The sequence below is a fragment of the Lysinibacillus sp. NPDC096382 genome, from assembly GCF_044762845.1.
Lineage (GTDB): Bacteria > Bacillota > Bacilli > Bacillales_A > Planococcaceae > Lysinibacillus.
Window position 1 is genome coordinate 1 of sequence record NZ_JBIWFC010000010.1, and the last position, 53,677, is coordinate 53,677.

General features: G+C 36.1%; 83 protein-coding genes and 1 pseudogene (1 of these 84 cut by a window edge). 11 read left to right on the forward strand and 73 right to left on the reverse strand.

Translation table 11 applies throughout. From position 1 onward, the window contains the following. Positions 1–222: 222 nt before the first annotated feature. The 21 genes from ACIQZA_RS14620 to ACIQZA_RS14720 form a co-directional block, all read right to left on the reverse strand. Positions 223–570, reverse strand: a complete 348-nt coding sequence (locus tag ACIQZA_RS14620) for a hypothetical protein (protein ID WP_402882172.1) — start codon at positions 568–570, stop codon at positions 223–225. Between the two features lie 366 nt (positions 571–936). Further along, on the reverse strand, positions 937–1,605 hold the full coding sequence (locus ACIQZA_RS14625; RefSeq protein ID WP_402882175.1) for a M15 family metallopeptidase: 669 nt from the start codon (positions 1,603–1,605) through the stop codon (positions 937–939). Next, a complete protein-coding gene (locus tag ACIQZA_RS14630; RefSeq protein ID WP_402882177.1) occupies positions 1,602–2,006 on the reverse strand; it encodes a phage holin family protein in 405 nt (134 codons plus the stop codon). Before ACIQZA_RS14630 ends, ACIQZA_RS14625 begins: the two co-directional genes overlap by 4 nt. Before the next feature lie 115 nt (positions 2,007–2,121). Continuing rightward, on the reverse strand, positions 2,122–2,730 hold the full coding sequence (locus tag ACIQZA_RS14635; protein WP_402882178.1) for a hypothetical protein: 609 nt from the start codon (positions 2,728–2,730) through the stop codon (positions 2,122–2,124). Between the two features lie 71 nt (positions 2,731–2,801). Further along, the gene (locus tag ACIQZA_RS14640) at positions 2,802–2,957 is read right to left on the reverse strand and encodes an XkdX family protein (RefSeq protein ID WP_400932718.1); all 156 of its coding nucleotides are present in this window, start codon (positions 2,955–2,957) and stop codon (positions 2,802–2,804) included. Beyond that, on the reverse strand, positions 2,957–3,172 hold the full coding sequence (locus ACIQZA_RS14645) for an XkdW family protein (protein ID WP_402882181.1): 216 nt from the start codon (positions 3,170–3,172) through the stop codon (positions 2,957–2,959). Before ACIQZA_RS14645 ends, ACIQZA_RS14640 begins: the two co-directional genes overlap by 1 nt. Next, the gene (locus ACIQZA_RS14650) at positions 3,172–5,709 is read right to left on the reverse strand and encodes a hypothetical protein (RefSeq protein ID WP_402882184.1); all 2,538 of its coding nucleotides are present in this window, start codon (positions 5,707–5,709) and stop codon (positions 3,172–3,174) included. The genes ACIQZA_RS14645 and ACIQZA_RS14650 overlap by 1 nt, the downstream gene beginning before the upstream one ends. Before the next feature lies 1 nt (position 5,710). Next, positions 5,711–6,310 (reverse strand): hypothetical protein, encoded by a 600-nt coding sequence (locus ACIQZA_RS14655; protein ID WP_402882186.1) that lies wholly within the window; start codon positions 6,308–6,310, stop codon positions 5,711–5,713. Then, complete coding sequence (locus ACIQZA_RS14660; protein ID WP_402882189.1) at positions 6,303–6,611, reverse strand: hypothetical protein; 309 nt, start codon at positions 6,609–6,611, stop codon at positions 6,303–6,305. The genes ACIQZA_RS14655 and ACIQZA_RS14660 overlap by 8 nt, the downstream gene beginning before the upstream one ends. Next, complete coding sequence (locus ACIQZA_RS14665) at positions 6,604–7,260, reverse strand: putative phage tail protein (protein WP_402882190.1); 657 nt, start codon at positions 7,258–7,260, stop codon at positions 6,604–6,606. The genes ACIQZA_RS14660 and ACIQZA_RS14665 overlap by 8 nt, the downstream gene beginning before the upstream one ends. Then, positions 7,257–8,339 carry a baseplate J/gp47 family protein gene (locus ACIQZA_RS14670; protein WP_402882192.1) on the reverse strand — a complete coding sequence of 361 codons (1,083 nt, stop codon included), beginning with the start codon at positions 8,337–8,339 and terminating at the stop codon, positions 7,257–7,259. Before ACIQZA_RS14670 ends, ACIQZA_RS14665 begins: the two co-directional genes overlap by 4 nt. After that, positions 8,332–8,745 carry a DUF2634 domain-containing protein gene (locus ACIQZA_RS14675; RefSeq protein WP_402882194.1) on the reverse strand — a complete coding sequence of 138 codons (414 nt, stop codon included), beginning with the start codon at positions 8,743–8,745 and terminating at the stop codon, positions 8,332–8,334. The genes ACIQZA_RS14670 and ACIQZA_RS14675 overlap by 8 nt, the downstream gene beginning before the upstream one ends. Further along, the gene (locus ACIQZA_RS14680) at positions 8,730–9,143 is read right to left on the reverse strand and encodes a DUF2577 domain-containing protein (protein ID WP_402882197.1); all 414 of its coding nucleotides are present in this window, start codon (positions 9,141–9,143) and stop codon (positions 8,730–8,732) included. The genes ACIQZA_RS14675 and ACIQZA_RS14680 overlap by 16 nt, the downstream gene beginning before the upstream one ends. Further along, entirely contained in the window at positions 9,143–10,102 is a 960-nt protein-coding gene (locus ACIQZA_RS14685) for an XkdQ/YqbQ family protein (protein ID WP_402882200.1), read from the reverse strand. Before ACIQZA_RS14685 ends, ACIQZA_RS14680 begins: the two co-directional genes overlap by 1 nt. A gap of 9 nt (positions 10,103–10,111) precedes the next feature. Continuing rightward, entirely contained in the window at positions 10,112–10,813 is a 702-nt protein-coding gene (locus ACIQZA_RS14690) for a LysM peptidoglycan-binding domain-containing protein (protein WP_402882202.1), read from the reverse strand. After that, positions 10,810–13,374, reverse strand: coding sequence for a tape measure protein (locus tag ACIQZA_RS14695; RefSeq protein WP_402882204.1), 2,565 nt, complete (start codon positions 13,372–13,374; stop codon positions 10,810–10,812). The genes ACIQZA_RS14690 and ACIQZA_RS14695 overlap by 4 nt, the downstream gene beginning before the upstream one ends. Positions 13,375–13,421: 47 nt before the next feature. Next, positions 13,422–13,784: a hypothetical protein gene (locus ACIQZA_RS14700; protein ID WP_400932694.1), complete on the reverse strand. Its 363-nt coding sequence runs from the start codon at positions 13,782–13,784 to the stop codon at positions 13,422–13,424. A 93-nt stretch (positions 13,785–13,877) separates the two neighbouring features. Further along, a complete protein-coding gene (locus ACIQZA_RS14705) occupies positions 13,878–14,129 on the reverse strand; it encodes a hypothetical protein (RefSeq protein WP_400932692.1) in 252 nt (83 codons plus the stop codon). After that, positions 14,126–14,305, reverse strand: a complete 180-nt coding sequence (locus tag ACIQZA_RS14710; protein WP_402882206.1) for a hypothetical protein — start codon at positions 14,303–14,305, stop codon at positions 14,126–14,128. Before ACIQZA_RS14710 ends, ACIQZA_RS14705 begins: the two co-directional genes overlap by 4 nt. Before the next feature lie 158 nt (positions 14,306–14,463). Continuing rightward, positions 14,464–15,072, reverse strand: coding sequence for a BRO-N domain-containing protein (locus ACIQZA_RS14715; protein WP_402882209.1), 609 nt, complete (start codon positions 15,070–15,072; stop codon positions 14,464–14,466). A gap of 13 nt (positions 15,073–15,085) precedes the next feature. Beyond that, positions 15,086–15,292: a helix-turn-helix domain-containing protein gene (locus ACIQZA_RS14720; RefSeq protein ID WP_402882210.1), complete on the reverse strand. Its 207-nt coding sequence runs from the start codon at positions 15,290–15,292 to the stop codon at positions 15,086–15,088. A 162-nt stretch (positions 15,293–15,454) separates the two neighbouring features. Here ACIQZA_RS14720 and ACIQZA_RS14725 point away from each other — a divergent pair, with 162 nt between their 5' ends. After that, entirely contained in the window at positions 15,455–15,910 is a 456-nt protein-coding gene (locus ACIQZA_RS14725; RefSeq protein WP_402882212.1) for a helix-turn-helix domain-containing protein, read from the forward strand. A 110-nt stretch (positions 15,911–16,020) separates the two neighbouring features. Here ACIQZA_RS14725 and ACIQZA_RS14730 read toward each other — a convergent pair whose 3' ends face one another. Genes ACIQZA_RS14730 through ACIQZA_RS14745 form a run of 4 tightly spaced genes read right to left on the reverse strand, consistent with a single transcriptional unit; the run spans position 16,021 to position 17,686 of the window. Beyond that, a complete protein-coding gene (locus tag ACIQZA_RS14730; protein WP_400932688.1) occupies positions 16,021–16,680 on the reverse strand; it encodes a hypothetical protein in 660 nt (219 codons plus the stop codon). 16 nt (positions 16,681–16,696) lie between these two features. Continuing rightward, complete coding sequence (locus ACIQZA_RS14735) at positions 16,697–17,275, reverse strand: phage antirepressor KilAC domain-containing protein (protein WP_402882215.1); 579 nt, start codon at positions 17,273–17,275, stop codon at positions 16,697–16,699. A 5-nt stretch (positions 17,276–17,280) separates the two neighbouring features. Next, the gene (locus tag ACIQZA_RS14740; protein WP_402882217.1) at positions 17,281–17,463 is read right to left on the reverse strand and encodes a BRO-N domain-containing protein; all 183 of its coding nucleotides are present in this window, start codon (positions 17,461–17,463) and stop codon (positions 17,281–17,283) included. 13 nt (positions 17,464–17,476) lie between these two features. Continuing rightward, entirely contained in the window at positions 17,477–17,686 is a 210-nt protein-coding gene (locus ACIQZA_RS14745) for a helix-turn-helix domain-containing protein (protein WP_400932684.1), read from the reverse strand. 127 nt (positions 17,687–17,813) lie between these two features. Between ACIQZA_RS14745 and ACIQZA_RS14750 the strand changes: the two genes are divergently transcribed. Both ACIQZA_RS14750 and ACIQZA_RS14755 read left to right on the forward strand, forming a co-directional pair. Continuing rightward, positions 17,814–18,410 (forward strand): helix-turn-helix domain-containing protein, encoded by a 597-nt coding sequence (locus ACIQZA_RS14750; protein WP_400932682.1) that lies wholly within the window; start codon positions 17,814–17,816, stop codon positions 18,408–18,410. 510 nt (positions 18,411–18,920) lie between these two features. Next, positions 18,921–19,373, forward strand: a complete 453-nt coding sequence (locus ACIQZA_RS14755) for a hypothetical protein (RefSeq protein WP_402882220.1) — start codon at positions 18,921–18,923, stop codon at positions 19,371–19,373. A 392-nt stretch (positions 19,374–19,765) separates the two neighbouring features. On the opposite strand, the gene ACIQZA_RS14760 is transcribed toward ACIQZA_RS14755, so the two are convergent. From ACIQZA_RS14760 to ACIQZA_RS14845, 18 genes are all read right to left on the reverse strand, one after another. Further along, positions 19,766–20,167 carry a phage tail assembly chaperone gene (locus ACIQZA_RS14760; RefSeq protein ID WP_400932678.1) on the reverse strand — a complete coding sequence of 134 codons (402 nt, stop codon included), beginning with the start codon at positions 20,165–20,167 and terminating at the stop codon, positions 19,766–19,768. Between the two features lie 15 nt (positions 20,168–20,182). After that, entirely contained in the window at positions 20,183–20,650 is a 468-nt protein-coding gene (locus ACIQZA_RS14765) for a phage tail tube protein (RefSeq protein WP_400932676.1), read from the reverse strand. Positions 20,651–20,665: 15 nt separating this feature from the next. Continuing rightward, complete coding sequence (locus ACIQZA_RS14770; RefSeq protein ID WP_402882222.1) at positions 20,666–21,976, reverse strand: phage tail sheath C-terminal domain-containing protein; 1,311 nt, start codon at positions 21,974–21,976, stop codon at positions 20,666–20,668. A gap of 34 nt (positions 21,977–22,010) precedes the next feature. After that, positions 22,011–22,151, reverse strand: coding sequence for a hypothetical protein (locus ACIQZA_RS14775; RefSeq protein ID WP_402882223.1), 141 nt, complete (start codon positions 22,149–22,151; stop codon positions 22,011–22,013). After that, on the reverse strand, positions 22,141–22,557 hold the full coding sequence (locus ACIQZA_RS14780) for a phage tail terminator family protein (protein WP_402882225.1): 417 nt from the start codon (positions 22,555–22,557) through the stop codon (positions 22,141–22,143). Before ACIQZA_RS14780 ends, ACIQZA_RS14775 begins: the two co-directional genes overlap by 11 nt. Continuing rightward, positions 22,547–22,945, reverse strand: coding sequence for an HK97 gp10 family phage protein (locus tag ACIQZA_RS14785; protein ID WP_400932668.1), 399 nt, complete (start codon positions 22,943–22,945; stop codon positions 22,547–22,549). Before ACIQZA_RS14785 ends, ACIQZA_RS14780 begins: the two co-directional genes overlap by 11 nt. Beyond that, positions 22,946–23,302 (reverse strand): hypothetical protein, encoded by a 357-nt coding sequence (locus ACIQZA_RS14790; protein ID WP_400932666.1) that lies wholly within the window; start codon positions 23,300–23,302, stop codon positions 22,946–22,948. Between the two features lie 2 nt (positions 23,303–23,304). Further along, positions 23,305–23,649 carry a head-tail connector protein gene (locus ACIQZA_RS14795; protein ID WP_400932664.1) on the reverse strand — a complete coding sequence of 115 codons (345 nt, stop codon included), beginning with the start codon at positions 23,647–23,649 and terminating at the stop codon, positions 23,305–23,307. 12 nt (positions 23,650–23,661) lie between these two features. Continuing rightward, positions 23,662–23,928 (reverse strand): DUF7210 family protein, encoded by a 267-nt coding sequence (locus tag ACIQZA_RS14800; RefSeq protein ID WP_400932662.1) that lies wholly within the window; start codon positions 23,926–23,928, stop codon positions 23,662–23,664. Positions 23,929–23,944: 16 nt separating this feature from the next. Continuing rightward, positions 23,945–24,988 carry a major capsid protein gene (locus ACIQZA_RS14805; protein ID WP_400932660.1) on the reverse strand — a complete coding sequence of 348 codons (1,044 nt, stop codon included), beginning with the start codon at positions 24,986–24,988 and terminating at the stop codon, positions 23,945–23,947. 16 nt (positions 24,989–25,004) lie between these two features. Further along, a complete protein-coding gene (locus tag ACIQZA_RS14810) occupies positions 25,005–25,364 on the reverse strand; it encodes a hypothetical protein (RefSeq protein WP_400932658.1) in 360 nt (119 codons plus the stop codon). A 14-nt stretch (positions 25,365–25,378) separates the two neighbouring features. Further along, complete coding sequence (locus tag ACIQZA_RS14815; RefSeq protein WP_402882229.1) at positions 25,379–25,975, reverse strand: phage scaffolding protein; 597 nt, start codon at positions 25,973–25,975, stop codon at positions 25,379–25,381. 92 nt (positions 25,976–26,067) lie between these two features. Then, the gene (locus ACIQZA_RS14820) at positions 26,068–27,081 is read right to left on the reverse strand and encodes a minor capsid protein (RefSeq protein ID WP_400932654.1); all 1,014 of its coding nucleotides are present in this window, start codon (positions 27,079–27,081) and stop codon (positions 26,068–26,070) included. Further along, complete coding sequence (locus tag ACIQZA_RS14825; RefSeq protein ID WP_400932652.1) at positions 27,074–28,519, reverse strand: phage portal protein; 1,446 nt, start codon at positions 28,517–28,519, stop codon at positions 27,074–27,076. The genes ACIQZA_RS14820 and ACIQZA_RS14825 overlap by 8 nt, the downstream gene beginning before the upstream one ends. Positions 28,520–28,528: 9 nt before the next feature. Then, complete coding sequence (locus ACIQZA_RS14830) at positions 28,529–29,797, reverse strand: PBSX family phage terminase large subunit (protein ID WP_402882230.1); 1,269 nt, start codon at positions 29,795–29,797, stop codon at positions 28,529–28,531. After that, complete coding sequence (locus ACIQZA_RS14835; RefSeq protein ID WP_402882231.1) at positions 29,787–30,233, reverse strand: terminase small subunit; 447 nt, start codon at positions 30,231–30,233, stop codon at positions 29,787–29,789. The genes ACIQZA_RS14830 and ACIQZA_RS14835 overlap by 11 nt, the downstream gene beginning before the upstream one ends. Positions 30,234–30,297: 64 nt before the next feature. After that, on the reverse strand, positions 30,298–31,086 hold the full coding sequence (locus ACIQZA_RS14840) for a hypothetical protein (protein WP_402882234.1): 789 nt from the start codon (positions 31,084–31,086) through the stop codon (positions 30,298–30,300). A 151-nt stretch (positions 31,087–31,237) separates the two neighbouring features. Next, entirely contained in the window at positions 31,238–31,840 is a 603-nt protein-coding gene (locus tag ACIQZA_RS14845; RefSeq protein ID WP_402882236.1) for a hypothetical protein, read from the reverse strand. Between the two features lie 674 nt (positions 31,841–32,514). On the opposite strand from ACIQZA_RS14845, the gene ACIQZA_RS14850 reads away from it, so the two are divergent. Both ACIQZA_RS14850 and ACIQZA_RS14855 read left to right on the forward strand, forming a co-directional pair. Next, positions 32,515–32,718 carry a helix-turn-helix transcriptional regulator gene (locus ACIQZA_RS14850; RefSeq protein WP_054550329.1) on the forward strand — a complete coding sequence of 68 codons (204 nt, stop codon included), beginning with the start codon at positions 32,515–32,517 and terminating at the stop codon, positions 32,716–32,718. Further along, positions 32,718–33,017, forward strand: coding sequence for a hypothetical protein (locus ACIQZA_RS14855; protein WP_402882238.1), 300 nt, complete (start codon positions 32,718–32,720; stop codon positions 33,015–33,017). The genes ACIQZA_RS14850 and ACIQZA_RS14855 overlap by 1 nt, the downstream gene beginning before the upstream one ends. Positions 33,018–33,067: 50 nt before the next feature. Here the strand turns inward: ACIQZA_RS14855 and ACIQZA_RS14860 are convergent, their stop codons facing one another. Then, positions 33,068–33,487 carry a hypothetical protein gene (locus ACIQZA_RS14860; protein ID WP_400932634.1) on the reverse strand — a complete coding sequence of 140 codons (420 nt, stop codon included), beginning with the start codon at positions 33,485–33,487 and terminating at the stop codon, positions 33,068–33,070. Positions 33,488–33,935: 448 nt separating this feature from the next. On the opposite strand from ACIQZA_RS14860, the gene ACIQZA_RS14865 reads away from it, so the two are divergent. The 3 genes and pseudogenes from ACIQZA_RS14865 (at position 33,936) to ACIQZA_RS14875 (ending at position 35,988) form a co-directional block, all read left to right on the forward strand. Further along, positions 33,936–34,445 carry a DUF3231 family protein gene (locus ACIQZA_RS14865; protein WP_402882241.1) on the forward strand — a complete coding sequence of 170 codons (510 nt, stop codon included), beginning with the start codon at positions 33,936–33,938 and terminating at the stop codon, positions 34,443–34,445. Between the two features lie 268 nt (positions 34,446–34,713). Next, positions 34,714–35,205 (forward strand): annotated as a pseudogene (locus ACIQZA_RS14870) (bclA protein); the annotation flags it as partial. A gap of 237 nt (positions 35,206–35,442) precedes the next feature. Beyond that, a complete protein-coding gene (locus ACIQZA_RS14875) occupies positions 35,443–35,988 on the forward strand; it encodes a collagen-like protein (RefSeq protein WP_402882243.1) in 546 nt (181 codons plus the stop codon). Between the two features lie 350 nt (positions 35,989–36,338). Here ACIQZA_RS14875 and ACIQZA_RS14880 read toward each other — a convergent pair whose 3' ends face one another. The 26 genes from ACIQZA_RS14880 to ACIQZA_RS15005 all read right to left on the reverse strand — a co-directional run bounded on the left by ACIQZA_RS14880 (position 36,339) and on the right by ACIQZA_RS15005 (position 47,826). Then, positions 36,339–36,761, reverse strand: a complete 423-nt coding sequence (locus ACIQZA_RS14880; protein ID WP_402882245.1) for a RusA family crossover junction endodeoxyribonuclease — start codon at positions 36,759–36,761, stop codon at positions 36,339–36,341. Positions 36,762–36,776: 15 nt separating this feature from the next. Continuing rightward, entirely contained in the window at positions 36,777–37,112 is a 336-nt protein-coding gene (locus ACIQZA_RS14885; protein ID WP_402882247.1) for a hypothetical protein, read from the reverse strand. Positions 37,113–37,183: 71 nt separating this feature from the next. Continuing rightward, the gene (locus ACIQZA_RS14890; protein ID WP_402882249.1) at positions 37,184–37,444 is read right to left on the reverse strand and encodes a hypothetical protein; all 261 of its coding nucleotides are present in this window, start codon (positions 37,442–37,444) and stop codon (positions 37,184–37,186) included. Positions 37,445–37,465: 21 nt separating this feature from the next. After that, positions 37,466–38,092, reverse strand: coding sequence for a dUTP diphosphatase (locus ACIQZA_RS14895; RefSeq protein WP_402882251.1), 627 nt, complete (start codon positions 38,090–38,092; stop codon positions 37,466–37,468). Next, positions 38,092–38,217 carry a hypothetical protein gene (locus ACIQZA_RS14900; RefSeq protein WP_402882254.1) on the reverse strand — a complete coding sequence of 42 codons (126 nt, stop codon included), beginning with the start codon at positions 38,215–38,217 and terminating at the stop codon, positions 38,092–38,094. Before ACIQZA_RS14900 ends, ACIQZA_RS14895 begins: the two co-directional genes overlap by 1 nt. A gap of 17 nt (positions 38,218–38,234) precedes the next feature. Beyond that, complete coding sequence (locus ACIQZA_RS14905; protein WP_402882257.1) at positions 38,235–38,423, reverse strand: hypothetical protein; 189 nt, start codon at positions 38,421–38,423, stop codon at positions 38,235–38,237. 17 nt (positions 38,424–38,440) lie between these two features. Then, on the reverse strand, positions 38,441–38,938 hold the full coding sequence (ssb, locus tag ACIQZA_RS14910) for a single-stranded DNA-binding protein (protein WP_402882259.1): 498 nt from the start codon (positions 38,936–38,938) through the stop codon (positions 38,441–38,443). Further along, positions 38,935–39,639: an NUMOD4 motif-containing HNH endonuclease gene (locus ACIQZA_RS14915; RefSeq protein ID WP_402882260.1), complete on the reverse strand. Its 705-nt coding sequence runs from the start codon at positions 39,637–39,639 to the stop codon at positions 38,935–38,937. Before ACIQZA_RS14915 ends, ssb begins: the two co-directional genes overlap by 4 nt. After that, a complete protein-coding gene (locus tag ACIQZA_RS14920; protein WP_402882262.1) occupies positions 39,636–39,824 on the reverse strand; it encodes a cytidine/deoxycytidylate deaminase family protein in 189 nt (62 codons plus the stop codon). Before ACIQZA_RS14920 ends, ACIQZA_RS14915 begins: the two co-directional genes overlap by 4 nt. Beyond that, a complete protein-coding gene (locus ACIQZA_RS14925; protein WP_402882265.1) occupies positions 39,817–40,032 on the reverse strand; it encodes a hypothetical protein in 216 nt (71 codons plus the stop codon). The genes ACIQZA_RS14920 and ACIQZA_RS14925 overlap by 8 nt, the downstream gene beginning before the upstream one ends. 3 nt (positions 40,033–40,035) lie before the next feature. After that, positions 40,036–40,233, reverse strand: coding sequence for a hypothetical protein (locus ACIQZA_RS14930; protein WP_402882268.1), 198 nt, complete (start codon positions 40,231–40,233; stop codon positions 40,036–40,038). Further along, positions 40,230–40,415 (reverse strand): hypothetical protein, encoded by a 186-nt coding sequence (locus ACIQZA_RS14935; protein ID WP_402882270.1) that lies wholly within the window; start codon positions 40,413–40,415, stop codon positions 40,230–40,232. The genes ACIQZA_RS14930 and ACIQZA_RS14935 overlap by 4 nt, the downstream gene beginning before the upstream one ends. Positions 40,416–40,454: 39 nt before the next feature. Then, the gene (locus tag ACIQZA_RS14940) at positions 40,455–41,321 is read right to left on the reverse strand and encodes a DnaA ATPase domain-containing protein (RefSeq protein ID WP_402882271.1); all 867 of its coding nucleotides are present in this window, start codon (positions 41,319–41,321) and stop codon (positions 40,455–40,457) included. Then, positions 41,236–42,027: a DnaD domain protein gene (locus ACIQZA_RS14945; protein WP_402882273.1), complete on the reverse strand. Its 792-nt coding sequence runs from the start codon at positions 42,025–42,027 to the stop codon at positions 41,236–41,238. The genes ACIQZA_RS14940 and ACIQZA_RS14945 overlap by 86 nt, the downstream gene beginning before the upstream one ends. Positions 42,028–42,077: 50 nt before the next feature. Then, positions 42,078–42,344, reverse strand: a complete 267-nt coding sequence (locus tag ACIQZA_RS14950; RefSeq protein ID WP_402882275.1) for a hypothetical protein — start codon at positions 42,342–42,344, stop codon at positions 42,078–42,080. Between the two features lie 188 nt (positions 42,345–42,532). Next, positions 42,533–43,333, reverse strand: a complete 801-nt coding sequence (locus ACIQZA_RS14955) for a PD-(D/E)XK nuclease-like domain-containing protein (protein ID WP_402882277.1) — start codon at positions 43,331–43,333, stop codon at positions 42,533–42,535. Further along, the gene (locus ACIQZA_RS14960; protein WP_402882279.1) at positions 43,287–44,189 is read right to left on the reverse strand and encodes a hypothetical protein; all 903 of its coding nucleotides are present in this window, start codon (positions 44,187–44,189) and stop codon (positions 43,287–43,289) included. The genes ACIQZA_RS14955 and ACIQZA_RS14960 overlap by 47 nt, the downstream gene beginning before the upstream one ends. Before the next feature lie 71 nt (positions 44,190–44,260). Beyond that, on the reverse strand, positions 44,261–44,539 hold the full coding sequence (locus ACIQZA_RS14965) for a hypothetical protein (RefSeq protein ID WP_402882282.1): 279 nt from the start codon (positions 44,537–44,539) through the stop codon (positions 44,261–44,263). Continuing rightward, positions 44,536–44,745 (reverse strand): hypothetical protein, encoded by a 210-nt coding sequence (locus tag ACIQZA_RS14970; protein ID WP_402882283.1) that lies wholly within the window; start codon positions 44,743–44,745, stop codon positions 44,536–44,538. Before ACIQZA_RS14970 ends, ACIQZA_RS14965 begins: the two co-directional genes overlap by 4 nt. A gap of 280 nt (positions 44,746–45,025) precedes the next feature. Then, positions 45,026–45,292 (reverse strand): hypothetical protein, encoded by a 267-nt coding sequence (locus tag ACIQZA_RS14975; protein ID WP_402882286.1) that lies wholly within the window; start codon positions 45,290–45,292, stop codon positions 45,026–45,028. Next, positions 45,283–45,555: a helix-turn-helix domain-containing protein gene (locus ACIQZA_RS14980; protein WP_402882288.1), complete on the reverse strand. Its 273-nt coding sequence runs from the start codon at positions 45,553–45,555 to the stop codon at positions 45,283–45,285. The genes ACIQZA_RS14975 and ACIQZA_RS14980 overlap by 10 nt, the downstream gene beginning before the upstream one ends. Positions 45,556–45,707: 152 nt before the next feature. Then, complete coding sequence (locus ACIQZA_RS14985) at positions 45,708–45,977, reverse strand: group-specific protein (RefSeq protein WP_402882291.1); 270 nt, start codon at positions 45,975–45,977, stop codon at positions 45,708–45,710. A gap of 43 nt (positions 45,978–46,020) precedes the next feature. Then, complete coding sequence (locus ACIQZA_RS14990) at positions 46,021–46,254, reverse strand: hypothetical protein (RefSeq protein WP_402882293.1); 234 nt, start codon at positions 46,252–46,254, stop codon at positions 46,021–46,023. Then, the gene (locus tag ACIQZA_RS14995; protein ID WP_402882295.1) at positions 46,255–47,049 is read right to left on the reverse strand and encodes a phage antirepressor; all 795 of its coding nucleotides are present in this window, start codon (positions 47,047–47,049) and stop codon (positions 46,255–46,257) included. It lies immediately after the preceding gene. A gap of 198 nt (positions 47,050–47,247) precedes the next feature. After that, positions 47,248–47,526, reverse strand: coding sequence for a helix-turn-helix transcriptional regulator (locus tag ACIQZA_RS15000; protein WP_402882297.1), 279 nt, complete (start codon positions 47,524–47,526; stop codon positions 47,248–47,250). A 57-nt stretch (positions 47,527–47,583) separates the two neighbouring features. Then, positions 47,584–47,826 carry a helix-turn-helix domain-containing protein gene (locus ACIQZA_RS15005; protein WP_402882299.1) on the reverse strand — a complete coding sequence of 81 codons (243 nt, stop codon included), beginning with the start codon at positions 47,824–47,826 and terminating at the stop codon, positions 47,584–47,586. Positions 47,827–47,991: 165 nt separating this feature from the next. On the opposite strand from ACIQZA_RS15005, the gene ACIQZA_RS15010 reads away from it, so the two are divergent. The 3 genes from ACIQZA_RS15010 (at position 47,992) to ACIQZA_RS15020 (ending at position 50,127) form a co-directional block, all read left to right on the forward strand. Then, positions 47,992–48,402, forward strand: a complete 411-nt coding sequence (locus tag ACIQZA_RS15010) for a helix-turn-helix domain-containing protein (protein ID WP_402882301.1) — start codon at positions 47,992–47,994, stop codon at positions 48,400–48,402. 106 nt (positions 48,403–48,508) lie between these two features. Continuing rightward, positions 48,509–49,009 carry an ImmA/IrrE family metallo-endopeptidase gene (locus tag ACIQZA_RS15015; protein ID WP_402882302.1) on the forward strand — a complete coding sequence of 167 codons (501 nt, stop codon included), beginning with the start codon at positions 48,509–48,511 and terminating at the stop codon, positions 49,007–49,009. A gap of 11 nt (positions 49,010–49,020) precedes the next feature. Beyond that, complete coding sequence (locus tag ACIQZA_RS15020) at positions 49,021–50,127, forward strand: tyrosine-type recombinase/integrase (protein WP_402882304.1); 1,107 nt, start codon at positions 49,021–49,023, stop codon at positions 50,125–50,127. Between the two features lie 75 nt (positions 50,128–50,202). On the opposite strand, the gene ACIQZA_RS15025 is transcribed toward ACIQZA_RS15020, so the two are convergent. The 3 genes from ACIQZA_RS15025 to ACIQZA_RS15035 form a co-directional block, all read right to left on the reverse strand. Further along, a complete protein-coding gene (locus ACIQZA_RS15025; RefSeq protein ID WP_142510000.1) occupies positions 50,203–51,558 on the reverse strand; it encodes a TrkH family potassium uptake protein in 1,356 nt (451 codons plus the stop codon). 104 nt (positions 51,559–51,662) lie between these two features. Next, positions 51,663–52,427, reverse strand: a complete 765-nt coding sequence (locus ACIQZA_RS15030; RefSeq protein ID WP_323652949.1) for a TerC family protein — start codon at positions 52,425–52,427, stop codon at positions 51,663–51,665. 621 nt (positions 52,428–53,048) lie between these two features. Continuing rightward, positions 53,049–53,677: the 3' portion of an SDR family oxidoreductase gene (locus ACIQZA_RS15035; RefSeq protein ID WP_402882307.1), read on the reverse strand. 457 nt of this gene lie beyond the right edge of the window; the window shows 629 of its 1,086 coding nt (coding positions 458–1,086); its start codon lies beyond the right edge, outside the window; the stop codon is at positions 53,049–53,051.

Consider the following 53,677-nt stretch of genomic DNA (forward strand, 5'->3'; position numbering starts at 1 on the left):
ATCGTTATCAGAAACGATTAAACGGCTTGAGTCCGTTAGAATTCAGGACTCAAGCCGCTTAATACATTTTTTATTATTTCCACTGTCTACTTGACAGGGTGCAGTTCAAATTGAGTACCTGGGCATTTGATTGTATTTTTTATAGAACTAACATCCTGTTTCTAGCAAGAAAAAACTAGAGCTATTTGCTCTAGTTCATTTGTTACTATTTTTAATAACAATCTATCCAAAAATGGTTTTTAAAACAGTAATACTATACATAACATATTTACCGCTTTTATCATAAGCATAAATTACAACTTCTCCACCAGGCTTAATTCCTTTTATTCTAACTCCATCTTCTATTTTAACATAGCTTGAACCTGATTTTACTTCCAATTTGCTCATACCCCATAAATCTATATAATGATTTACCACCAAATCTTGTTTAACAAAATTGCCACAATTAGAGTCTTTCTTACAATCTGCACTACTAGCTGCGTAAGCATTCTGTGTGTCCGATAATGAAACGAACATCAAAGAAGATAGAGCTAAAGTAAAAGCTAGAATTATTTTTGAGAATTTTTTCATGTTTTCCACCCTTCTTTATGTAAAAAATAGATTTAAATTACTATAGCAAATAAATACACTCGAGTTACTATTATCCTACCAATTCCAGTTATACCATTTCAATGGTGAGTTTCCGAAATCTATTTTTCGGTCTATTATCGTATACCGCCAAATCACGCCATATATACCGCCATATTTTGGCGTGCCATTATTTTTTATATAACTTAAGTAACATTTTTAGTGAAATTCACACTAATACACTTGATATTTTCAATTAGTATCATTCTTATATTCAGATAATAAATTTCACTAAATTGTCACTTTAATATTGTGTAATAAGTTATAAGACTAGCTCGGCTAAATTAGCTTTACTAGTCATCATTTTGATTATTTATTTCTACGTTGCTGAATTGTAATATACAACCCAATTAAACGATCTGTCGTCATTGCTCCACTTTGTAAATCCTTTAAATGTGAAGTTTGAATAATACCATCCTTTACAGCATGTGAGATATAGTTTTCTGCTTCTGTTTGCATAGTTGGTGAACCTGGATTCCAATTTGTCATTTTAATTTCCTCCTTTGGTTTGTCTTCCACAATTAATTGAACTTTTCCTTTACTGTTACTTGGAACTATTACTTGTCCTTCTAACTTATAGCTTTTAGGCATCTTCCAAGAAGATTTAACTTCAAAGTGAGGTCGGTCAATACTACCCACCCAATCGCCGCCCCATGTAATGCCTAGCTTACGTGCGATAGAACCGATTCGATTAAGCGTTGTCACATCATATAATGATTGTGGAGGACCAACAGCGATATCCCATGCTAGACGTGACTTGTGATTACTGTTTAAAGTCCAAGTAACAATTTGCCCTGGTCGCGTTCGTCCTTGTGCATATAAGTAATTCTGGCGAGCTTGACTACGGTATGTTTCAGTAATGAAGATATTCTTAATACCTGCTTTAAAGCATTCTTGGAACAATAATCGGCAAGCTGTTTGTGCAGATGGTAAAAGTTCAGCAAGATCTCGACATGTAGTAGTTACGCTTGTACTCATTTCGTTTCACCTTCCCCTGTTTTATCCTTTACAATTGCTAAAAGTTCTTTAATAAAATCTGGCATTGGCAAGCCCATCTTTGTACCGTTTTCTGTGATAGAAATAAATTCGAGTACACAGAATGCAATGGCTGCCCCATCACCTGCGTACTCGATACCTGGTATTACTAGCGACAGTAAATATACTGAACCGACTAGCATTAAGTAATAAATTTTTCGTATGATGCCGTTGAAACCGACACGACTGTTTAAATTACGGTTAACGATACCGCCCATAATTCCTGTAAGATAATCAATAGCCATAAATCCGATTAGAACAGTTACAGCCATCCCTAGACCATCCACAGCATAAGACACTAAAGCGCCAATTAATCCACTTATTGCTCCTATCCATTTTTCCATTACAACACTTCCTTTTCTGCATAATAAAAGCCCTCCACAATAATCTGTGGAAGGCAATAGTTCTTTTAATAATTTCCAATATTTAAGAATATAAATTACAAATCTAATATATTAATTATTTTATGATACTAATTTTATATAGAGCGAAATTACTTGGTCTTTTTGTAACTTTTCCTCTGATTTTAAATACAGTATATATCCATATCAATAAATTAGGTTTCTTTAGTACTTTAATCGTTTCTATCTTAAAGTCTTCTTTAAACTCTCTTTTAATAGTTTTAATTATAGCTTCATGTGTATTGACATATAACTCAATATGGTTATTTTCAAGCATCCAATTTCTCACAACACATAAATCATTTTTAAAAATATTATTTAATTCTTTTCTTGTTAATAGTGTTTTTTTGATTCTCTTTTTGATAGCAGTATAAATAGTCATTCCCTCTTGAGTGTATTCAAAATAATATCCATCATTATTAATACTAGAAAGTTTTAATTCAAGTTCTTCAGTTAGCTTTTTACTTCTCTTTTTAACTGTTTTAATTATAACAAATCCTATAAGTACAATTGCAAAGAGAAAACCTAGCTCAAATCCTAGAATGAACAACCATATAAATATACTTTTTAAAGAACTAACGAAAAATAACATTATCAATCCTGAAACAATGAATATTAGCAAGAGTAATACCGCTAACTTAAGTAATAATCGACTTAATCTTATCACACACGTTCTCCTTATAAATTGTAATAAATTCATCTTATTACAAAATAAAGATTTTTACATCAAAAATAACGCTAAGCTTCTGCTTGCGTTTCAAAATCTTGCTTTGTAATTTCTTCATACTGTTTAGGTGTAATTTCACCGAAAGGATTAGCTTCTGTTTTAACTGCTAAACGCAACTGAGCAGCTGTCACCCATTTATACATAAAAGCAATCTGCCAAAATTGCATTATGCACCACCTCCCTTCAAGGACATTACTTCTAGCTTCAGTTGTGTAACTGTTTCACCAAGGCTATTGATAAGTAAATCTTTCTGTATGTCTTTGATCTTCTCTTGTGCTAATTGTTCTCCCAGTGAGGCAACTTGTTCATCAATGCTCAACCCTGTTCCGATTTTGATTGGTTCGCCATACGTGCCATCTTTATTACGTTTTTTATATTCCATCACTCTACAGCTCCCGATATTAAGTGGATTTTATGATTAACAGTAGCATCTGGTCGTGTAGTAGACAGTTTCAATACGATTTTATCTTTCGGCTCTGTTGTTTCATAATAAAATGTATCTTCTACTATGTTATCGTCGTATGACATTGGTGCTGTACCTTCTGGTGTTAGTGTTTCATACTGCTCTTGTTCACCAGCTAAAGTCATCGACAACTCAACCTTTAAATCCAACTCTCTGTCACGTTCAATAAATAACAAAACACCCTTTGCAGTTCCCTTTGGTGGTTCGATTTTATAACGTGCAACAGATTGCAAAATGGGTGTTTTCACTTCATTTTTATTTAGTTTTATCGTTTTGCTAGTCTTAGCACCGTAATTATCTATTACCTCAACGACAATGGCATTCTCACCGATGTTTAGCTGCGCTAGAGCTACTTCAAATTCCCATACTCCTCCTGTACCACTGTAAATTTCAACTGAGTTTCCGGAATTGATACGTCTCGTTACCTTTAAAGTAGAATTTTCATCATGATCCGTTGCATTACCGCTAATTTTAAAACTATCGTTATCCACTACACCGGACGGCACAACAGTATCAACCGATAGCAATGGTGCTCTGTTAGGTACAACATAAAATGATTTTTCAATAATAATAGATGAAGCACCTTCACTGTCAGTGGCCCATACTTTTAACTTTTGTGCTACTCCATCTGTTAGAATACCAGTGAGAACTATATCACCATCGTATAGCTTACTGCCTTTGAATTTTAGTTGCTTAGACAGTGCAATTTGCGTTTGGCTTATATTTGTAGCCAACACCTTTCGTTGTTCGCTATTTATTTGGTAGTAAACAGTAACTGATTGGTCTGAATCAGCATCATAGGCTGTTCCTGCAATGTTTAAAATGTCATTTTCATACAGTGTTACGTTTTCTGTCGGGCTAGTTAAAGACACAGTAGGAGCAACGTTATGCTCGATTACGAAAGGCTCTGAATAAACATAGTCGGAATAAACGCTACTTGTATTCTTTGCTCGTACTCGAAATTCTATTGTTTTTAATGATTTGTTCGTTGTAATAGTCCAACTACGAATAAGCGTGTTGTTGTAAGGTAATTGCGACCATGTGCCGGTGCTGTTGTATCTGAGATCTACCTCGTATAACGATACATTAGCAGCACTGGAAGCACCAAATGTAATATTAGCAGTTTCACCAGGCTTGAATTTCTTTCCTGATATTGGCTCTGTAAATGGCGACGGAGGTGCGATGGATTGACTTACACGACTGCCACGCACATACCAATTACCGTCGGTATGACGTCCGTTTGTTGGATACGTGCCATCCTCTGCTTGAATATCGCTTTGAATGAGTGAATCACGTGAATAAGAACTAGCAACGATCCATTCATAGAGTGTACACTCGTAATTGGTTGTTGGATAAATACTATAAAACTTCGGGTTGTATCCTACCTCAAAGTAATAATGTTCTCCTGGACCATAAGTTTCTAAAAGGTAACCCAAGCCATATCCTAATGTAAGCCCCCTATAGTCGTGTTCAATACTCAATCTCCGTTGCGATTCTATAACAGAAATCGATGTTTTATACATCGAATGGTCAAGTTTTATATCCATACCCATATTTATTAATTCAGAATCAACGCGTCTATTTCCTGTTCCATCTGGATTAAAGCGAATAACTGATTGTGCGGTATACGATGGATATAATGATTCTACTGCACTATATTTACTGTAATAATACTTTGGCTTTGTAACTGTATATTGACTGCTCTCACGATACGCACTTTCTAATCCAACAGTATCAACTGCCTTGACGCGCATTTTTAGGCTTGTTGCAGTGGGGATTGTATAAGGGAAACTATTTGTTGTCGTTTCTCCAGCTTTTGAGTATGTTGCTCCGTTTATAGATACTTCCCAAATGTATTTAGATAGATTTCCATTTTCATCAGTTGAAGCTCCTACAGAGAATACCTTAGAATCACCAATTTCTAAAGAACCCGATGGCTGCGTAAATGCTCCTGGTTGCGTTGGTGCAGTATTTACCATTGAAGCTTTAACATACCAAAAACCATCCGTATGACGCCCGTTTGCCGGATATGTGCCGTCTTCTGCTTGTATATTCGTTTCCACAAGAGTTCCACGTTCGTAATTTAATTTATCTTTCGACGCATAGTTATCGCCGTATAGATAGAACGAACATGTTGAGCGGTTATCTAATTGTACGCTCAATACCCTCGTTTCTACATTGTCGTAGAATAAGAAGAAATATTCTTTATTACCCCACCTGCCCGGTTCTTCGTATAACCAGTAGATTCTACCCTGACCCAACGTTTCACTGGTCTTGTTCTTAGTATTTAAATACGGATCGTATTGTAATGTGTCATACAAATCGGGGCTATGGTTTATAGTAGGATATATTTTTTTGAATGCGTCTAATGGTGAATCTTCTGCCATACCGTAGAGCGTTTGTAACTTAGTTTTGGATAACTTTGAATTATATTTATCGTAATAATATTTAACCATACTAAACCACCTCCACTAAATCAACTTTGTACGTTTCCCAATCTCCAACACCCATTTCAGCGTTAACCGTATCAATTGAGACATTACTTCGAGCCACTTTAGCACCTTTTTTATAAGCATTTTTAAGAGCTTGTACTTTAATAAAGCCTGCACCTACCTCAGTGATAACAACGTCCTCACTAGCTACATCATCAAAAATAGTGACTTGCGTAAATGGTGTAAAACCATCAACACTAGCCACTTTTAAAGTAGTAGTACCTATTGCTACAGCTTCGATAATATCTGTCATTGCTTTATCTAAAATAATTTTATTAGTGCTGCCATCGAGTGAATCAACAAAAGTTCCGCTGTTACCTGGTACGCGACCATCAAGTTCCATTTGTATGCGCACTCTCTCCAATTGACGATACATCTCATTTAAATAACGATACGCGTTATAGATGCCCCACTCAAAATTGTTAGCATACTCAGACATAAAAGGGGTGCCATCTTCAATTACTTCGCTTGTTATTGGATCAACAACATCATCATGCCATTGTGTGCGGTCATACGGATTGATTTTAAAATTTAATGGAATTTCACCGTTCATCAACTTACCCATTTATTTTCACTTCCTTTGCATCAAGATGGAGAGGAAATGCGATAACAAATCCCTGTGCTTTTTTTTGATAGTTCATTGTTTTTACATATAGTTCTCTGCCGTATCTATCAACTAATGCTGCACGAGTCACCAATCCTTGTTCTGTTGAAAGTTTCACATATTTCCGTAAACCGTACTTTATGCTTGTTTGATATATTTCTTTGTCGTAAACGACACCATCAATAGTAACCTTGGCACCTGCAACAAGATTACTTAAAAATTGTTGGGTTAAATCTATCATCAATGGTTGTATCTCATTCAATCCTTACACCTCCTGCTCTAAATCGACCGCAAATGCGTGTATCCGTAATAAAACCATAAGGGCTACTTGTAACTTCAATTAATTCTTTCCCAAGTACGCCATGTGTTTGAGCTGTTTTAAAACGACCACAAATTTTATAATTAAGATGCCATGCATACGTACCTCCAATAATAAATAGACACTCTTTTAAAGCAAGAATCGTAGTCATTAATTCAATATTCAAAGGAACGATACGTTCAACTATTCGAATTACTTCGTTATAGTAAATTATTTGCTCAACATCGACTGCGACTTCCATCTCAAAATTATCAATGTCTAGCAGAATTTGATGCTTATTTTTACCCAACAAGTCTGTAAGAATCTTAATTAAATACTCCAATACATACGGTGCATTTTCTTGCATCCTAGCTAATATCCTAAGTTTACGGAACTTCAGAGTTTCATTTTTGAGATCAGGTCGGATTCCGAAATCCTTTTCCCTAAGAGCGATAGCAGCCTCGCTAGAGGTCAATATAAACTGGTCATTTTCAATACCAAAAAGAGCTTCGTCAAGTTTATCCCAGTCAATTGCGACTGTTTCTGATAACTCGCGAAACTCTCTTATGTCTCTATAATAGGCGGGCAGTTCAGCTAAAAATGCATTTGTCATGTACTCACTTCCTTGATTGTCACATTTGTAAGTACAGGAATTTCCTCATTCAGAGTAATATTAGAAGCAATATTATTTAATATCGTCGATGCAATGTCTTCTATCCCATCGATTTCTAATAACCTTGACTCTATCCTAGTAATTCGAACAATGATGTCTAAATCCTTAAACCAATTCGCTCGAAGCTCAGCAAAGTAATCACTGAGTGTTTGATTTATTTCTTCTTCGACTTGTCCTAATATTACACCGTTTAAGACTAGCTCTAGTTCAACTTCTACATCTGCAACATCAACACCTTCGATAGTAACCATATGACCTATTGGTGCTGTTCCATAGCCATCACCTTTGAACTCAATTGGATCCATAAGCTCTTGTACATACGAAATAAATTTAGGTGTTGGTGCACTAAAATCAGAGTCAATAATGATGGCCTTTACCGTACCACCACCATTAGGTGCACGTCGTAACCGTACACCACCAACACCTTGGATTTCCATAAGCTTTTTCTTATAATCCGCGCGATTACCGCCAAAAGCCTTCTCCCGAATATGCTCTGAATATTTTTGATAAAGAGATTCATCTGATTCTTCATCTTCACCTGGGACTATAACATCAGCTAATACAGCTTTACCCAATTTATCGTTTGGCTCTATAGGTAACATTTCTCCATAATCTTTATTACCGCCTGCCCCAAATGACTGAGCTTCAGCATTAAATTCGCCTATATCAATACGTTCCAATACTTTATAAACAATCGAGTCCAAACGATACTGACTACCAATAGCTATATCAAGAGGTTGACCATCACCATCTGTAAATAATGCACGGCGAATTGCCTTTCCGGCAGGCTTTCTTTCTACACCATGTTCGTTTACACGTTTTTCTAGATCATCTCCGTCTGCTGAAGCTGCGAAAGTTCTAAGAAGCAGAACATCCATATCTGAATATACCTCAGCAACTTTCATAGCAGTTGGAGCTAAAGCATCATAGATAATTGAACCTTCTCTTTTATCAACATCATTTGGTACACGGTCTAACAACTCCTGTAGTATGCTCTCAAAAGTTTTATGTTCAAACAACTGGAATCGCCTCCCTTAGAACATCTGCATCTCCATAGATCGTAATAGCAGTCAGGGACACGAAGGCCTCGTCTTTTTCAAAATCTAGTTTAAATTTTTCAATAGAAGTAATTCGTTCATCTTGTAACAAAGCTTCTTTAATCCGTCTTGGTAGCTCCTCTCGGACAAATAAACGGTCTTCACCAATCATATTTTGAAAACCATATACATCCGAATAAATCAGATGTGCAAAACGTTTGGTTTGCAGTACTTTCCTAATGGCTTGTTCCATTGCTTCTCGACGATCAATGAAGCCTACACATCTACCGCGTTCAAAATCTAATTTATAAGTTCTAGTAGTAAGTTGGGCTTCGCTTACCACTTCTAAGTCTTCTGTAACAGTAATATTGCCTACTGGTAGGACCATACTTCTTCACCTCTATTATATCTATCGATAACCAAAAAGCGATGCCCTCCCTGTACCCGAAGCAGTATCACTTTATCACCTTTTTTTAGACCATTTTCAAAAACCATTTTGGCGTACTTCATATCATATTTTGTGTATCCTTCAGAAGAATTTGTTTCTTTCGACGAATCTCCTATAACTGATGCCGACCATTTTTTCGGATAGGAATAATCAATAGAAACAATCCTCTCATGCCGGGTTAAATGTTCGGCAACATCAAGAAATTCCTCTGTGAGCTTTAGTTTTTCATGTATTCGGATTTCTAAAGGCTTCGCTTTCTCAACCGTTCCATAAAGGACATTGACCGGATTAGTTGCTTCAATTGCTTTCACAGCGACTTTTTTAATATTGTCGTACATTAAATCACCTTCACTTTTAACTCCATAGTATGAATACCTTCTTGCCATTTGTGGGTACACTCATCAATCATGAAATATTCTTTAATTCCAAGCTTTTCGATGTATAGATAAATCATACGACCAGCTCTAACTTTCCAATTACCCAAACATGAAAGCTCAAGTGTTTTGGTCTCTTTATTGAGCACTTTAATCGATCGCTCTACTAAGTCTTTAATTTGAGCATTGGTCATATTTTCGTCTACTTTTCGGAATTGTTGGAGAAGCCCCCATTTCGCAATATTTGCTGAATCCTGTGCAATAAACGTTTCACGTTTACCTGAATCTTTGTTATCACGAACAAACTTTATGCGGTTATAAGTTTCTTTATCTATTGATTTTGTGTAATCATAATCAAAAAGCAGACTGTCCTCCCCGATGTAGAAGTCGTCTGCTGGTATTACTAAGTTATAAATATTTTTTAATTCAAGCGTTCCAAAGTTATCAAACAGTATATAATTTCTGTTCGTTGCAATTAAAGTAGCATCAAGAAACTTTGATACGACATCGAATGCCTCTTTATCATCCTCAACGATTCCCGGTACTACATAACCCGTCTCTTCAAAGATACCAACTTTTAAGTTAAGCATATTGGAAATTCTTTTAATAGCTGCTGTTGCTGTTAGCGATGGAATAACGTATGTGTCCTGATTCTTCATGTACCGGAGTTGATCATAAGCTTTAAACGACATATCTCCGCTTTTCTTGACTCCGTCCTCGAATGCGAAACCATAGAAAATTTTATTGTTGCCTTCAGTAGCACGAATGACCGCTCCACTTTCTATGGGAAATTCTAAAGGTTTGTCGTTATACAGCTGTGCTTCAAAGACACTTGCCTTTCCAATTCTTTCTGACTTCCAATCAAAACTTTTAACAGGCATCTCAAATACTTCACCTTTACGATTATCAATTAATATTTCCACAGAATCGCCTCACTTGACCCATGAAGGTGGTATTTTTAATTTTAGCCCGATCGGAAGTTTCCGGTATTGACTTGGCTTAATCCCATTGAGTTTGGCAAGCTCCAGATAGTTGTTCCCATTGCCCGTGTATTTTTGAGCTACCTTCCACAAACTATCACCTTTTACAAGTGTATAAGTCTGTGGTACAGTTTTCTTATTTTGTGTTGGCGGAACATCTTTTTTAACTGCCTGCTTAGTATTATTAGGTTTAGCTTCAGAAGCATTAGATGCTGGTTTAGGTTGTGAAACTTTTAATTTTTTAGGAGCAAACGGTACATACTTTTTTAAAGCTATAGTGTAATCTACATCCGAACTCCCGTACGATTCTTTGTATACAAAGGACTCAATTGTTACTAGTTCATTAATTGAAAAAGAGCCATCAGCATAGATATACCGAACAGGCTCTTTTTCTCGCATCCATTTTTCAAGGTTTTCTATATAAAATGATGGCTCCCTAAAGCTCGTTTCTAGAAAATGATAATCTTGTCCAGGAAAAAAACATTCAAAATCAAACTCTTTCAGCTCAACGTCTTTTGGAACGTTTACTGATCCTAGTTTTGCAATCTTGAATGTTTCGCCATCGCCCGCGTTCTTCACATTCACATCCTCAGGGTTAACTGGGAGGCGAAACCCCTCTGAGTCATTTTTCGCACTGAAATAGATTCCCCTCACGTCACCACTCCTTCTATACTTCTCGCCATATCATCTTCAAAGTTTTTATTGATTTTAGCAATAACCATATCTACGTCTGCCTCTTCTCGAACCGTCACATCTTTAAATGTAACTGATGGGCTTAATGTTATATTTACTTCCTTTATAGATTTTCTATCAGCAAGCTCTAATAATAGTTTTAAATCTTCATCAGCTATATTGATATCTTCATTTATTTTACCGATAGAATCGAGTTTACCACCTGTAGGGTTTTTACTTTTTCCACTGCCACCTTTTGGTCCTTTAGTATTTTCCCCTCCTGCTGCTCCAGGTGCTGTTGCTCCACCAAGTGTTGGATCATATGCTCCTGTAGGAACTTCTCCTGGTGTCATTAAACTAGCTGCATCTTTCCCAGACATCAAGCCTGTTGCTTTATCAATCACACCTGATAATTTGTCGCTCGCCTTCATCGACAAATTATACCCTGTCTTTTGTCCTTTACTAAACGCTTCTCCTAGATTCTGATATTCTAATCGATTGAAAGAAGCCTGTTGCGGAGCCGTAGGCATTTCTACGCTTTTCATATAAGCTCCTGCTGTATTAAAGGAGCCAAGGTTCACAGGAGCAGCTTTAATCGGCTTTGCGAGATTATCCTTCATACCGTTTAACTTATCAACAGCAGCTGTACTTGCTTTAAAGTCCACGCTACCAATTTCGCCAATATTGACACCAGGAATATTATTGATAAGACTGATGAGTGAATTAATGCCTTTAATTGCACCATTTATTAATGTAGACAATGCGCTTAGTGCATGATTCACAGTTCCAACGACGCCAGAAGCTACACTACTCATAATGGTAAGAATACCTTTTTGCATCACATAAAACGCCATTTGTACTCCATAAACAGCATCATTCCACTTATTTAAGAAAAATTCAGCTGTCCTAAGTGCTCCATTACCTATAGCATCAAAGATAATCCGGACAAGTAAATTGAGTGCAATCCACGCAAGTTGAACCATAAAAATCCCTTGATTCCATGTGTTTACAAACCATTCGGCGACCATGATACCGAAATTCCCAATTCCCATAAGAACGTTGTAAATCACTGCACCAAGCCAGTAAACAGAACCGACAATAGCGCCTACTACCATGGCTGTTTGTTCGGCCCAAGCTACCATTGCGTAGATGACAAGCGCGATAATCGCTACAATAATAAGCAATACAATACCAATAGGGTTTGCAAGATAAGCCGCATTGACCGCCCACTGAGCAGCAGCCCAGGCAAGAGTTGCAAGTCGAATAAGACCAAGAATGGTGTATTTGGTTATTAGAATAGCCACAATTACAGCAAGAACAGCTCCAAGGACAGTAACTATTGGCGCAATCCAAGACCAGTTATCTGCAAATATTTGAGCTACCCATAATGCAGCTTGCCCTACCCACGATATAATGTTAGCAATAAATGTAAGAGAGGCACCAATAGCAGCGAAAATGCCATTAAAGCGATCACCACTAAATGTATCGTTGAACATATTGATTAATGGGAGAAAAGCTGAAACCGCTGGACCAATATATTGAGGTATTTTTTTTATCATATCTGTAACGACTTTAATGCCTGCTGTTAAAGGTTCGATGTACGGATCCACCATTTTATCACCAGCATTTCTTATAGCGGAACCTAAAGAATCGTATGCTCCTAGAATAGTACCTTTAACCCCAGCCATACCACCTTTGAATTTTTTGTTCATCCCATCTACTAAAGCCCCAATAGCTTGATCTGCTCCTACAGTACCCTTAGAAATTTGATTTTTCATCTCATCAGCAGATACACCAGCTGCTTCTCCTAACATTTTATATGCATTTACCCCAAAGCGAGTTAGTCGATCTACTTCTACTCCTGTTATTTTCCCTTGCGCTTGGATTGTTCCGAATATACTTGTTGCATCTGCTATATCAGCACTACTTCCACCTACGGATGCAACGGCATCACCAACTGCCTGCAGAATCGGGAATGTATTTTTAGCTTCAACTCCAAATGCTATTAGATTTCTACTGGACGTCAATAAATCTGGATATTTAAAAGGTGTTTTTAAAGCAAAAGCATACATATCATCCATGTATTTTTGTGCTTTTTCAGCATCACCTAAAAACGTTGTAAACGCAGCTTGTGAAGATTGTTTTAAAGCTTGGAACTGTATACCTTCTGAGAACATATTTCCAAGAAAACTTTTTGCTGTACTAAAAGCTTTATAAGCTCCAACAGCTACCAACAGTCCATTGGCATAGCTTTTGATAATGGAAAGCCCGTCACCAAGAGAGTGGTTAAATTTCTCCTGTTGACGAGCTGCTGAGTCTGCACCATTACCTGCTGACGTCATAGAACTTCTTAAACGTTCTAGATCAGCTGAAGCATTGGAAATATTTTTTCTTGCATTTGCTAGACTTCTTTGGTCTAATTGCTGAGTAGCCGAGTCCATTTTCTCCATTACTTTAATTGTACTATCCATAGCCTTAATTATTTTCATAAGTGGGCCAGTTAGCTTGTCTTGGAGAGAAAGTGTTGTTTGTGCTCCTGCCAAATTCTCACCGCCTTTCGGGTAAAATAAAAAGCACTCACTAGGAGCGCTTAAAACATTTTTTGCATGAGCAGCTTATAAATTTTTTCATTGATTTCAATTAAACTTCTTTTGCCATCTTCGAACTCAATAACTAAAGTATGAGTACCTTTATTTTTAGCAGATAATCCAGCTAATAATCCCACTGGTCCTAGTAAAGCGCCACCAACTAATCCTCTTCCTACACCGCTAACTGCACTTTTCCTATGTTCTTCAGTTACCAATTCATAAGAAGATACTGTTTCTTTATTTAAAGGAAACTTTTTAGTAAATCCAGTGAATAAATAAACTTCATTCTTGCTAAATAAAGATTGCTGACTAATCATTATGTTTTTTCCTTCATAATCTCCAGCAATCACCTTATTTTGAGCCATTATAATCCCTCCTCATACACAAATATACATAATGTGGAGAGATTTAACTATACTTTTTACATTTTCCTCACCCCTTTCAATGAAAAAACACCCTCATACGAGAGTGTTCAAAAGTTGCCTTTTTTCGATTTGCTTTATTAATAACTGGTTCATTCTCTTAATATTTGGTTGATTACTTTTGGATAGAAAACCATAACATTTTAAGTCTAATAATTGAAAGTCACTCATTTTTTCTACTGCCTCTTGCCACCAATGCCCCACGTCAATCGTTTTCGGTGGTGAGACACCAATACATTCTGAGAAGTCGTTTATTAACATTAGTAACCTTTTTTCCTTTTCATTCATGCCATTGCCCCCCTTAAATTGAGGACATCTGCTTCATCATTGTTTAACAGTGAAAAGAAATCGACGCTAAAACTTTCGAATGAGTCATATTTCAAAATATCGATACCGTAGTTATCTTTTATTTCCTCAAACATTGGTAGAAATGATGTTAAAGAACGTGGTTTTTGTGTTTTCATATGCTCCTCCTGATTGGGAGTAACATCCACTTCAAATTGTAGCGATTTTATGCTACAATCTATCTTGACAATAAGAGTTATGAGTGGATGTTACTCAAATTCTTATCACGATCTAAGTTGGCGCTTAGGTTGTGATTTTTTTATTTTCAATTACTTGTTTATTGTACATACTTTTCATACACTTTCTTGCTGACTGACAAATCAAGCCTGAATTTTTCTTTTGCAATCATTAAGTCAACTGTATCGGCTAAGATTGGCTCACGTTCAATCAACATCTCGGGTGTCATTTGATTTTTCTTTAACGATTTCATATGTCCGTGACGGCTTGATACTGCTTTGTTAGCAATTGTGTTAGCTTTTATAAAGTTCACCTTTGTTGGTTTCAGTAACGATTGATGTAACTTTGCCATCGTTTCCTTTTGGTGTTCCTTGTCCAACATACGGAAAATTTGAAACCCTTCTAATCCACTAGACTGACGGAGTGTTTTAACTACTTCAAATAGCCAATCTTCGAATGCTTCTGCCTCAGGTCTTTGTGAACGAGTTATTGCTTTGTAAATCCCTTGTTCAGATATCGCTGTATACTTCTGATTCATACCCGTCAATTTGACGGATGTAAGAAATTTACTTTTTAAATGCCTTGTCATAGCATGTGTGTCACTATAAATTAAAGCGTCTGCAATGTCTTTAGCAATCCCCCACCACTCACCTTCGATTTCCACGAAACGAATTTCATGATCTAACCAGGTCTCAGTTCTAATATTCATTAAAATCATCCTCCTAATAATTTTCAATGATTTCTTCAAAAAATGCCATAACTGGTACATCTAATGTTTTTGCAATCACTAGCAACCTATCAACATCTAATTTACTTTCACCCCTTTCTAAACGACTATAAGACATCGATGATATACCTAATTCTTTAGCTAAATAAGATTGGTTAATCCCTTTAGCTTTACGGATTCGTTTGACGTTATCACTCACCATGTAATCACCACCCTATAGGACTAACGTAATCCGTTATATACATAATACTAACGATTTACGTTAATTGCAATTGTTTTTCAATTTATATTCTCAAATTCCGTTATAAATGTATCGAGATACGTTATCTAGTGGTATATTTCATATAGAAAGGCAGGCTAAAAAATGAGATATAACGAACGTATAAAAGAACATAGAAAAAAATTACGTTATACCCAACGCCAACTTGCTGATAAGATTAATGTGTCACCCCAAGTAATTTCTAACTGGGAACGAGGTTACACCGAGCCTAGCCCAGAAGATATAAAAAAGCTCTCTTCTGTATTAGATGTTTCTTCTGATTATCTTTTAGGGCTGAGCGATGAGCCTGAAAAAACGACTTATAGAAATAACTTCCAAGGAGAACTGTTACCACCAAATAAAACACTTGATGAACATATTGATGATATAATTGACGAAATAATTGAAGAACAGAAACTAGAAATAAACCCAAGAAAACGTGAAATAACTAAAAATATCACTCTAAAAGCAAGCCAACTTAGTAAAGAGGATTTCAATATATTGAATCAATTATTGGATAGTTTGCTTGAAAAACAGCGAAAAGATAATCAAGAAAAATGACATCCACTTCAAATTGTAACAACATTGTGGTACAATTAACGTTAGTTTATTGGGAGTGGATGTCACTCGATTGTTACCGCATTTCAAATTGCCGTTTGAGATGTGGTTTTTTATTTTTCATTTTCAACAACTCGTAAATAACGTGGTCTAGGTTTCTTTACCTCTGACACTTCACCAGTTCGACTGTTTTCGATGTATTTCTTACCATCAGCACCATCATACATTGTGTGTGTTGGTACTCCCTGTTCTTCAAGAAATTCCTCCATAATACTCTTACCAGTTTCTAATTGACGTAAATCACTTGTAATGCCCATCATTTCCAGCATATAAAAACTAATTGTCCAATTTTGATATTCCCAAAGGAATTCATCCATTTCTTCACCAATCACTTTATCTTCGCCAAACACCTCAATATATCTACGAGTATAAAAATAATCTTTCCAATGATCATCTTCATCGTAGTAAATCTTATTTATTGGAAAAATGTTTTGAAATTCTCTAGGAGTTAATTGAGCCATCAATGAGTTGATAAATGTTACTAGTGAAAATTTATTTTCTAGTCCTTCTTTATTATTACTTCTAGATTCAGATGCAATAATCATTTTCACACCTGACCATATTAACTTTTTAAGAGTATTTTTATCATATTCTGCAGCAGTTTTGTACTTGTCAGTTGCCACTTGAAGTTCATTAATAAACACTTTTGAATAAAGCGCAAAATAATCTGGCTTTTCATTTTTTATTCCATCTATTACTTTTAAATGAGTCAATCAGATCTCCTCCTATTCAATTAGCCTGTTGTAATAATCTAAAAGTTTCTCTTCCTTTTGGTGTAATTAATGTTTGAACACCTGTCTTATCGCCTCTTCCCCACTCTTTGATTTGGAATAGTTCAGGCACATGTTTTGAATAAGGTTTTAACTTACCTTTTTGGTCACGATAAACATATTTTCCATTCATCAACCAATTGATAAAATCATTTTGCTTTACGTGTAATTCTTTAGCTGTATCTCTAAAATTAGTTAAGAGATTACGATCAACAAGTCCATCAAAATAATCAGCTTTAGGTTGTAGTTCTGAAATAACTTCATTTTGTTTTTTTACTACCTGTAGGGTAGCTCTAAAAGCCATCTTAGTTTGTTCATCTGCGAACGGTAAATAAGTTTCTATGAACAAATCATCATTCGCAACATATCCACCCGTTTTACGAATAGATGGTACTACATCTGTTGTAATCCATTTTCTGAATGGTCTTGCGTTTTTTGCTTTGCTTTCTAATGCTAATTCATATAAATCACTTTCTTTGACAAAAGTATTTTCAAAATCAGTTTCAGTTGTTATTTCATAGTTGTCACTTGCTGACAACCCTTTTATATCAAGGTTTTCACAGATGTTAGCAAATTTTCTTTTCTTAAATAAGTAATTCCTTTAGCCGTTTTTGTGTATCCAAGAGCAAAGCCAATATCATACAAATTAAACGTAAGTTCATTATTTTGAATCAAAACTCTGATATTCCCAAAAATATGGTGATTGAATGTTTTTAGTTCGTTCATTTGATGACCCCCTCTAATTTTCAATAAAATCTTCTATTTTTTTCCCAAGAGCATTAACAATTTTTCCTACAGTGTGTAATCGTGGCTTAACATAACCACGTTCCATATTGGATACCACATTTTTACTTAGCCCGGCTTTTAGTGATAATTCGTGTGCACTTAAACCTTGATTAGCTCTCTCTAAAGTTATTTTTTCTAAATCAACTTTCGCTGTGTCCAACATTCAACATCCCTCCTTTTCGTTCCCTTTTCGTACACAAACTTATGATATATCCTTTTTTGTACACTGTCAAATAGTTTTTTCCCTTATCGGACACAATAAGATATAATCATGTATTGAGGTGAACTATATGAATTTTGGTGAACGATTACGATCTCTTAGAAAAGATGTAGACTATAGTCTACGAAAAATGGCTGATGAATTAGGTATTTCATTTTCTGCTTTAGGTAAGTATGAGCGCAACGAACACCAACCAGATTTCGATACATTAGAGAAAATCGCTGAATACTTCGGTGTCTCAATTGATTGGTTACTTGGCAGAACAGACATTAAAACCTATGATGAAAAAGTATTTTTTAATGATGTTAATCACTTAGCAAATAAATTAACTACAATGGAGCCTGAAAAAAGAAGAATAGTTGTAAATATAATCGATCAAATTTATTTAATTATTCATAGTCATATTGATGATAAAGATACAAAAAGTTTAGTCGTAATTAAGCAGATTATTTCTCAATTACACTCATTGGACAATGGGATAGAAAAGAGTAATTTCCAAAGGTTACTTGGTGTCGAAGTATCTGCTGATGCAATCGATTTTTTGTCCAAACACAAAAACGAAATCAATCTTTTATTAGATGATTTATTTAAAATATACTTAGAGAAAAAATCTTCACAATCCACAATAACTAATTCAAAACATGTAAGTAATGATGAATTTTTTTAATCACTAACAACAATATTTTGTTGTTAGTAAACAATCTTTTGTTAACTGCTTCCTATGCGGAGGCAGTTAACAAAAAAACACCCACAAACAAACCTGCATTAGCAGTCGTTCTTCTTTCTCAATTTGTTGCGAAACATTTTTCTGCCACATTTGGCATACTAAAAGGGGGACGAAATTTCGTTCTGAACGTTATTAGCTTAGCTACTTACAATCCACCAGCACCAGAAAAGAATTCTAAATGACCTCTTTCTCCGTTAGGTCATACTTATCTCACTCCTTCTCTCATATATTGCCTTTCAAGCATTCGGTTATCTCGTCACCCGTTCTATCTCGTTTTTCTTGATTCTCTTCTTCTATGTGAAGACACGTATTGTTATACGCTGTACTCTAACCAGCTACACTATAATATATAAGAAGATCCTCTTTATTTTTAAGTAGTCACATAAAATAATGTTCTTCTCTCTCTTCCAACATCTGCTAAACTAGTAGTTGATTGGAGGTGAAATACATATGAAATGGGAAAATCGAGCAAAGCATTTTGAAAATTTAATGGATCGTTTATCTGTTCATCAATACAAAAAAGACTATAAAATTGATTTCGAACAAAAAAGCATCGGTCTTGAAATGGTACAAGGCTTAGATGCTTTTATTCAACAATTTAAAAAGGTTTTGTTAACCACAAAAACACCTAAAACGTATTATGGATTAGCAGATTTACTTCCAAACTCTCTTAATCAAGAAAAATTTAACGAACAAAGCGAAAAGTTAGCTTATGAAATTCTTAACCACCAATTCTCTGATTCTACATCTTTTGATCCTCATGGCTTGGGTCATACAGTAACTAAAGTGTACTCTATTGAATTTAATGAAGATAATCAGACATACACATTTGTTTTAGGTGTGGAGGGTGAATTTGAATGTCCTAAGATAACGTTTCAAGCACCAACTGTAGTTTCGAAGTAATTTCTTTTAGCGCACTATCTGTAACAGAACATTCAGATGTGTCAAGTAACTCATCATCGGAGTTATTATCAACACAATTCAAATTCTTAATGCCTAGAAGAGTTTCTTCAAGTTCATTTGTTAGAGCATTAGCTCTATTAAGGGACTGGAGAAGCTCTTCAGCATTTTTCAATGGAACTTTATATATCATATTTATCACCTCTCACCTTATTTTCTTTTCGCACGTTCAGCTTCTTTCTTTTCTTCCTCAACTCGAATATCAATACTAGCTATGAGAAAAGCTTTTTCTTTTCTACACATTTCAAAAAATTCCTTTGGACGTATACGTAAACGTTGGAGGGCGTAATGAGCATAAATGGCTTCAGGATCTTTTTCATCATGCCCTCCAGCAATTAGTTTTTTGCTTCTTCTATATCTTCGTTAATACTCCCACCAATTCCACTTATCTCCGTTACTTTTTCAAGAATTTGAGCAGCCTCGCCTAAAAGGAAAAGAGTAGAGTAAAGATTTTCAGCACCACGAACATTGTATGATTCCTGAAGTTCAGCGTCGTTTAAATCAGGGTAAACAACCGATGCTGTACTGATTCCTCGATTATATTTAACTACGTCAAAAACACGTTCCTGTCGTCCTTTGACTCCAGCTTTATTAACAAAGCAACGTTCATTGATTTGGTCAGCTTCTCCTGAGGTTAACGCACGGAGCTTAATAGGCTCGTCAAATCGTTCTAACTTTAACTCTACTGTCTCTGCTGCTTTAACTTTATCTTTCATGAATGCACTAAATTTACTCATTTAAAATTCCCCCTATTAATCTTTTAGTACTTTGAATTGTTCTAAGAAATCAAAGTCATCAAACGTGAAATCAGTACTGTCTTTTAACAAGTCGTCTGTATCTCCGTCAAGAGCTGCAATCAAAGCACCATCTGGTACAACGTTTTTGATTAGAGTTGTTTGTTTACCAGCTCTTGAAGTAATATCCGCATTGATAACTTGTACATCCATAATTGGCGATTTACCTGTTTTTACGTACTCAAGCGCCATCTGTCGCATCTCTGGACGATGGTAGTAAATTTCCATGGAACCTGTACCCTCAGCCCCTACAATTTTTCCACCTTTCATCCGTTTGCCAACTGACTTAACGTCAGCTTTTGTATAATCAATACGAGCTTCAAACTTGATAAGCTCTGCATATTCATGGACTTCACCTTCAATTGTGATATATACGATACCTTCTTTTGCTGAGATGGCATCATTGTTTTGCATCATTCGTGGCATGCATTCCCACCTCCATTATTTACACAATATTGTCATGTATAATTTCTCCATAGCATCAACAAACTTAACGCCTGCTAACACGAGTACTGCATCCTTTAAATCACCTTGCTCAATAGTAATATCATTTGGATTATACGGCTCAATAGCTTCTTGTTTGACCAAAATATCTAGCACATCTTTCATGATTGCCCCTTTGAACAAATTACGGCCATCTGCATGGTTTTTTACCTTTCCGATGAAGTAACGAGAGTAGATATGCTTTACATTGTTGCCCATGATATCCATTTGACGTACAATTGTTCCTTTACAGAAATCTTGGTTCTTTTTCGGTGTAAATGAACGGAAAGTGTTAATATCAGACTCAACAACCACTCGATCAAGTCCATCTGCACCTTCATCATAAATAAACACAACGTGCCCATCTCTTTTCGCTTTAATGACATCATGGCTAGATAATCGTTCTACATCCGTAGCGCCAGGATATTCAGTATAAGTTAATGAGTTAGTACTAGCATTTGCATATGCAGCACCATACCAATAAACAGCATCTTTTGCTGAGATGAGTTCACCACCAATATAGACACCATTCTTGATAGAAACAGTACCTTCATGATCTGCTGCATTGTAGTCATTTGTGATAATAGTTACATTTTTGCCCTCTTCTTCACGCCACTGTTTTACTTTGAGAGAAAGTAAAAGTTTGATAGAATCATCATCTGTACCAATGGCAATTGTTTTAAAAATTTGAGTGTCTAAGGCTGTCGCAAATGTTGCATATGAATCATTTGTCGCTGATACCGTTGCTCCTTTAGAAAGCGTCAATGTGGCATCTCCTGCAGGTAGCTCTCCGTTAAAGACTACATATGGGTTAGCAATTAGTTCTGTTGTGCTGCTAACAATCTGCGAATCTACTCTCTCGCCATCAAAGAACGTACGAACTGTAGCATCTCCGTTTAACCCATGTGCAACAGTAACAACGATTTTATTCCCGTCTGAACCTCCATGTACTGCTTTAACAACAAATGTTCCACTTGTAGCTGTCGCCTCATCGCCTTTACCATTTAGGTTATAAACAATGACATTTCCAGTGCCTTTAAAGGCTTCACGGATTGGTTTCAAATCCTTTAAATCTTTACCGAAAAGCTCCTTAAATTTTGTATTAGGTGTAACCTTTGAGAATACTCCAGTAACTCCCCAATCAAGCATAATCGGAATTACTACAGCACCTTTTGAATCTAAACCTTGAACTACTAAATCATTCGTTTCAAAGTTGGTATATGCACCGGATAATTCTTTGTTTTGTTTTTCCCAGTTTCCTCCTGCCATTACTGCTTCACCTCCTTGTCTTTCCATGCTTTCACTAACTTAGCTGTTCTTCACGTGTATAGGATTTTCCATCTTCAAGAACAACTTGAAGAATAAACTGATCTTTATTATTTTCAGCAGCGTTTACGAAAGCTTCTTTCCCAAACTTTTGCTGCTTTGTTTCTCTAGTCGTCAATATGCACACCCCCAAATTCTAATGTCTGCATCAATGTTTCTTCTTCGATTTCTCTAACAAGTTTTTTAACACTAAACGTAATAACAAGCGTTCCATCATGTTTCGATGCTTCCATGCGATTCACATGGAATTGATTACCAATATAACGAAAGTTCTCTTTGAATGTTTGATTTACGTCGTCATTTTCCGTGTAGGCGTCTCTCTCATCTTTAGGAAAATAAGTTACATTGATTAAATACTCCCATTCAGAGAGCTTCCAAAGCTTTCTTTCTTGAAAATCGTTAATAATAAGCACCAAAAAAGCAGGTGTCTTAAGACCCTGCCGTATTGGTTCGTCGTATACATCTAAATTCCAGAAAACTTGTTTTAATTGCTGGATAATGAGGGTTTTCAAATTAGTTACCAAAGATTCTTTTCATCTCCTTCGCTATTTCAATCTCCCACATGTTTGGGGCAATACGCTGCATCTCATCCTCAGTTAATTTCAGCATGAAACGACCTTCAACCCAACCGACTGTTTTCCCTGCTATGACTATCCGGTGTCCCTTTTCAACAAAAGAAGCATATTCCAACTGATTGTAAATCACGATTATATAGTTATCGCCCTGTTTGATTACATCAGACTTCCAATTGTTACGTAGGTCTCCGTTATCAACAGGTGTCATCTTTTTGACTTTACGTATGGCTAATTGGGCTATGCGCTGAGCTACTTTCAATTGCACACGGTGTGAGGCTTTGCTGAGCTCAATTAGATTCTCTTTGATACGTAACACTTCACTAAATTCAAAGCCCATCTAAGCATATCCCTTCCGTATCAATAACACTTCTTGGTGTGACACATATACAAAGGGCTCTTTAGCTGATTCATATTCAACGCCATCAACAATAACAATATCCCCAGCAAGTACATCGTAATTACTCGATAGAAACATCTTCACGTCATAGTTAATGACATTCGCTCCACCTTGAACTGCATTGTCCAATTTGGGAGTAGAAAGCCTACATGGTACGTCTGAATGCTTCGGTACCCAATCCATACCATCAGCACCGCTAGGTTTAACGATTTTCCCATAGCGTTTTATCTCGGCCTTCTTGTCATACATAAATTCTACTGCAGGTATAACCTTCGCCATGATACTTTGTATGTCCACAATTACCACCTCAATTTCCTAAAACGATTTAATTGTAATGTGTAGTTAGCCAGGATTAGCACCGTAGATTGCTCACCTATTGTAATATTTGAACCAAACTCAACAGCAACGTCTCCTTCTTTGATAGACTTTGCAATTGCGTAGTCAGCAGGATTCATCGCTTTAATCTCATGACTAATTAAATCGAGCGCCATATTTGCATGAACAAATTTTAAATCCTCAGGAATGTCGCTCCTATTACAATACGTTTTAATCGATTGGGCCACCTCTTCAATTTTTACAAGTAGCTCTTCGTCAGTGAATACATCAGGTTTTACTTTACTTTTTACGATATCGAATACGTTCAATTGAAAAACCTCCTATTCAGCAGGCTTTGAATTTTCAAGTAGTTCCAATAAATCTTCGCGACTAGCATTACCTTTATAATCTATGCCAAGTTCGTCAAGCTTTGCTTTGATTCCGGTAGCTGTAAGAGGTTTTTCGGCCTCTTCAATCACTCTTAAAACTTCAAAACTAGAATGCTTAGCATGCTCACTAAGCACCTCAATTTCTTCACCGACTTTATACGTTACGCCGTCATAACGAACAGGAAAGCTATCATCTTTCACTCTTACTACAGATTTCATTTAACAGTCCTTTCACTTAATTTACTTTTGCGATGAAAATATTATCGATAGTTTCAAAGCTCGGTAGTACAATTTCAGACACAATCGTTTCAACATTTACAGGATGCGGTTCTTTGATAGTTGTGATAGCTACGCCAGTGTTAACAATAGATACGTCTGCTGAAGATTGGCCGGCCAACAAGTCAGACTCTTCTGGAGTCGTACCATAGTAGGTACTACCAAGATTTCCGTCTGGAATCAATGTAAAGTAGTCATCTGGATAGAAATTATGCAATGAGCTATCTTCAGCACGGTACTTCTTGTTGTAAACCGCAACTGAAAGACCAAATTTATCTTGTAAATATTGCTTCAATAGAGCATCCGTCATGATCACATTCTGACCGCCTAGTGGATTCATATCTAAACGAATGCTTTGGTGTTTTAACAAATAGCCAAACGTTTTACGCGTCATAATGGCATTCGTTGGTCGGGTGCCCGTATTCTCTTCTACCGTGTCTTGCCAGTTCATTATGTCTTGAATCGGTGTAGCATCCTTATTACTCCATTGAGCTCCACCAGTTAATGCTTCTTTATGGTCATCTTTCATTTTGTAATCGTAGTCGTAATCTTGGCGATTAGCTGTTATACGAATTTTCCCTGTAGAAAGTAACTGCATAATCATGCGCTCAGGCTGTACATTCGCGCCATTCACAAGGTTAGTTGCATCATCATAAATGTTTGCAATAATCGTTTGGGTCATTGCATCCAAATTAGAAGCCTGCAATTTATTTAATTCTTGTCGATCTTTTTCTCCAATCCTCATCGCTTCACGGAAGAAAGGCATTTCTGTTTGAATTTTGCTAAATCCGATACGATCACGAATCGTCGCTTTTGCATCAAATTCAGAAGGCATTAAAGCTACTGGTAATCCATTAGATCCTTTTATCCAACTTAAATCTAAGCCAAGTTGTTTCTTTGGTGGAAAAAGAGTAGCTCCTAAATATGGAATGCTGTTTGACGGGTTATTTTGGTAGTAAGCCGCAATATTTTGGGCATTTACTAAATCAAAAATTGTTGGCATTAATAATCATCCTTTCTTATTTTAAAAATGTAATTTGTTTTAATGCTTCTAAAGCTTCAGTAGTTGGCGCCTCTGGAAGTTTATCAAGCGCAATAAATCCGTGAATTAAAGCAGCTCCTGGTGCAGGACCAAACGTGACATCAGTATCACTGAAAAGAACACCTTCTGCTTCAGCACTGTTTGTTTTTATAGCTTTCACAGATTCATCCAATAAGAACCCACCACCTAGAATAGTTCCAGCGGGTACAATTTTTTTGCCCTCTGCATTTAGACTAACTCCTGCGTCCGAAACAGTGATAGCTAGATTCACATAATGATCCGGAAACTTTAAAATTACTTTTTTGTTTGTGAAAGTTGTTTCAACAAATTTACTCATTTTATTTCATCTCCTTATTCAAAATAAGATTTACGTGCATCAGTTAAGTGCTGCGTATTTCCTGATACTTCTTCTGCAATTCGCTTACCATAGTTATCATTCGAGTTTGCATTTCCATCGTCTTTTTTTCCTTCACCTGGCTTTACGCCTGCCGGTAATGGTGATGATTCAGGCACAAACAAAAAGGACTTGGATTCTTGCAACGTTTTTAGTTGCTCCTCAAGTCCTTTCGTGATGTTACCATCCACATCTAATTCAATTGCTGTTTTGTCGATTTCTCTTGATGTGATATCCGTATCGTGCACCTTGCCATGTAATGCTAATTTAATGGCGTTGGAAAGTTGCGTTTCTTTTAAATCACTTTCGTATTTGGCTTTAGCATCAGTATTTTCTTGCTGTAACTCTTCGATTTTCGTTTGAAGCCCCTTAGCATCAACCTTCTTCAATTCTTCAAGCTGCGTGTCACGGTCTTTCAATTGCGTTGTAAGGTCCTTATTTTCTTGAATTTTATCATCAAGCCGACTTTTAGGGACCATTGTGCCAAATCCATCTAAAACCTTCTGTGCTAGTTCTTCTGTTAAGCCTAAAGCAATTAATTCTTCTTTTTTCATCGTTATAACCTCCTATTTCGCATTGTCGTAGTACGCACGATAGGTGTTAGCTTTGAATCTTTTACGTCTGCAAAGCAAAAAAGACGATGAAACTATGAGACGTACTTCACTTTCCACTTTTTATAGTCCATCTTCTCGATCCGACCGTTAGCAGACATTCGTGTTTCATTTTTCATATACTCTGCTTCGTTGAAATACGCAATAGTTGTTGTCCTGCATCTCGTATGAAACGGTGGAGCATTGGTACCTGGTTTATAATCTTTCACAAAGTATAGTTTCATATCCTGTTCTTGACATATTTCTGATGTACGATTGTCCAATGTGGCAAGTATCTGATAGTGGTCAATACCTGCATCAATATAAGCGTTGTTTGTAGCTAAACCGTGAAAGAAATTAGCTTCAGTTCTTACAAGCGCCTCCGCTCGACTTAAAGCTACATCAGTCGCTTCACTAATTGCTCTTGACGTTTTTATGAGTGAGCGACCCTGTTTAAACGATTTTTCTAACTCTATTTTTATAGTTGCTATTGTTTGGGCTTCATGCCCCCATATTCGCTTTGAAAACTCTTTCCCGGACCAATTATAGGACAATACATCTTTCATAACATCATCTGTTAGTTTAGTGATAGGCTGATAAACTGCCGTAAACGATGCAATGTCATACAACGATTTGTAGTAGGAGTTTTCATAAACCTCTGTTAGCCCTGAGTACGTATAAGCCTGTAATCCATTTGCGCTACCGAATAACTCAAGCATCTGCATTTGTATCTGTAATTGCAACATTTCTAGTCGAGAGATTCTCGCTCTATAACTTATTGCATTTAATATGCGATCATATTCTGGATCGCCTAACAATGACATTGCTCTAAATTGATGAAGTGTGATATTTCGAAAATCCTTTAGTTCTTTAGCTGTTAAATACTTTTTTGCTTCGGCATATGAAATTTTATTATCAATAGCATAACGTGAATAGAATACTTCAATCTGTTGTATGATGTTTGCTTGTGCTATACGTAGTTGTTCATCCATACGAGCCAAATGTTTACTTGCAATAAGTTGTGATTCTAGCTCACGCTGTGCTGCACGACTTTCCCAATACTTACTCATTGCCCTTCACTTCCATTTGAGATTGTCGCTGTTGCTCTATAGACTCTCGATACTCATCTATTTCTTTCTGTTCTTCTTCCTTTTGCTTTTTAAGGCGTTTCTCGACCTCCGGTGTATACCAAGGGTGATTTTCACGGTTTGTTTGGTCATCGATAATACCTGTAGACTTCTCGCACATCTCAACAGCTTCCAACTCGTTTGTGATGATATCACGATTGAATATAAACTTTACTTTTTCATTTGTGAAATCACCTTCGTCAATCATCTTTAGATAATGTGTAATAAACCACATCATATGTTCAATGCTTGATTGCATCTCACTTTCTAAAATATTACTGTCAAGATCTAAATCACTGTAACGAAATTTAAGAGCAACTCCAGAAGCATTGCCTAGATTTTCATTTATGGTATCCACACCACGGCCTAATTCATAAATAACTTTACGTGTGCGTTCAAGCTCTTTTTCTGTTGCCTCTGTTTGAATGTCAGCTATAAGTTTGTCTACATCACCATTTTCATCCGTTTTAACAACACGGTATTTATTCAAGTCACTAATAAACTCTTCTAAATCTACTCCGCCGTAATTTATTAGCTTATAGATGAAATTCGGAATATCGGCAAGGATATCGGCATTAGTTGATGCTTGAGTATTGTAGTTATCCACTAACGATTTAATTTGGTCAATCAGTGCTTGTTCTTCCTCGTTATAACGGAAATGAATAAGAGGTATCTTTTCCCATAGTACTGGCTGTTCACCAAATAAAAAATGATAACCTTGTTTACCACCTCTCTGAACATCAGAAACAAGTGTTGAACCATCTAGTACATAATGATCGATACCTTTATTGTGATAGTGCTCAACCTTTTTCAGTGTCTTTTTTGTTGTCCCATCATAATAATCCGTTTCATACACTCTTAAAAAAGACTCTATTTTCATATTCTCGGAGTCAGCATAAAAAGGAATGATCTGCTCGGCAGGGAAGCGCATAAAACTTAGTTCACCAGTCTCATTAAAGTATGGATGTAAGTAAGCAACTCCCTTATTGATGGCCTCCTTGCCTACCTTTCGTAAACGATTGATCATTCCAGCATCAAAGATTTCATTGAGCTTTTTCTGATAAACTTTGTTTTCACTTGTAATAGATGGCTGTTTTGAAAGTGTGTAACCAACTTTTTGATCAACGAGTTTCTTTACATATCCATGAACAAGCTTTAAATTAGATTTCCAAGCAGCGTCACGCTTCTTTTCTTCTATGTCCATTTTATTTCTATAATACTTTTCTCCAATAATCATCAACTTGCGTTTGTCAGACTTTTCCCAGTCTTCTATCTCGTTAAGTATTACTTGTTCATCCTTAATCACACTTTCAACCATATTCTTAATCACCTCTTCCATTTGCTCATGCCAACGCGGTCTAAACAAGTCTTCGATCAGCATTTAATCACCTCACTTTAGAACAGACATTGAAGGTCGTTTCATATCTCTTTCAAATGCATAGCGAGTAGCATCGATTGTATGATTATCTTTATCCTCTAAGCGAGGTATTGGATTGCCATCTCTGTCCGTTTGATAATCGATGTTTTCAAATTCTCTTGCTATGTTCGGTGTACGCAATGGGTCAATATAAATTGCATCTAAATCATCTAACCATTCCTCACCATATTCAACGCTATCTGGCCCTTTCTTTACGGCATAGAGCTTTTTAATACCTAACTCATTCTTTAACTCTTCATTGGATTTTGGCTCTGCACTTTCTGCTGCAATACGGTCATTTTCATAACCCTTCGCATGTAATTTTTTCGATAACTCACGATTACTAATTTTCACTCCGTATACTTCATCAACAGCATAGACAGCATTTTTCTTCTTGTCATAATGCCAACGTACAAATGCTAATGGATCCGTAGCATAACCGTAATCGACTCCGTTTCGGATGTTGTCAAAGGAGGCAACCATTTCATCAGTGATTGAACCTTTTTCAATTTGTAAGTTATCAAACGGCACAACACCACTACCTATTGCTTCACCAAGGTATTCCCAACGATAACGTAATTCATTACGCTCTTTAGCAGCCTTAGCTTCCTCTATAAACTGTTTCGAGATAAATGGGTTATCAAGGTAAGTGGACTTATGAACAAACGTATTATCAGCCTGTAATGAGCTCTCGTACTTCTTGTTCACCCAAGACTGTTTACGTTTCGGTGGGTTATACGTATAAAAAAACTTATAAAAAAGACCATCTCCAAGTTCACCACGTAATAGCGAGTTGGTAATGGTCGTTACTTCTTCTTCTGTTTTAAATTCAGCTAGTTCCTCTAACCATGCGAGGGCAAAAGGAAAGTTAGCACTCTTTAACGATTTAATACGAGTAGGATCTTGAGCACCCCTGAAAATCATGTAATTGCCACGCGGTAAATACGTTATCCGCATAGGTGACTTATTGATTTTAAATAGGTGCGATACTCCTTGCTCGTTTATGGCCCATTTCATTTGTTCAAATATGGATGTTTCGATGGTATTGTCTACTTTACGTATACCCACTGCATTGACAGCGTATCGCATAAGCAATTGCGTAATGATATGTGCAACATCCGATGATTTACCCGAACCACGGCCACCCTTGCAAACAACATTTAAAATATCGGTTGCAATAGACGCTCTCCAAACACTATGAAACGCTGTAGGTAGTAACTCCGATAGCTTTTTAACTGCCATCACTATCACCACTTATGTCGTCAACAAATACAGGTGTAATATTGGCGTTGATTTCTTGTTTATCTGTCCACATTGCAAAACGCTTACCAAGCATCTCAGCTGCTTTAATTCGGTCTTTGGCGGATACATCTATATCATCGATTGTTTGAGCACCTTCGCCAATCCCTCGAAGGATTTCTTCTGATTGTTCACCACGCATTAACGATGTTAGATATTCAAGTATTTCCTGTTGGCTTGCTACACGCTCAGACTTTAACTCTTCCATCCGTTTTTCTATATATGTTTTTATGCTCACATTTGCAACTAATTTATGAGCATTACCTCTTGCGTAGGCTTTGCTGTATCCAGCCTTTATTGCAGCTTGTTCTACATTCCCTAACTCAATATAGTAGTCTGCAAATGCTTGTTGTTTTGGATTTAATTTACGTTCAATCAATGGCATCACCCCATTATGCTAGTTGCTTAGTAAAATAAAAAAACACCCTAAGAGGGTGTTTTACTTACTCATTATTAACATTTAAATAAAATCTCCATGTTACTGAATTCATATAAATCCAAAATTTTATCTTCTTATCTGTCAAAATTGAATATCTAATTTCAACTATACCTTTGAAATCCTTGGTAATAGTTTCATTATTATTATCAAGTATAAATGTAATACTTCTTTTACTATAATTAACAATATATTTTTTCAATTTAAAAGCTTTTTCATTAAAACCAACATCATCTTCAGTAATGCCCAATTCAATTTCTTCTGTTCTTCTCAGAAATCCCTCTAGTTCATGCCATATTAGAAGCTGGGATAAATCATCGTTGTCATTACTATCCATCAGTGAATTTTTAAAGTACTTGCCAGCTTTATTGATATTGTTTTCAAAAGCATCTTTTAGATTATCAATACTTGATTTTTTCTGATTCTCTTCATCATTCTTTTGTAGTTCTGCAGTAATAAGATCTATATAATCTTTTCCAATCTCTTGAACCTCTTCTTTAAATTTTTCAATATTATTTTTAATAGTACTTGGATTAAGGTCATTTATCTTAGTATCTACCTGCCCTAATTTTTCTTTCATTTCCCCTAAAATGATATTCATCTCATTTTTTATTGTATCTGCCTTTGTAGCTTCTCGTACAGATATATAAATTGCTACTGATGCTAAAGCAATAGAAACAAATGTTGAAATGTATGAAATTACCTCTATTAATTTTACGCTATTAATTTCATTATAGATAGAAATAAAGATTATAAATATGAATAACCAAATCCAATCTTTATGTGTCCATTTCATTTTGCACCTCCTACATAATAATAAATCATGTTGGATATACAAAACCTTAATAAGTTTTTGCTCTCAAAAGCAAGTACCGTTTGTTTAGCAGCAAGGGGAGGTCTGCACGATACTGGCTTTTCAGGGCAAAATAAAAACACCCCGAAGGATGTTATTTTGAAAGTTCTTTTTGGTAATACAACATTTTTTTCTCCAAAAGGTTTTTATAATTCCTTAAATATTCTTTATATCCTTTTTCTACAGTTTGTATGCCTTCCTGTGAAGTCAATAGTCTTCCTAAAGGAACAAATTTCCCATCTTCCATTTTAATGCCTTTATTATCAATCTCTTTGATGATATCTACTAATTTTAACAACTCGTTATAACAATCCGTATCTATTTTTGAAGCATATTCGAATAAAGTATCTCTAGCTCTATTAAAATCATTGAAAATTTGCGTTGGTAAAAAAACCGTTTCGTTAATAACAATTTCCATTACTAACACTGATTTTCTGATCAATTCAATTTTTTGTGGAATTTGGTCTTTCCTTCTAATATCTTTTTCATGTTTTATTGTCCGTTTTACTCCCATTAATGTCATACCACCTGAAATAACACCACCTAAAATAGCACCTACTAATCCTATTGCCGCCACTATTAAAAGAGTAGCTTCCTCACCTATCCCAAATGTCAATTGGAACAATTTTAACCAAAACACTGGAACAAACAAAATAACTAAAATAATTACGATACTTGTTATAACATATTTTTTCATCAGTTTACCTCCAATCCAATAATAAATCGGAAGATGAAAAATATGTAATAACTTTTTGCCCTCAAAACAACACCAAACTCTGCCCTCTTATCTCGTAAGGTTTTGGCTGTTTGATGCAGTTTTCAAAGCAAAAGAAAAAGCCTCCATCCTAAGATGAAAGCTTTGCTATTGTTTTTGTCGAGTTAGCTCACTTGCGAAATCGTGGTAGAGCTGCACCACGTTATATTTGTAAAGCGAATTGTGTTTTGTTTATAGTGCATTTCCGTGCACTTATTGCTCAGTAAGTTTGACTAAAAGGAAAGTGGACGAAGTTCACACCACTCCTTCAGTTTTATTAGCCTTTTATATTAATTAAGATACCTAATCTCTTAAAAAATATGGGCCGGCCGTGTATGTCTTGCCTCGAACAAGTTTATGAAGCGCAGGTCGGTCGTCGGTCTGTCTTTCCCTAATATTTAGTGTTTTATAAATACCAAAGGAAGAAACATTTACCTGTCCGACCTCCCCTTCATTTTACACTGTATATTATTTAAAATGATACGTTTGGAACATTTGGAACATCTGGCACATTTGTAACACTTGGAACATCTTGAAAATACGTAACTCTATTTAATGTAAAAAATAGTTTACAATATGTAAGAAATAAATTACAATCTATACAAGAGGTGGTGCTATTGTTAAATAACAAATTAGTAATTTGTAGGGCGGAAAAAGGATGGACACAACAACAATTAGCAGATGTGGTTGGTGTCAGTCGACAAACTATAGCAGCTTTAGAGAAAAATAAATATAATCCGTCTTTGATTCTAGCTTTTAAAATTGCTAATTCATTTGAGAAAGAAATAACGGATGTATTTAATTATGTGGAGGATGAATAATGGTTAACGTAGCTACGATTAGTATTTGTGTTTTAGCAGTGTTAGTAATTATTGCAGAGTTTTACAAATCTACATTTGAACGTAGGATGGAGTCGCAAGATGAGAGAGGTCAAATGCTCATCTTTAAAATCAAGTCATTTTCTTATTCTGTTCTAACTGTTGGTATATTAATTGGAGTAGCACTAGTAGCAATGTTAAAATTAATAGATAAAGAATATTTTATTTATTATGTAATGCTTGTGTTTTTCATTCAAAGTATATCATCATCTATTTATTTGGCCGTTGTTCGGAGAGTGTAAAACATTTTGTAAAAAACCCTGTCTTAAAATGAGGACAGGGTTATTATTATTTACTTCATCATCATATCAATAACACGTTCTCGTACTCGCTGTACGCTTGTATGACTCATATTAAGCTTTGCACCTATCCAGCGGAAAGGCATGCCTTCTAACAACCAATAAAGTACTTCTTGCTCTATATCGCCATTTACCTTGCTTGTTAAATTTTGAACCATTAGTAATTCATCTTTAATTTTGTTAATGCGTACTTCTCGCGATGCTCTAATTTGAACATGTGCATGTACTGGATCACTTGTACTTCCGACTGCTTTAGGCATTGTTGCCTCAATACCATACTTGGCTGTAGATGCCGCCGCTGTTAATGAATCAAGCTCATCTTTCATTCTCATGTACTTACACATATTGTCATGGTACTTTTTAATTGCCTTGTCTAGTTGGTAGCGATTTAATTCCGTTTTCTCTTTTAACATAGGTTTGCCCTCCTACGGTGTGATATAATAATGTTGTAAGCACCGTCAAAGGGCATAAACCAATTCTTAGCTGTAGCGTCTGAACACGCTGCGGCTTTTTTTATTAAATTTCCAGGTTTTCAACTATACAAAACTAAAATTACAACATAGTTATAGTAGTGTAAGTGTTTGCTTGACACTTCAATGTCTTCATCCAAGACTACTTTTTAGCCATTTCTTTTTAAAGAGATGGCTCTTTTTTCATTTTGGGATAGCAACCTGTTGCTTTGCATTGCCCCACACTGTTATCGCATGTGCTATCCCTCTATTACATATAAAAGTGTTTGTTTTATAAAACTTTACGTGTGTGTGTTTGTTATTTTTATCATATTGTTCAGTAATGAATTATTTTTTTAATTTTAACCATACTATCCTTGCTTTAGCTAAAATAAGAAAAGGAAGTGAAAGTATGGGTATTTTTGGTGGAAATCCAAAAAACGAGCCATTGCATTACGGTGAAGTGTTTAGTATTTGGTCAAATTTAATTGCAGATTATGGTATGATTTCTGGCTATCAAACTTTTTATAATCATGCTGGTGACGAAGATCTAAAGAAAATAATTGAAGATATCGTTGAACTTTGCAGGGAAGAAGTAAAACAATTAGAGAAAATCCTAAAAACAAATGGTATTGGTTTACCTCCTGCTTCACCTGAAAGACCGGTAGCAAGGATGAAGGATATCCCCGCTGGTGCTAAGTTTAATGATCCAGAAATTAGCGCTGCACTTAGTGCCGACCTAGCTGCTGGATTAGTTGCATGCAGTCAAGCAATGGGTATTTCTATTCGTGAAGATATCGCATTAATGTATGGACAATTCCATACAGCAAAAGCTCAAATCGGTGCTAAACTACTACGACTTAATAAAAATAAAGGCTGGTTAGTTCCACCACCATTACATGTAGATTATCCTGAAAAATAATATTTATTTCCTGACAAACCGTTTCCCCAGTATAAACTGGGGTTTTTTATTTTCCTCATATTGTTCAATAAGCGCTGCTCAAATAAAGTATCTTTGTTCAAACCTAAATAGGTTTTAATCCAATCTCATATTTCTTTTAAACATATTATAAAAGAAATAGTGAGGTGAAATTATGTCTAAAAAAAAGAAAATTACTAGAATAAAAACTAACGGAAATTGTCCGCCAGTTAAGTACACAGCACTTAATAGTTGCTGTCCTTCAGTCCCCACCTCATCGTGTCTTTGTGATTGTTGTGTTTCTCCACTTCAGTCCGTCTTACAGCAGCTTGTTGGGCAAACTGTAATTCTTGGCACTGTTGCAGACGCACCAAATGTACCTCCTCTATTTTTTTTATTCACAATTATTGAAGTGAATGATTTTTTAGTTACTGTTACAGATGGTGCGACAACCTTTAAAGTAAATATTTCTGATGTTACAGGGGTAGGATTTTTACCACCAGGACCTACTATCAACTTGTTGCCACCTGTTAATTCAGGGTGCGAGTGTGATTGTCGCGAACGACCGATTAGACAATTGCTAGATACACTTATCGGTTCTACAGTGAATCTTTTAGCAGTTAATGGTTCTATTGCAGCAGATTTTACCGTGGAACAAACAGGTCTTGGCATAGTGTTAGGTACTTTACCAATAAGTCCTGAAACAATCGTTAGATTTGCAATTTCAACTTGCAAAATTACAGCTGTAGGACAGACTAATTGAATAAGGGATAATATTAAAAATATTTAGTGAGTCGTTAGTTATTAATAATTAGTAATTTTATTCTTAACTAACAGGGGCTTGTTGAATAGCTATAAAGAAGTATCCATCTCATACAATTGGTCTTTTTTTAAAATAGAACATTAATAATGAGTCTAAGTTATTAATTGAATGTAGGTAACCTATTGCCCTTTACACCATCTTTCACTCGAATAAAATACTACAAACGGAGGTGAAAAAATGGATAAATGTAGTAACTGTAATAAACGTTCCTACTTATGTGGAAGCCAAATAGGACCATTCACAGCCATTGATCTCTGTGGAATTACTGGTGCTATTCCTCCTGTAACACCATCAGCATGTAGTAGTCTTTGCGAATATGGATATATATATAATCTAAGTCCTGAAACTGTAGCTGTAGAGGCTGATGTTATTTTCGATTCAACAGGTATAGTTACACCTGGAATTACGCACATTCCAGGAACCTCTCAAATTGTTGTTACCACACCAGGAATCTACGAAGTTACTTTCAGCGTATCAGGTGTTGAACCTAACCAATTCACACTATTTTTAAATGGTGTACCGATCCCAGTATCAGTCTACGGTTCAGGAGCTGGTACTCAGCAAAATACTGGTCAGGTGATAATTGCTATCCCAGCCGGCGGTATTCTTACACTTAGAAATCATACCTCCGCTGCAGCAGTAATCCTTCAAACATTGGCAGGAGGCACACAAACAAACGTAAATGCTTCTATTATCCTTAAAATGTTAAGTCCTATTGTTTAAAGATAAAATACTCGGTAAAGATAGTTAGGAGTAAGTTTCCTTTGACGAAGGATTTGCTCCTTTTTTTCTTTTCAGATTTATTCATTCATATCAGGTAATTGATAACCCGTGTTCTCACTTCCTTCCTGAACAATATGTTTCAAATCTTCACTTACCCCACCTACGCAAACGACTAATCTGTTCAAGCTCTTTCCCAATACTCCGTAGTTGCCTATAAGTCTTGCACCTTCTGCATTTCTTGCTAGGATCATAAGCTTTACGTTTCGGGCATCCTCGGCACTCTAGAAAAGCTATGTGGTCCTGTTGATTAATGAGCCTTGCTCTACGCTGTTTAACTTCCTTGCGTACCGTTAAGCACCCCATTCAATCGTCACCTCTGCTCTCGGCTGCTCTGAATAAAACTTCCTCACTGTCATGTCAACAATCTGAGAGTCATCATGCCAAATGATTTTGTTGCAACCATCCTTGATGCCCTTAATCAAGTTATCGAGGTCAGGCTTTGTCGTTGGACGTAATTCACCACTCGCTATAAGCTTTCTCTTTGGCCCTGTGTGGTATTTCTTTGGTGGCATGAGATAAATATCAGCTTTTAGTTTAATAGGCTCTGTAATCAATTCTGACGGCTTATATGTCCATGCTACGAGCTTTACAAAGTCTTTGAAGTCCTTACTCTTCGGTGCGTCATGTGTGACAACCTTCTTACCACGTCTACTAAATCGAGGTCGCTCTTGAGGTTGAATGACCCCTGGTATTTCAAATGTGAGTACGTTCATGTTTGCCCTCCTAGCTTATTGAAACTCCAATGACTCTCCACGATTTGCTGCTAACTCCATTCCGTCCGCAAGCTTTAGAGCGTTCAATTTGTCGTAATCTTCCCAACCTGATACTAATTCTCTTAGTCTAGGTGCTACTTGTTTACATTCATCTGGCGTAAGTTCACCATCACAATCTGAATGATCTAGTAAAGGGATGATGTCATCTTGATAGATGTGGAATGGTACATTTCCACCGAAGCCTTCCATGTTATCTAAGTCCATTCCAATTTGTTCCGCTAACCTTTTTCTGAAATTGCCAAAGCCACTATAACTCCAACGCGCATCAGTATGACTGAAATCTAAACCCATTTTTATTCCTCCTTCTTATAAGTCTGCTGATAAAACAACCTAATGCCGTTCTACCAGCAGCGTGTATTTGGTTAAATTAAGTTTCCGTCAATCAACAGCAATTCCGGCTTGTCACTATGCAACTGCTCTAATATTTCACTAGCTGGAATTAACTCTCCATCTTCACCTTTTGTTTGACTAAACTTAACGATTGCATGATCTCTTTCAATTTCATCAAACTCTAAATCACCTTCGTCATCAGCTACCCACTCAACATACTTTTCTTTCGCTTGTTCCTCGTTTTCAGCCTTAATTAATGCGATATATGGGTTGTAAAAATCAAAGAATTTCATAGTGTTATTCCTCCTTTTTATTTAATATCCGTTTTCTTGTCTAGTGTGGTTAATGCGATTCTTTTCAAAGTATGCTGCCTCTATTTGCTCCCAAGTGAAGCCGAAGCCGTTCATACCAATGTTTAAGAATAAAATCCAAGCTGTTCTAAAACAATATTCGTTATTTAAAAATCCAAATCTATCTTTACACTTAGCTTCTTCTTCATCCGTAAACTTTCGAATATACGCCATGCTTAGGAAGTAATCCATTTCTAAGAACCAACTTGTTAAGTCCCCATCAAACTCATCTGGATCTGTTTGTTCTTCGTAAATCCAAAGTGCATCTTCCCAGCCTTTTTGGTTAGCGATTGAAACAAAGAAGTGAACAGCATCAACAAATTCTTCGAGCACTAGATTTCTCGGATGTTCATCATTATTGCCGCAACAACCATCACAATAAGGACATTCACAAATACCAATAAATGCAGTTCTCGGCTCCTGATCATTACTCCAATGTTTAAACCAACGTCCTTCGTTTGCAAATTCAGCTAATTCAACTTTCAAAGCTAAAAATGTGTTAGGTGTTAAATCCTTACCTTCCAGTCCTTTTTCTTTGATAATTCTTGCGTCCAGTTCTTTTTGTGCATCAATAATATTTTGTAAGCTCATTATTTACCTCCAACATTCCGATTATCTTTTACATAACGATCACCATTAAATTCGATAACTGTAGGTTTTTCTCTACGTAACTTGAGTATTATGACTTTAGTAAATAGCTGGCTGCCCTTTTTCATACTGTTGCCCCCTTAGTTTACTTATTTTCTTTTTCCGCCACTTTTCCGAACCGTAATAATACCTGGTATGGTCTTGCCTCATATTCAAAAAATTTAATATCGCTGATTGGATACCAACGGCTACGTTCTTCTGCTTTAATTTGTTTTACAAGTGCTGCTCTTGTTTTAGCTCCAATGATTTTTTTATTAGGTTTTTTCGTTATCATCTTTAATCACTCCTTTGTCAGAATGGGAGGTCATCCTCACTTACTTCCATTGGACCTTTACTATTTGCAAACGGGTCATCCTCTACTTTTAAATAACTTGGTTGGTTGTTATTACCACCATTATTGCCCTGTGGAGCATTTTGATTTGCTCCCCCTGTATTTGTACTAGATTTGTAGTTTGAAGTGCTCTGTGAGCCTCCTGTGCTTTCTGAACGAGTGTCTAAGAACTCGATGCTATTAGCTATGACATCAGTAGTAAAAACTCTTTGCCCCTGCTGATTTTCATAACTACCAGTTTGAATGCGCCCAACAACCCCTATTCGACTACCTTTCTTTTGATAGTTTGCTAGACTTTCAGCAACTTTATTAAACGCAATGCAATTAATGAAATCTGCTTCATCCCTTTTCATTTCTCGATTGACTGCTAATGTGAACCGAACTACCGGGACACCTGACGGGCTGTACTTGAGCTCCGGATCTTTAGTTAACCTTCCAATAAGTTGCGTTTGATTCAACTTCCAAGTCCCTCCTTATATTCTCTTTTGTATTTCTTTACTGTCGCTGTGCTGATGTTATATTTTTTAGCAATATCAATATTTCTGGACCCTTTCTTAAATTCAGAAGCTAATATTTCGTAAGGAACTTTAGTTCTAACTTCTTCACGGCTTCTTATTGGTATTCCATGTTGTTCTAAAAGCCTTCTAATTGTCTTACCATCAGTTCCGATTTTTTTAGCAATCGTATTACACCCACTGTTTCTATCTTCTAAATAAGTTTGGATTATCCATTTTTCTTTATTTCTGATAGAACACGCTCTTTCTCCTGAACGATATGCATGAACAAGATTCTCTGAATGGGTACACCATTTCAAGTTCTCTACGTTGTTATTTAATGGATTACAGTCGATATGATTTATCAAATCTTTCCCTTCAATCTTCGGAATAAAAGCGAAAGCAACTAATCGATGCACCCTAAACATTTTGTTTTTATGTCCTGGTTTAACTAATGTCACTCGCATGTAACCTGTTGTTGTTTTAGTTTGATTTAATATGCGACCATTCATATAACAGTGAATTTTGTTACCCCTATAAACAGGTCTATCCAAAGATCGAACTTGACCTCTATCACTAACCTCATACAGCCCTTCATAACCAACAACAGGTTTCCAAGTCTCATAGTCTTCAAAATGAAACGTCAGTTGTTCGGTTAATGTCACGCAGCCATCGCCCCTTCCATTTTCATAACGAGATAATCTGTAGCCTCCTCAGCATCTTTTAGCCCTACCAAAGCTCTTAGTTGTTCCAAACGCTTATAAGCCATGATTTCGTTGTGCTTGCCTCCGAAACGTTGGTGTTGACCTAAATACAAGATGATTTGATCGATTAGAAATTGTTCATTCATGAGCTTCACCACCTAATGCCTGACGTGCAATTTTGTAAGTACATGTTTCATACCCTTCCATGTTTGGTGCTTCAACTTCCATGACTTTTTCTAGTGCTTTACGAAGTCGTTCAATTTCCTCTTTTTTCTGTTTTTCGAGATTTATCGCAATTATTGCTAATTCGATACCTGATAACTCTCTAGCTTCAGGTAATGGTTTTTTCTTCATCTCTCATTCACTCCCCACTAATTTGTAAAAAGCCTCACGGTCGCCAGTAGCCAAAGCAACATCAATAGCAGCGTCTTTATAATTTTGTTTATTAAACTCCTCAAGCTCCGTCATGAGGTTGTTAAGTTCAAACTCACGATAAGCTTCACCTATCTTTGCCACGAAATCAGCGACTTGTTGGAATGGATTAGGATTTGTCATTGAATGCACCCTTCCTGCATTTCCTCTTTGACTAACTTAACTGCTGAATATACGGCTTCGGTATGCCTTCTAAGCACTCGTTTTTCAGCTCTAGTAAGTTTGGACATTTCTACACCAAAGTGGCTAACAACTATTTTCGTAACTAGTGAAACAGCCACCTTTTTCTCTTGTCGTTTGTTCATCCCTTCACCCTCCAATCAAGGGGCTATGCGCCCCTCTATCTATTTTTCAAAAACCTTTCGTAATCGGTAATTCACTTTCATGTCCTTTGGAGTAGTTACTGTGAAATCTTGAGCCATTTCGAACAACCGGCTTGTTAAGGCCTCGTCGATATAAAGCATGTCATCTAGTGATAATTCACTGGATATAAGCAACGGCTTGTTGTTGAGATAACGATAGTTAACTACTTCAAAGATTGATTCAGCTTGCCACGCTTTCACATCAACCTTTCCACCAATCGGCTTGAACAGATCATCGATAAACAGGACATCAATTTCCTTCATACGATCCATAATTTCGTTTTTACGTTCAAAGTTGTTAGCAGCAAGATTGTTCATCCCGTCCTTGTAAGGGAAATAGAGAATCGGCACTTGCTTTGTATGGATCAGATAATTTGAGATAGCTGTTAACAGATGTGTTTTACCACAACCAGGTTGTCCAATTAGCATGATGCTGTTCTGTCTATAGCCCTTAATCTGCTCAAATGCTGCATAATACTGATTAGCTTTGGTTTTCATTTCAACGACTTTCGGATGTACACCATCAGTTGAGAAGTTTTTAAAGCTCATTTTCTGAAACTCTTCTGTAATTTCACTAGACTTTATTAAGCGATTGAGTTGACGCATTTTTGTACATTCACATTGCTGCCATTCATCAGTGTCATACTTTAAAATTCTTTCTACTAATCTATCTTCATCTCGTACTAGCGTGGTTTCTCCAGCTTTTTTACGAACAAGATAACCACCTTCATCCTTACACTTAGGACAGTTGTAATCAGGTTCCTCAGCTACTGTAGTCTCCGAACACAATTGGCTTCGTGCTTTTAGCTCCTCCATGACTGCTGCCATTCGGTCGCCCATTCTTTCCATCTATCTTCACCTGCCAATCTGCGTATGAATTAACTCCTTTTTCTAATGACCAATTCCGTAATATACCTTCGATGTACTCAACACTTGATTTACCTAAATCAGCAGTAAGCTTAATAGCTTCAATAATTAGTAAGTGATCAGGATACATGTCCAAAAGCTTGTCCATTTTTCGATGATCCGTAAAGTTACTGATTCGGATTGTTGAATCAAAACTATTTTTAATCTCCAAGAACGGATTGATCGACTGACTCTCTTCTCTCTCTGTCAGTACTTGGTTATTATCAATATTTGGTTTAATCAATACTTGGTTATTATCAGTACTTAGTAGTGTTCGATTTTCTACTTCTTGAAAACCTACTTCTTGGTTTTCTACTTCTTGCTTTTCTACTTCTTGAAAATCGGTAAGTAGAGAATTTATGGGTACTTCATGAACGATTGTTTCCCATTCTTTAATTCTTTGCCCTTCACGAATAGGTTTTCGTTCGATGTAACCGCATTTCTTTAGCTCATTGAAACCAGCTCTAAATGAAGCCTTGCCGTCTGTTGAGTGAGTCATTAACTCGTCCATATAAAACACCCAATCATCTGGCATTGAAAGCATGTATGCCATTATGCCTTTAGCTTTCCAAGATAGCCGGTTGTCGTTCAATGCCGTTCGATTCATCACTACATAGTTGCTGTTCTTAGCCACTCGGATGATGCCCATTTGCCCTCGCCTCTCCTTATGTCGCAATATTCAAATTTCAAATCATAAACCTACATTATTAGCTTGATTAAATTCTTAACTCCACGACCTCTACGCTTGGTTTTACGATTAATAAATAATCCTGTGGTTGCCCAGAAGTCATACTTAACGCCATGTTTGTCAGCAACAACTAAATGACAGTTATCGTGTTCAACAAATTGAATCTTTTGAGCCTTTAATAACCTTTTACTAGATTCATAGTTTGACTCTTTTTTCTTTCGGCTATGTTCCTTTTGAATTGGCTTCATATCACGCCAAAATTCTCCCATTTCACTCATTCCTTTAACCTCCTATAACAGCCCGTCGTGCCTCTCACAAACCGCGAAACTACCACTCACTTTTGTAACTCTATAGTTTGGATACCGTTGCATGTATTGCAGTACCAGACGCTTAATTTCGTCGTTGTTACCTCCTGCCTGTTGAAATATCCAAGAAGGTAATAAAACTTTTGTTGGTACATCGTTCATCATTCTAATAAATAACCAACTTTAATTGTTCTAGTGAGTTGTTTAGTCATTCGGCAGTATTCGCATTTCCCACACCGCACTGGCTCTTTCTTAGAGTTTTTTGCTTCGATAATGCTAGGCAACATGGTTTTTACATACTCGAACTCAAAATCGAAATCAGGTATATCAAACTCCAATATTTCCTTATCAGGTGGTGTTTCCTTAGTGACTGTAACTAGATATGGAACATAATACTGACCTGTGTTTTGATAGATTATTTCGCGATAAATAGCCATTTGTAGCACATAATCATAAGCTTCAACAAATGATACATACTTATTGTATTTCTCACTCCAATATCGCTTATAAAGGCTCTGAGTGGTCTTTAAATCGCTAAATGATCTACGTTGATGGTTTATAGAATCAACTTTGATTTTCCAAGGTACACCAAATATCTCACCTGTGAAAATAATTTCTTTTTCACCATCTAAAGCAAACATTGCAAATCGGTCATTTTTTAAGGTTTCTATCATCTTGTCTGCTTGCTCAAAGTCAGCGTACTTCCCACCGCGACTCTTAAAAATACTGTTATGATTCTCTTCACAAAACTCAGCAAAAGCCTGTTCGCTTTCAAAAGCTGCATGTGTGTATGAGCCAACCATTAACGCAGGAGACGGAGGACGAATAAACTCGCCCTTCATCTCTGCAATCAAACATGCTTCACATTCCAAGGCACTTTTAAACTGCGACACCGACATATAATGTTGGTTGGCCTCATTCGAGTGGTAATTCTGGCTGTTCAATTGGAATGACGTTATCATCTTGTTTCACCTCAGTTTTTGGCTGTTCTTTTGATTTTTTAAATTCAGCAGTTAGTCCACTTGTTTGGCTCTTGCCAACTTCCTTGTCAAACCAATCCTCAACCTTTGACATACCATCACACAACGAATTGTAGATTTTACCTAAATCAACATAGTCTCGTTCTGTAAACTCACTTGTTTTATAACCAAACTTGTCCTCAACCATTTCTTGTGTGACTTTAAAATACTCTTTAAGAAGCTTTAAAGCATTTGCTAGTCGGTCTTTCAATGGTTCAGTGTTATTACCGTGTATAGTCACTTCACACTCTTTTAAAGCTTTTTCTACAACGTCTCCTGGGATAATACTCAAAATACATGAGCGAAGTCGGCGAGCACCGTCATTTGCTACTTTTTCATAAATATCACGTGGATCGGATAGTATCTTTAATCCATGTTGTTTTGTCTTTATTGAATGTTTAACTGTAAAAGTTTTTTCTTGTCTTGTATTAGTTTCTAAATCCCAACAAAAAGCCATAGCTGTCGATTCGCCATTTCGTTGTTCTAATTCTTTAACACCGAAAGAAATGTTCCCCCAGTTTTGTGCTAAAACCTCTGCAAGTCTGATTGAAGGTCCAGTTACATTTGTTCCCCCACGTGGGTATGAATACATCGCTGCATCTGCTAATGAAAAACGTTTACATGCATCTAAGATTCTCTTTTCAGCTTCATAAATATTTCTCGGAAACGACTTCGCCATGAAAATTTGCCCTTTAACTTCCTCCATTTCACGAGAGGAGCTAACTTGAGCTAGTACCCCTCCCCCTTGTGGCTGTTGGTAGGAAGACGGATTATTAAATTGTTCTGCTAAGTTACTCATTGAAATTCCTCCTGTAGTGCGCTATAATGAGCGCAATTAATATGTTTTCTTAGACCACTCTGCCAAGTGGTTTATTTTTTTGTATGAGCAAACCCATAATGCTCCTCCACATAAGCAATTACCTCTGAATCAGTCATTTCATAAGTTGATTCATCCTTATATCCAATAGCCAAGTAATCACTGATATTGTCGATGTGTACGATCGCATCACCGATTTCAAAATAAACATCACCGGAAGCTATGAAACTACCAAAATCATCGTGCATCTCGAAACTTATAACAGGTTCATAAGAGGGCGTTGGATACTCTATACGACCAAGTACCATTGGATTTTCCAAAAGTAAGTTCATGCAATTGCCTCCTTCTGTTTGCGCAATACTTCTGCATAAGATGCTGGTACCAAGCTTTTGTAGCGCACATTGTCCTCGACAGCCACTAGCGTATAAATGATTCCAGTAAATTCACTGATAATGTCATACTCAGCAAAACGTTCTTCAAATACTTCTGTGTCTAGGTGGACTGTCTGCATTTTTGGTTTAAATGGTGCGATATTCATGTTCTCACCTTCTTTCTGATGGCATCCCATCAAGCAGCTCATAATGTTTGGCTAACCAGACCAATTTGAGGAGGATTATGAACTGCTTGACGAGAGCGAGATAACACTCGCAAACGTCTGATTTTGTGGTATAATTGATTTGTATAAGTAGTCTCGCTGTTTAATCTCTCGCTAAGATTAAGCAGCTTTTTTATATTCATCTAGCTTTGTTAACTCCCTCTTATCGCAAATGAAGTGCAAATAAATTAACCTCTGCTTTAATGTCATGTGTCTCCATGCTCTAGGCTTGATTCGCATATTCCTTCACCACCTCGTCAAGTAGTCCTTTATCCTGTGCATCCTTGATAACCCACATGAAGTTTTGATGATCTTGTAAACGTACTTTTAATCTTTTAATTTCACGATTCGTTTTATTGATTTTTCGCGTACACTTAGCAGATAAATGATATTCACCACGTTTGTTATGAACGTCTATTGCTACTAATAAATCCTCATTACAAGCTTCTAACATCGCTATTTCTAGCTTCAATTTTTCTACTATATCCATGTGAACATGCCTCCTATAAACATTGGTACAGTTTGTAAAAATTGCATCGCTGCATCAGCACTAAATAATGTAGCTACAACAACATCCTGTGAGTTTGTTATTGCGGCTGCTTTAGCTAAAAAATTTGCTTCACACGCAATAAGATTTTGTTCTATACGGCTAATCGTTGATTGTGTCGTGTGCATCAAATCAGCAAAAGCCTCCTGTGAAAGCTTCGCCTTCTTACGACATTGTTTGATTAATCCTCCAATATCTAAGTTCATTTATATTCACCCTTTTTATGCAGTTTGTGCATATTATGCATCCGTTGCATTGTTTCTCTTTCAAGTTAGCTTTAATATTGAGATAAGAGGTTGTTGCCCCAACCTCTTACTAGATTGGTAGTTTGACTTGAGGCCATTTGCCCTGGCCTCTCCTATGCTTTTGGTTGTTGTTTCAGCCATTTAAGTAAAAATTCACTTGCTTCCTTTGCCGGTATTAACCATTTAGTGCCGACCTTGTGTCTCGGAAAATCCGGCAAAAAGAAGAATGTTTCTAATACAAAACTGCGTGACATACACGTTTTTTCACATAAGGTTTTTAAATCCCAAAATATAAATTCAGATTCAATAGTTTGTAATTTTGATTTAATTTCGTCACGCGCCATATCAAGCACTAGTTTTTCATCTACTTGAACTTGAATCATGATGAGCACCTCCGTTGTTAGTTCGTTACTTATGCCAAGTAATCTATTTCAGTTCTGCGTCACTTAATACATGCGGTTGGTTTTCCGAGAATTTGATAGCTTCTTGCAAGACATCAACCATTTGTTTTGCTTCTGAGATTCCGACATATGTTTCAACTACATCACGTTGATTGTTATCTCTATATTCCGTTAAAGAAATTACGAAACCACCGTCATTTACAATAGAAGCTTCGAATTGAAATTGTGCATCGCCAACTGTGATTTTTTTTATAGTCATTTAAACGCTAACCCCTTCCGTTTTGGAAAATTCAGCTAAGAGAATGTTTGCAATAGCAATTTGCCCTTTTCCAGTAATTAATGGTGTTCCTGTTTGCATATCGCCTTCCGTTCTAGCAACAATAGCCGGTCTTACGCGGAACCAACCATTTTCAATATACTTTTGTTTCGGTAAGTTACGCTCAGCGCCTTTTTGTTTAATCAAAAAATCATTTTCGCGTAACCAAGCCATTAATTTGTTACGTCCAAGGTTGATACCGTGTTTTTCATAAAGCATTTTTGCGAATGTGCCAACGTTTACAGAACCATCCGAAATCGCGACTACCTTTCCGAATTTCGTATATGGAGCATCTTGTTCAATTTGTTGGTGCAATGCTTCATTCTCACGTTTTTGACGTTCGACTGTTTTCTGAGCGATTAAAAAACCTTTCGCTAGAATTGTCATTTCATCGTCATCTTCGTTTGTAGCAATGTAACCACCATTGATTCGGATTTCTTTTAGAATGTTTTTGATTTGCTTTTTGAATTGTTTAGCAATAGGTTTGCGTGATTGCATTAGCACTTCATATAGACCATTTTCAGTTAGGAACCAAGATTCACGATTTTGACCTGATAGGAACAATGTTCGTATCAGCTTTTCATCTTCATCTACTGAACGGATCATTTTTGATGCGTCACTATGTTCAATCCAACTAGCAACATCCTTTGCCAAAAACAACGGATTTTCTAAAGTCCCATATACTTCGAATTTTTTTGTTAAAACAACTTGTTCGTGAATAACTTTTAATTGATTCATAATAAAACCTCCTTTTGTTATGTTTCCATTAAATCAAATTGAGTATTTACCATTTATTTCAATTAAATTCCAATTTGGTATCTTTATTTAAGTTTCATAGACAAGATTATTTATTGATTTATAAAACGTTTATTTTTATAAATATTTAATTGTCTTTCAAATTGGAAATAACTTGATATCTATATGTCAAGCACTTTTTTATAAATCTGGAAAAAGTTCAAAAAATGGTGTAGCTAAAATTTCTTCAAGTAGAATTGATATCTCTACACCTGGATTCGTTTGTCCCATTTCAAGACGTCCAATCATTGCTGCTGAACAACCGACCAGCTTTCCTAATTGTGCTTGTGTAAAGCCTTTGGATTTTCTTTCAGCAATAAGACGTTCCCGTTTAGGACCTTTAAGGTTTTGAAATTCCTGTGATGGAAACGATTCTTTATTTCTCTTTTTACGCTTTGGCTTAGTCATGCTCCAACCCATTACTTCCACTCCTTTCACTTCTTAACTCAACTGGTGATATGGAGACAAAATTATTTTCTATGCAATTTTATTAGAATCGCATTTCGCGATTTCGTTATCAAAAAAAATTTCATCTAACGTCACACCGAAAAGTTCTCTTATTTTTGGTAGATATTTAGTTGGTAAAACACGACGTCCGTTTTCAATTTGACAATAATAATTTGCTGAAATGCCAATCGATTCAGCAACAAACTTTTGCTGGATACCTCTTGTTTTACGCAACTGTTTAAGGTTGTTTTGTACAATTGGTTTTTCTTTCATGATCAACACCTCCTCCGTTTCGCGAATTGCGATTTGATTAATTACACTTTAACATCGCAAAATGAGATTGTCAAACTTTTTTATCACATATTGCGAATATTAATATAAAAAATCGAGAATTGCGATACTATTTATAATAAAGATTACACAGAAAGGTTGTTTTTCATGGGCGAAGATATTTTAGCTAGACGCTTAAGAACACTGCGTGAAGAGCACGGCTACCTCCAGAAGTTTGTTGCTGATAAATTAGGTATTAAAAGCAATACTTTGTCCGGATATGAAAACGGAACAAGGTCACCTGACCCATCAATGTTATCTAACTTAGCAGACTTGTATAATGTCTCGATAGACTACCTACTAGGCAGAACCAATCACAGAGATGCTTTGCATACACAAGCCGGTATCTCGGATGAAGATTACAACAATCTAAACGCATACCAAAAAGAAGTTATCGATTTCTTCTTATCTAGAGAAAATTTATTCTTTAAAAATCAACCAGAAAATATTCTTGATGCCTTGGAGCAGTTCGAAATATATTATGAGGTATGGAAAAAGCAACAAGAAAATAAGAAGTGATTTTACATTCTTATGTAGACTTCCCAAACATTTAAAAATTCGCCTTTTCAGTGGTGGATTTTTTTGTTAATATCAACAGAACATATGTTTGTGAAAGAGGGATGTTATGAATTTTGTTTATACTCATTTAGAAGATTACATTCGAGAACTATACACCGAAATCGGAGTAACAAAACCAAAACATTTAGATCCACGAATAATTGCTCCTAGACTTGGCTTTATAGTAATTTATTTACCTTGTGACTCAGTTAGCTATGACAACATAATTTATATAGATTCACGATTGCCAGAAGAAAAACAGTGGGAAGAATTTTGTCATGAATTAGGACATGTTATTTCGCATGTTGGTAATCAAACAAAATCTTTCCAAATGTTTAGAGAATATCAAGAATGGAAAGCGAATAATTTTGCTTTCCAAGCGTGTGTACCTACTTTCATGTTAAATAATATCAACCTTCCTAAAAATAAAAAGGAAGCTATTATTACAATTTGTATATTATTTAAGGTAGACTATGAATTTGCTAAAAAAAGATTAGATCATTATTTAAACAATCATTTTCTAGAAATAATTGAACATATTAATAGTCCTTCTGTTGATTACATATAAGGAGTGATACTATGGCTTATTTCCGAAAACGCGGTAACTGTTGGGAATACAGAATTAAATACAATGATGCTGGTAAACAAAAAGAAATATCAAAGGGTGGTTTCAAAACTAGAGCAGAGGCTAGAACTGCAGCTGTTTTAGTTGAAGAGAAGCTCGTTATTGGTGGTATTGAGAAGTTAAGAAAAGGTGAAATTCTTTTCGAAGATTGGTTAGATGTTCATAATAAAATGAATAATCAACACCGAAGAGAATCCAGTAATGTAACAGCTAAAAATGGACAAGTTAAATTAATACAAAGATATAGAGGTTATAAGTTAAATAAAATAAAACGCGCTGATTATCAATTATTCATTAATGAATTATTATTCGAATATGATTATTCGAAAAATACTGTAGATCGTATTCATGGTGAAATGATGGCAATTATAAACAGCGCCGTGGAACATGATGAATTAGAAAAGAATTTATTAAGAGGCATACAAATTACTAAAGTAGAAAATAAAGAAAAAATGGTCTTCTTAAATAAACAAGAAGTAAAACAATTATTAAAAACAATTGAAAATGAAGATATTTTTAAACGTGTTATGGTTATAACACTACTTCATACCGGAATACGTAGTGGTGAGCTTTTGGGTTTATTTTGGTCAGATATTGATTTCGAAAATAAAACACTCACAGTTGATCGGCAACGTACCAATATAGGTTTAGGCCCTCCAAAATCAAAATCAAGTTATCGAACAATTACTATAGAAGATGATTTAACTTGTGAATTGAAAGCTTATAAAGAATGGCAAGAAGAAAACGAAAAAACCAAAAGTAATTATATTAAATCAGATTATGTTTTTGTGGATGAAAACGGTAAAATGTTTTATCAGACAAAACCACAGGATATGATGAAAAATATACTTAGGTATGCTAAATTAACACCTCGGAAATCTACCCATTTATTACGCCATACTCATGCTGTTATGATGTTAGAGGCTGGTGTAGATATTAAAACTGTTAGTACAAGATTAGGTCATAAAAATATAGACATCACAGCTAATACATATTTGCACATTACACCAGAACACGAAAGAAATGCCCTCAAAAAATTTGAAGATTACCTCAAAAATTAACCTTTAGGGGGCAAAAAAGGGGCAAATGTAAAATCCGCCCCTACAAAACATTATTATATCAAAGCTTCCCACACATTACCCAATAATTACGCGTTCTTTAGGATAGTGGTAATTAGATTTTTTTCCTCTACCTCCGCCACCTAAAGTGTAAAGGAAGGAAATTAAACCGACACGACCAACAAACATTAAAATCATAATGATAATTTTGCCAACTACCGATAGGTCGGAAGTGATTCCTAAAGACATCCCACACGTTCCGAACGCTGATGTAATTTCAAAGATTATTTGAATCAGTGATGCGTGTGGCTCAGTAATGAGTAAAATAATTGTCGCAACTAATACCATAAAGAATGCCAATAAAATAACAACAAACGAGCGGAATACATCAATTAAATGTATTTCACGTCCGAATACTTGAATATCTTCTCTTCCTCGCGAAAAGGTAATTAGGAATAAAATGGCCATGGCAAAAGTTGTTGTACGTATTCCTCCACCAACTGAACTTGGCGAAGAACCAATAAACATTAAAAAGCTCATAAAAATATCTGTCGCTTCACTAAAGGTTGTTACATCATACGTCGTAAGTCCAGCTGATCGTGTTGAAACAGAATGAAACATTGCAGAAAACAGAGCCTCATGCCAAGACATTCCCTTAAAGGAATGGAATGATTCAAGCAATAAAATAACGACAGCCCCTACCACAAATAAAATTGCGTATGTGGAGGTAGTTATTTTTGTAAATAAACTAAAGCGGAAATTTGCATGGCGATTTAATAAAAAAGTTTTCACTTCAACCAAAACTGGGAAGCCTATCGCACCAAGCACAATTAACACCATTGTTATCAATTGAACAAAGTAATCGTTATGAAACGGAAGTAAGCTCATACCCGTAATATCAAAGCCACCATTTGTAGTAGCTGAAACGGAGGCAAAGACACCATGAATCAAGGCTTCTTCAAAAGTGTCAAAATAGTTAGTAAAGTGCAAAGTTAAAATGAACGCACCCATCACTTCAATACCGATTAAGATTTTCAATATTTCCCGAATTAATTGAACAACCCCTGACAAATTGTATTGATTATGATCGATCATAATCAATTGACGCTCACGCATACCGATTTTTTTCCCAACAAGTAACCACACAAAGGTACCAAGTGACATAATGCCAATTGCGCCAAGCTGTAAAATAACAAGAACCATCACTAGCCCGAATGTGGTATAGCTTTCAGATATATTGAATGTTGTTAAACCTGTTACACTAACTGCACTTACTGCAGTAAACAAGCTATCTAATAATGAAACTTTAACACCTTCTTGATGAACGCCTGGTAGCAGTAGTAACAGGAAGGAAATAGCTATAGCTATAAAATAATAAGAGACAAGTACCTGAAAAGGTGTGACAAGCCTATTCTTTGATCTTTTCCAGGGCACTTTGACAACCCCTTCCTTATATGATGCCAAACTCGATAGATATTAGTATAGAAAAAATACATCAAAAAAGAAAGAGGAATAGATACGACTATTCCTCTTAAAGATCATTGAACTTGTTTTTTATGACGAACTCCTACTAAATAACCTACTAATGCGATGGCCACTAATACAATCCAGAAAGTTAACTCCCACACAGTAGAATGCGGAAACTCTGCAGGTAATATGCCCACCTTCTCATGTGACAAAGTCAACACAACAAGCTTCACGCCTACCCAACCTACAATTAAAAACGCAGCGGTCTCAAGTGAGGGGTAGTCATTTAATATTTTCACAAACCATTGTGCCGCAAATCGCATCATTATAACTCCGATAAACCCTCCAAGTAACATGACAATAAATTGTCCACCATTGATGCCACCTATATCAAAGTTCCCTACCTGCGGTAAAGTTACAGCAATGGCAACTGCAGCAAGCATAGAATCAATAGCAAATGCAATATCCGCTGCCTCTACCTTAAGCACTGTCATCCAAAAACCAGCGCCCTTTTTCCCCACTTCATCGTTAGATTCTTCGTTTGAATCCCCTTTATGACGCAAATCATATATATTTTTGGCAGACATGAATAGTAAATAAGCTGCTCCCAACGCTTGAATTTGCCAATAATTCACTAATACTGTAATGACAAAAAGTGCTGAGAATCGAAAAATTAATGCCCCAAATAATCCATAAAATAATGCCTTTTTTTGTTGTTCCCGTGGTAAGTGCTTCACCATCACAGCCATTACAACTGCATTATCTGCTGCTAATAACCCTTCTAATACTACAAGTACAATAAGTACCCAGCCGTATTGTAATAAAATTGATTCCATTCATGTGCCTCCTCTAAAGCTCTGTATACCCAAAATAATCATTACTATACGAGTACAAAAGAAAAGACCTCTGCCCCTATAAAAAGGCAAAGGTCTCGCTAAGCAAATAAATACTAGTCGTTGAATACTGCTAGTATGGAATTATTCGCTTATCACACCCGATGGTAAAAAACCACGTCATGACGAATGTGAATCCAGATACTTCGCTCGTATCTGTTAGCTACTCCCCTTTGACAAAACGTCGAAGGTATTTTTCTTCTGAAAACTTATTATAGCACTATCATATATGAGTGGCAAAATTATCTACCCCATTTTTAATCTACAATATTTTTTGTGCGAAAGCGTAGCGTCAGCAACAGATGTCTTTTGTGCGAAAGCGCAGTGCTAACGTAGCGTCAGCAACACCGATGCAGGTCAGTTAGCCGTTATCGCATGGATGCGATAACGGCTAACTTCCTATTGAACTCCTTTTCGATTCCGTGACATCCGCCAGAGGCTTTAACTTCTTTCAGCGGGTGTTTGGACACCCGCTGAAAGAAGTTGATTAATGATAACTTGTTTGTTTGCTAGATGGCACTGGATGTAAACATCGATTTCTATCACCGTCCACTAATTGAAGCTTCACTTTATTTGAATTTGATAGCGTTTATCTTCTTTATGCGCTAAATAAAAATCAATCATTCTAGGCATAGTCAGTATAAAATCGGGACATGCAATACTACCCTTTTTCAAAATAGTAACTGCTTCGGATGTATCGAACTTAGCATTCCAAGCTAAGTAGTCTAGAGTTTCTTGCTCAACACCTAGATATTTTCGAATAAGTGGTATTTGTAAAGATGTTCTTGCTAGTATTAACGGTAATCGCCCTTTAGGATAATGGTTAGTTAATAATTTTACCATCGTACGATACACTTCCTGCACAGGATGAGGATTCGGGTCCGTTAGATGCAAAGTTTTCCCTTCAGCATATTTTTCATCAACGAGATAAGTCGAGGCATTTATAATATAATCCACTGGTACCACATTTATTGTTGAAGTTGATCGTCCAATATACGGGATAAAAGGAAGGCACTTTAACTTATCTACCATATTTAAAAAGAAATAAGGCCCATCGAATTTAATCGTTTCTCCTGTTTCAGAATGTCCACGTACTATGCCAGGTCGAATAATTGTCAGTGGTATTTCTGATTTCAAATCTTCTACTCGATGCTCAGCTTCATATTTTGTTTCTTCATAATAATTCTTAAATG

Coding starts and splice junctions, on each gene's coding strand:
- ACIQZA_RS14815 (WP_402882229.1), bottom strand. CDS start 25,975: ATGAAAAAAGAAGAATTAATTGCTTTAGGCTTAACAGAAGAACTAGCA.
- ACIQZA_RS14935 (WP_402882270.1), bottom strand. CDS start 40,415: ATGAACAAACGACAAGAGAAAAAGGTGGCTGTTTCACTAGTTACGAAA.
- ACIQZA_RS14965 (WP_402882282.1), bottom strand. CDS start 44,539: ATGAACTTACTTTTGGAAAATCCAATGGTACTTGGTCGTATAGAGTAT.
- ACIQZA_RS14740 (WP_402882217.1), bottom strand. CDS start 17,463: ATGAACGAACTAAAAACATTCAATCACCATATTTTTGGGAATATCAGA.
- ACIQZA_RS14710 (WP_402882206.1), bottom strand. CDS start 14,305: ATGAAAACACAAAAACCACGTTCTTTAACATCATTTCTACCAATGTTT.
- ACIQZA_RS14725 (WP_402882212.1), top strand. CDS start 15,455: ATGAGATATAACGAACGTATAAAAGAACATAGAAAAAAATTACGTTAT.
- ACIQZA_RS14920 (WP_402882262.1), bottom strand. CDS start 39,824: ATGAATGAACAATTTCTAATCGATCAAATCATCTTGTATTTAGGTCAA.
- ACIQZA_RS14970 (WP_402882283.1), bottom strand. CDS start 44,745: ATGAATATCGCACCATTTAAACCAAAAATGCAGACAGTCCACCTAGAC.
- ACIQZA_RS14665 (WP_402882190.1), bottom strand. CDS start 7,260: ATGACAAATGCATTTTTAGCTGAACTGCCCGCCTATTATAGAGACATA.
- ACIQZA_RS14855 (WP_402882238.1), top strand. CDS start 32,718: ATGGTTAACGTAGCTACGATTAGTATTTGTGTTTTAGCAGTGTTAGTA.
- ACIQZA_RS14770 (WP_402882222.1), bottom strand. CDS start 21,976: ATGGCAGGAGGAAACTGGGAAAAACAAAACAAAGAATTATCCGGTGCA.
- ACIQZA_RS14960 (WP_402882279.1), bottom strand. CDS start 44,189: ATGAGTAACTTAGCAGAACAATTTAATAATCCGTCTTCCTACCAACAG.
- ACIQZA_RS14830 (WP_402882230.1), bottom strand. CDS start 29,797: ATGGCAGTTAAAAAGCTATCGGAGTTACTACCTACAGCGTTTCATAGT.
- ACIQZA_RS14895 (WP_402882251.1), bottom strand. CDS start 38,092: ATGAGCTTACAAAATATTATTGATGCACAAAAAGAACTGGACGCAAGA.
- ACIQZA_RS14700 (WP_400932694.1), bottom strand. CDS start 13,784: ATGGCTCAAAATAAGGTGATTGCTGGAGATTATGAAGGAAAAAACATA.
- ACIQZA_RS14645 (WP_402882181.1), bottom strand. CDS start 3,172: ATGGAATATAAAAAACGTAATAAAGATGGCACGTATGGCGAACCAATC.
- ACIQZA_RS14755 (WP_402882220.1), top strand. CDS start 18,921: ATGAAATGGGAAAATCGAGCAAAGCATTTTGAAAATTTAATGGATCGT.
- ACIQZA_RS14675 (WP_402882194.1), bottom strand. CDS start 8,745: ATGGTCCTACCAGTAGGCAATATTACTGTTACAGAAGACTTAGAAGTG.
- ACIQZA_RS14885 (WP_402882247.1), bottom strand. CDS start 37,112: ATGGGTTTAGATTTCAGTCATACTGATGCGCGTTGGAGTTATAGTGGC.
- ACIQZA_RS14865 (WP_402882241.1), top strand. CDS start 33,936: ATGGGTATTTTTGGTGGAAATCCAAAAAACGAGCCATTGCATTACGGT.
- ACIQZA_RS14900 (WP_402882254.1), bottom strand. CDS start 38,217: ATGAAAAAGGGCAGCCAGCTATTTACTAAAGTCATAATACTCAAGTTA.
- ACIQZA_RS15020 (WP_402882304.1), top strand. CDS start 49,021: ATGGCTTATTTCCGAAAACGCGGTAACTGTTGGGAATACAGAATTAAA.
- ACIQZA_RS14925 (WP_402882265.1), bottom strand. CDS start 40,032: ATGAAGAAAAAACCATTACCTGAAGCTAGAGAGTTATCAGGTATCGAA.
- ACIQZA_RS15010 (WP_402882301.1), top strand. CDS start 47,992: ATGGGCGAAGATATTTTAGCTAGACGCTTAAGAACACTGCGTGAAGAG.
- ACIQZA_RS14860 (WP_400932634.1), bottom strand. CDS start 33,487: ATGTTAAAAGAGAAAACGGAATTAAATCGCTACCAACTAGACAAGGCA.
- ACIQZA_RS14650 (WP_402882184.1), bottom strand. CDS start 5,709: ATGGTTAAATATTATTACGATAAATATAATTCAAAGTTATCCAAAACT.
- ACIQZA_RS14715 (WP_402882209.1), bottom strand. CDS start 15,072: ATGAATATTAGAACTGAGACCTGGTTAGATCATGAAATTCGTTTCGTG.
- ACIQZA_RS14950 (WP_402882275.1), bottom strand. CDS start 42,344: ATGAGTGAAATGGGAGAATTTTGGCGTGATATGAAGCCAATTCAAAAG.
- ACIQZA_RS14985 (WP_402882291.1), bottom strand. CDS start 45,977: ATGATTCAAGTTCAAGTAGATGAAAAACTAGTGCTTGATATGGCGCGT.
- ACIQZA_RS14760 (WP_400932678.1), bottom strand. CDS start 20,167: ATGAGTAAATTTAGTGCATTCATGAAAGATAAAGTTAAAGCAGCAGAG.
- ACIQZA_RS14875 (WP_402882243.1), top strand. CDS start 35,443: ATGGATAAATGTAGTAACTGTAATAAACGTTCCTACTTATGTGGAAGC.
- ACIQZA_RS14890 (WP_402882249.1), bottom strand. CDS start 37,444: ATGAAATTCTTTGATTTTTACAACCCATATATCGCATTAATTAAGGCT.
- ACIQZA_RS14905 (WP_402882257.1), bottom strand. CDS start 38,423: ATGATAACGAAAAAACCTAATAAAAAAATCATTGGAGCTAAAACAAGA.
- ACIQZA_RS14975 (WP_402882286.1), bottom strand. CDS start 45,292: ATGGATATAGTAGAAAAATTGAAGCTAGAAATAGCGATGTTAGAAGCT.
- ACIQZA_RS14810 (WP_400932658.1), bottom strand. CDS start 25,364: ATGAGTAAATTTGTTGAAACAACTTTCACAAACAAAAAAGTAATTTTA.
- ACIQZA_RS14805 (WP_400932660.1), bottom strand. CDS start 24,988: ATGCCAACAATTTTTGATTTAGTAAATGCCCAAAATATTGCGGCTTAC.
- ACIQZA_RS14825 (WP_400932652.1), bottom strand. CDS start 28,519: ATGCTGATCGAAGACTTGTTTAGACCGCGTTGGCATGAGCAAATGGAA.
- ACIQZA_RS15030 (WP_323652949.1), bottom strand. CDS start 52,427: ATGGAATCAATTTTATTACAATACGGCTGGGTACTTATTGTACTTGTA.
- ACIQZA_RS15015 (WP_402882302.1), top strand. CDS start 48,509: ATGAATTTTGTTTATACTCATTTAGAAGATTACATTCGAGAACTATAC.
- ACIQZA_RS14845 (WP_402882236.1), bottom strand. CDS start 31,840: ATGAAAAAATATGTTATAACAAGTATCGTAATTATTTTAGTTATTTTG.
- ACIQZA_RS14705 (WP_400932692.1), bottom strand. CDS start 14,129: ATGAATGAAAAGGAAAAAAGGTTACTAATGTTAATAAACGACTTCTCA.
- ACIQZA_RS14820 (WP_400932654.1), bottom strand. CDS start 27,081: ATGAGTAAGTATTGGGAAAGTCGTGCAGCACAGCGTGAGCTAGAATCA.
- ACIQZA_RS14655 (WP_402882186.1), bottom strand. CDS start 6,310: ATGGGTAAGTTGATGAACGGTGAAATTCCATTAAATTTTAAAATCAAT.
- ACIQZA_RS14745 (WP_400932684.1), bottom strand. CDS start 17,686: ATGTTGGACACAGCGAAAGTTGATTTAGAAAAAATAACTTTAGAGAGA.
- ACIQZA_RS14640 (WP_400932718.1), bottom strand. CDS start 2,957: ATGCAATTTTGGCAGATTGCTTTTATGTATAAATGGGTGACAGCTGCT.
- ACIQZA_RS14785 (WP_400932668.1), bottom strand. CDS start 22,945: ATGGGCTTTGAATTTAGTGAAGTGTTACGTATCAAAGAGAATCTAATT.
- ACIQZA_RS14945 (WP_402882273.1), bottom strand. CDS start 42,027: ATGGGCATCATCCGAGTGGCTAAGAACAGCAACTATGTAGTGATGAAT.
- ACIQZA_RS14995 (WP_402882295.1), bottom strand. CDS start 47,049: ATGAATCAATTAAAAGTTATTCACGAACAAGTTGTTTTAACAAAAAAA.
- ACIQZA_RS15000 (WP_402882297.1), bottom strand. CDS start 47,526: ATGGGTTGGAGCATGACTAAGCCAAAGCGTAAAAAGAGAAATAAAGAA.
- ACIQZA_RS14980 (WP_402882288.1), bottom strand. CDS start 45,555: ATGAACTTAGATATTGGAGGATTAATCAAACAATGTCGTAAGAAGGCG.
- ACIQZA_RS14625 (WP_402882175.1), bottom strand. CDS start 1,605: ATGAGTACAAGCGTAACTACTACATGTCGAGATCTTGCTGAACTTTTA.
- ACIQZA_RS14880 (WP_402882245.1), bottom strand. CDS start 36,761: ATGAACGTACTCACATTTGAAATACCAGGGGTCATTCAACCTCAAGAG.
- ACIQZA_RS14750 (WP_400932682.1), top strand. CDS start 17,814: ATGAATTTTGGTGAACGATTACGATCTCTTAGAAAAGATGTAGACTAT.
- ACIQZA_RS14840 (WP_402882234.1), bottom strand. CDS start 31,086: ATGAAATGGACACATAAAGATTGGATTTGGTTATTCATATTTATAATC.
- ACIQZA_RS14990 (WP_402882293.1), bottom strand. CDS start 46,254: ATGACTATAAAAAAAATCACAGTTGGCGATGCACAATTTCAATTCGAA.
- ACIQZA_RS15005 (WP_402882299.1), bottom strand. CDS start 47,826: ATGAAAGAAAAACCAATTGTACAAAACAACCTTAAACAGTTGCGTAAA.
- ACIQZA_RS14800 (WP_400932662.1), bottom strand. CDS start 23,928: ATGAAATCTGTAGTAAGAGTGAAAGATGATAGCTTTCCTGTTCGTTAT.
- ACIQZA_RS14720 (WP_402882210.1), bottom strand. CDS start 15,292: ATGGTGAGTGATAACGTCAAACGAATCCGTAAAGCTAAAGGGATTAAC.
- ACIQZA_RS14630 (WP_402882177.1), bottom strand. CDS start 2,006: ATGGAAAAATGGATAGGAGCAATAAGTGGATTAATTGGCGCTTTAGTG.
- ACIQZA_RS14940 (WP_402882271.1), bottom strand. CDS start 41,321: ATGGAAAGAATGGGCGACCGAATGGCAGCAGTCATGGAGGAGCTAAAA.
- ACIQZA_RS14620 (WP_402882172.1), bottom strand. CDS start 570: ATGAAAAAATTCTCAAAAATAATTCTAGCTTTTACTTTAGCTCTATCT.
- ACIQZA_RS14930 (WP_402882268.1), bottom strand. CDS start 40,233: ATGACAAATCCTAATCCATTCCAACAAGTCGCTGATTTCGTGGCAAAG.
- ACIQZA_RS14765 (WP_400932676.1), bottom strand. CDS start 20,650: ATGCCACGAATGATGCAAAACAATGATGCCATCTCAGCAAAAGAAGGT.
- ACIQZA_RS14680 (WP_402882197.1), bottom strand. CDS start 9,143: ATGTACGACAATATTAAAAAAGTCGCTGTGAAAGCAATTGAAGCAACT.
- ACIQZA_RS14955 (WP_402882277.1), bottom strand. CDS start 43,333: ATGATAACGTCATTCCAATTGAACAGCCAGAATTACCACTCGAATGAG.